This window comes from Microbacterium sp., assembly GCF_048259935.1.
GTDB lineage: Bacteria > Actinomycetota > Actinomycetes > Actinomycetales > Microbacteriaceae > Microbacterium.
In genome coordinates this window covers 336,224-393,187 of sequence record NZ_JBLXHF010000003.1, presented here as the reverse complement: position 1 = coordinate 393,187, position 56,964 = coordinate 336,224, and the positions used below count along the sequence as shown (strand labels likewise).

The window sequence follows — 56,964 nt, the reverse complement described above, 5'->3', positions numbered from 1 at the left end:
GACAGCATCCGCCAGCTGCGCTGAGACCGACAGGTCGGGCGTGAGGCCGATGTTCGCGTACAGACTGCCGATCTTCGAGCGTCCGCCGATGACGGCGTAGTCCGTGCAGAGCAGAATGCCCAGGCCTCCGCCTGCCGTCGTGCCGTGCGCGGCGCCCACCACGGGGATCGACGACTCGGTGAGAGCCCGGATTCCCTCGTTGATGACACCAGCGAGTTCGGTGAGCGGGCCGCCGTCTGCCATCGACGTGGCCATCTCGATCACGTCGCCGCCGGCGCAGAAGGACGGGCCGGATGCATCGAGCAGAATCGCCCGCACGTCATCTCGCGAGGTCGCCTCGGTCGTCGCATCCCGCCATGCCACCGCGAGATCCTCGTTGAAGGCGTTCAGTCGTGCGGGACGGTTCAGAGTGAGGCGCGCGAGCCCCTCATCGATCGACAACAGGATGGCATCGCTCATGGGCATCTCCTTCGAAGCGCGGACTCCGTCAGCCTAGCCGCGGTGCAGGATCAGTCCATCTCCTCTTGTACACGTGCGACAAATCGCTCCATTCGGCGCCGGGTGCCGTCGAGCCGCATATCGACCTGTCCGTCAGCGCGGATCTCATTCGGCGCGAGCGGATGCGCGAGCCGCACATTCTCATGACACGACAGGTCGGCGCACATATACGTGCCGATGCTGTCACCCCGCTGCCCTGCCGGCCCGGCTCTGCGCGCCGAGAACAGCGCGACCTGAGTGCCCGGCTGCATCGCGTGACAGATGTTGCACATGCCCGAACGCACTCGCCCCGCGTCGCTGGCGCGCAGGACCACGCCGACGACGCCGGCTGAGATCTCGACGAGGACGCAGCCGCGCTTGCTGGATGCCGGATCCCGCCACGCCAGAAAATCGTGGAAGTCCCAGTCGACCAGCACGAAGTCGTGCGGCATCTCGATCATGCGCAGCTCATCGTCGGTCGCGTTGATGAACGCCGCGCGGACTTCGGATTCGGTGAGCGCTCGCATCGCCCCAGTCTATGAACACCGAACGTCTATGAAGACGGAGCTACCCTGCGCGCGACCCGGTCTGCGGTGCGACAATCGAAGCAACGAGAACAGAGGTGATCTGAATGACGAAGCATTTCAAGGTCGGTGACCACGTCAGCTGGAACTCCGAAGCCGGACACGTGAGCGGCCGCATCACCAAGGTGCACACTGCCGATTTCGACTACAAGGGTCATACGCATCGCGCCAGTGACGATGACCCGCAGTACGAGATCAAGAGCGACAAGACCGATCATGTCGCCGCGCACAAGGGCAGCGCTCTGAAGCACCTCTCCGACTGACCGCGGATGCTCGGACGCCGCGGCTTTCAGTCCGAGCGCGCCACCCGGACGTTGATGCTCTTCATCAGCGGCTGATCGCTCTGCGCACTGAAGTCGTTCGGACCGATCAGCACGTTCATCTCGGGCATGTACCCGGCCGCACTCCCCCGCGGCAAGTCGTACGCGATGGCACGGTAGCGGCGCAGGTGCCGCTCTGTGCCGTCCTTCGACGTGGCGACGATGTCGACGAAGTCGCCTGTCGCGATGTCGCGCTCGCGCATGTCGTCCTGGTGCAGGAAGATCAGCTCGCGCAGATTCTTCACCCCGCGGTAGCGGTCGTTCGCGGTGTAGATCGTGGTGTTCCACTGGTCGTGCGCGCGCATGGTCTGCAGCACGAGCATGTCCTCTGCGGGTGGCCGCACATCGTGCAGCGGTGCGGCTGAGAACATCGCCCGGCCGGTCGGTGTGCGAAAGTCGCGCTCGCGCGCGGGCTGCGGAATGCGGAACCCGTTCGGCGTTGCAATGAGCTCGTTGAAGCCCTCGAAACCGGGGAGGACTCTGGCCATCACATCGCGGATGCGCGCGTAATCGGCGACGTATTCCTCCCACGGCGTCGCGCTGTCGGGGATGGTCGCCCGCGCCATGCGCGCGATGATGTCGGGTTCGGAGAGCAGATGATCGGATGCCGGCTTCCGCCCGCCGACCGACAGATGAACCATGCTCATGGCATCTTCGACAGTCTGTCCCTGCGTACCGCTCGCCTGCTCATCGCGCTCGCTGCGTGCCAAGCACGGCAGGATCAACGCCTTAGCTCCGTGCACGATGTGGCTGCGGTTGAGCTTCGTGCTCACCTGCACCGTGAGCCGGCAGCTGCTCATCGCCTCGGCGGTGAAGACGGTGTCGGGTGCGGCGGTGACGAAGTTGCCGCCCAGCCCCACGAACACCTTCACTGCCCCGGCGTGCATCTGGTGGATGCTCCCGACCGTGTCGAGTCCTGGCCGACGCGGAGAGGTGATGCCGCAGACTTCATCGAGCTTGTCGAGCAGCCACGCAGGCGAGTGATGGTTGATGCCGCAGGTGCGGTTGCCCTGCACATTGCTGTGACCGCGGACCGGCGCGGGCCCTGCACCCGGGCGCCCAATGTTGCCGCGCAGCAGCAGCACGTTGGTGATCTCGCGCACCATGTCGACGGCGTGCTCGTGCTGGCTGACGCCGAGGCACCAGCTCACGATCGCACTGTCGGCCTTCAGGTAGATCGCACCTGCCGCGCGGATCTGCTCCTCGCTGAGCCCCGACTGGATGACGAGATCGTCCCAGCTCGTGGCATCCACCAGCGCGCGGTATTCCGCGAGCCCTTCCGCGAAACGTTCGAGGAACGCGGTATCCAGTACCGCGGCATCCGTCTCTGCCGCCTCGAAGACGACCTTCGCGATGCCGCGCATGAGCGCCATGTCTCCACCCGGACGCACCTGCAGATCGAGCGTCCCGGTCTCATGCGTCTTGAACAGCGCCATGTCGACGAAATCGTGCGGCACGGTCGTCCGCCGGGATGCCGCCTCGATGAGCGGGTTCACGTGCACGACCTGCGCGCCGTTCTTCACGGCGTTCGACAGCGCCGTCAGCATCCGCGGCGCATTGGAGGCGGCATTGACTCCGAGCAGGAACAGCGCGTCGGTCTGCTCCCAGTCCTCAACGGTCGTCGTGCCCTTCCCCGATCCGATGGATGCCGTCAGCGCACGGCCGGATGCCTCATGGCACATGTTCGAGCAGTCCGGCATGTTGTTCGTGCCGTACTCGCGGATCATCAGCTGGTACAGGAAGGATGCCTCGTTGCTGAGCCTTCCCGACGTGTAGAAGGTCGCTTCATCTGGGCTGTCGAGACCGCGCAGCTCCTCGCCGATCAGGGTGAACGCGTCATCCCAGCTGATCGGCACGTAACGGTCGAGCTCGGCGTCGTAGACCATCGGCTCGGTGAGACGACCCGCGTTCTCGAGTTCGTAATCGGTCCACTCGGCCAGCTCGGTCACCGTGTGCTTCGCGAAGAACGCCGGGCCCACGCGCTTGTGGGTCATCTCCCACGTGACGTGCTTCATGCCGTTCTCGCAGATGTCGAGCTTCAGGCCCTTCTGGTCATCCGGCCACGCGCACCCAGGGCAATCGAAGCCCTTGATCGGGTGGTTCATCGTGAGCATGGCCAGCGACCCGCGCACCGGCTGGCGCTCGCGCAGCAGCACCTGCCCGACCGACAGCGCCGCACCCCACGCAGCGGAGGGATGCGCGTAGTCCTCCTGCGACCACGGCTTCGTCGTCACCGGCCCGTACCCACCCTGGCGCGGCGCCTCCGACATGAGGCCGAAGGCCGTTCCCGGCCGCGGGTTCTCGCTCACGTTCGTCATGAGGCGCTTCCTTCTCTCAGCCATCCGGATTCTGCGGCATCGCTCACCGACACCCGCTCCGCATGCGTGTACACATTCATCGACCGGCCGCGCAGGAACCCGATCAGGGTGAGGCCAAGCGACTCCGCGAGTTCTGCCGCCAGCGACGACGGCGCGGACACGGCCGCAAGAATCGGGATGCCGGCCATCGTCGCCTTCTGGACGAGTTCGAAGCTCGCTCGTCCCGAGACCTGCAGCACGGTGCCGCGCAGCGGAAGCCGATCCTGAAGGACGGCCCAGCCGATCACCTTGTCGACGGCGTTGTGCCGCCCGACGTCTTCGCGCAGCACGAGCATCTCGCCGGTGTCGACATCGAACAGGGCGGCAGCATGCAGGCCACCGGTCTTATCGAACGCGCTCTGATGTGCGCGCAGGCGCACCGGGAACTCGGCGAGCGCCTCGGCTGTCACCGACGCATCATCATGAGCGAGCAGATGGCGCGAGATGGTGCGCACCGCATCGATGCTCGCCTTGCCGCAGATGCCGCAGGAGCTGGTCGTGTAGAACTCGCGGCGCAGTTCGGGGGCGGGCGGTGCCACCCCGGGAGCGAGAGCGACATCGAGAACGTTGTAGGTGTTCTCTTCCCCACCGGTGCCTGGTCCGCCGCAGTGAATCGCCGAGCGGAACTCGGCGCCCTCGGCGATGACGCCCTCCGAGACGAGAAAGCCGGCGGCGAGTTCGACATCGTTGCCGGGAGTGCGCATGGTGACCGCGAGCGGGGTGCCGCCGACGCGGATCTCGAGCGGCTCCTCCACCGCGAGGGTGTCGGCCCGGCGAGTGGGCGGATGCCCCAGTGCGATCTTCAGCACCGGTCGCCTGGTGACGATACGACCCACGCCATCTCCTTCGTCTGCGTCGACGTGCTCGCCTGATCGGCTCGCGCGCGGAGCCGCTGTACGGCTCTCGCTTCGACCAGTCTACGTAGCGGGGGCGTGCGCGGGGTCCGCGCTGAGGCTTCTGTCGCGAATGAGGAACCCGAAGCCGAATGCGATGAAGAACATCAAGACGCCGTAGACCGCGGCCGGAAGGCTCAGCTCCACCGAGCCCAGGACGCTCTGGGCGATCACGATCGCAAGAGTGGCGTTGTGGATGCCGATCTCGAACGAGGTCGCAATGGCCTGACGTCGCCCGATCCGCAGTAGTCGCGGAACCACGTAGCCGAGCGCCAGGCTGATGAGGCAGAAGACGATCGTGATCAGCGCGAGTCGCGCGAAGTTGTCGACCAGCAGCGCCCAGTTCGACGCCACGGCGCCGGCGATCACCACGATGAGGATGATGATGCTCGCGATCCGCACCGGGCGGTCCATGCCGTCGGCGAACTTCGGCCACAGCCGGCGGATCAGCATGCCGAGCGCGACCGGAAGCAGCACGATCGCGAACACCTCGAGCGCCTTCGACCACTGCAGCCCCAGCTGGTCGTCGAATGGCTGGAAGTACATGATCGCGAGGTTCGTGATCACTGGCAGCGTGATCACCGCAATGACCGAGTTCACCGCAGTGAGCGAGATGTTCAGGGCGATGTCGCCGCGGAACAGATGGCTGTAAAGGTTCGCGGTCGTCCCTCCGGGCGATGCCGCGAGCATCATCATGCCGACGGCCAGCACCGGCGGCAGCTGAAACAGTATGACAAGCCCGAAGCAGAGGGCGGGCAGCACCACCAATTGGCACAGCAGAGCGATGAGCACCGCCTTGGGCTGCGTGAGCACACGGCGGAAGTCGGCGAGCGTGAGGCTGAGCCCGAGACCCAGCATGATGATGCCGAGGGCGACGGGTAGTCCGATGGTGGTCAACGCTGATCCCATAGGACTCAGTGTGGCCGATTTCCGACCTCACTGTCACGCATTCGTTCAATCAGCGGGGAAACACCTGGTGAGACGAAGAAAGCCCCGCAGGTGCGGAGCCTTCTTCAGTGGTGGCAAGTGAGGGATTCGAACCCCCGAATGCGATGCAGGCTGATTTACAGTCAGCTCCCTTTGGCCACTTGGGTAACTTGCCAGATGCACACCCGTCCAGCTTTTCCAGCCAACCGGGGGCGCGAGTATCAATCATACCTGCCAGAAGCACGGCTAAGAAATCGAGCAGTCAGCTGCCGTAGACGCCCCTTTCGGCGTCGGTCAGAGACTCTGCAGTGCGCAGCAATCCGCCCTCGGACCGACAGGTGGCCGCGGCGACTTCCATGGCCCGATCAAGCAGCGCCTGCCACTGTTCGGTGGATGCTGGCCGTGCGGCGACGAGGCCTTCGGCGACGCTGGCAAGAGTGGCATCCCCCGCCCCCACCGTGTCGATGATGGCTCCTGGGAGGTCAGCGATCGGCGCCGTGAGCGTGCGGGAATCCACGTCGAGCACCGCGCCGTGTCTGCCTGCTGTGGCGAGCACGGCTTCGGCGCCCAGTTCTCGAAGTCGGGTGCGGAGTCGGTCAAGGCCTCCGTCGTAGAGAAGCCGTGCGTCGTCGGCGCCGACCTTGACGATCGCTGCACCTGCAGCCACCCGCTCGAAGCCGCGCACGAATTCGTCTCTGCTCCGGAGCATGCCGGTCCGCGGATTCGGATCGATCGCGACGCGCGCGTCTGCGAGGGCCGCGACGAGCGCGTCGACTTCGACCGGGTTGTCGAAGGGGAAGCAGCTGATCACGACGAGGTCCGCTGCGGCGATCGCCTGCCGCGCGGGTTCGTCATAGCGGATGCTGCGCCGCCGCGCCGCCGCATTGAAGACGTAGGTCGGCTCACCGTCAGCATCCCGCTGCACGACGGCTCGTGACGATCCGCGCGGGGCCGCGCTCTCGATCAGCTGCACGTCGTGATCTGCGAGGTACGCGCGGATGTGCTCGCCGGCCTCATCATCGCCCACCATCGCGATCAGGGTCGTCGGGACGCCCAGCCGGCGCATGCCGACGGCGACGTTGAGGGCGGCTCCGCCCACCAGCTCCCGGATGCCGCCGGCGTCGTGGATCTCGTCGATCAGGGCATCACCGATCACGACGGCGCGCGGGGAAGTCAGCATCCCCTCATTCTGCCCTCCCGGTCCCGTCCAGGTCGCAATCTATGTCGCTCTGCGCGGCTGAGAGCGGCACAATTCGCGACCTGAACGGGGGCTTGCCCGGCCAACACGGGCGGGGACCGCGAAAAAACCCCGCACCTCCGAAGAGGTGCGGGGTTTTCTCAATCAGTCACGCTCAGTTATACGTACCGGGCGTCACGTCATCGGTCGAGAACGCGTCGAAGTCGACGTAACCGAAGTCACCCTCGGCGTACGCTCCGTCGGATGCGAAGATCCGGTTCGGGTAGCGCTCGCTCTTGGCCTCTTCCGTCGCCTCGACAATGATGTCGCGGTACTTCGACAGACCGGTTCCGGCGGGGATGAGCTTACCGATGATGACGTTCTCCTTGAGACCGACCAGCGGGTCGCGCTTGCCCTGCATCGCAGCCTCGGTGAGCACGCGGGTCGTCTCCTGGAACGAGGCGGCCGACAGCCACGACTCGGTCGCAAGCGACGCCTTGGTGATACCCATCAGCTCCGAGCGGCCGGACGCGGGGCGCTTGCCCTCTGCCACAGTCTCACGGTTGATCGCCTGGTAGCGCTTGAGGTCGACCATCTCACCCGGCAGCAGGTTCGTGTCGGCGTGATCGACGACAGTCACCTTGCGGAGCATCTGACGGACGATGACCTCGATGTGCTTGTCATGGATCGGCACACCCTGCGAGCGGTAAACGCCCTGGACGCCGTTGACGAGGTAACGCTGCACCTCGCGGGCACCCATGACACGCATGACCTCCTTGGGGTCCAGCGTGCCGACCAGGATCGGCTGACCGACGGTGACGTGCTGGCCGTCCTCGACGAGAAGCGTTGCACGCCTCAGCACCGGGTAGATGACCTCTTCATCGCCGTTGTCGGGCGTGAGGATGACCTTCTTGCCCTTGTCGTTCTCATCGATCGTGATGCGACCATCGGCCTCGGCGATCGGAGATGCACCCTTGGGCGTACGAGCCTCGAAGAGCTCCTGCACACGGGGCAGACCCTGGGTGATGTCATCCGCCGATGCAGAACCACCGGTGTGGAAGGTACGCATCGTCAGCTGGGTACCGGGCTCACCGATCGACTGTGCGGCGATGATGCCGACGGCCTCTCCGATGTCGACGGTCTTACCGGTTGCGAGCGAGCGGCCGTAGCACTGCGCGCAGACACCGACAGCCGAGTCGCACGTCAGCACGGAGCGCACCTTGATGTTCTCCACACCGAGGCCGACGAGCTTGTCGATCAGCACGTCGCCGACATCGTCACCGGCCGAGGCGAGAACCTCGCCCGACTCGCTGACGACATCAGACGCCAGCGTACGAGCGAACACCGAGTTCTCGACGTTCGCGTCGCGCACGAGCTCACCCTGCGAGTTCGGAGCAGCGATCGGGAGCTCGAGGCCCTTCGACGTGCCGCAGTCCTCTTCGCGGATGATGACGTCCTGCGAGACGTCCACCAGACGACGGGTCAGGTAACCCGAGTCGGCGGTACGCAGAGCGGTGTCAGCCAGACCCTTACGGGTACCGTGCGTGGCGATGAAGTACTCCGCCACCGACAGCCCCTCGCGGTACGAGGAGATGATCGGGCGAGGGATGATCTCACCCTTCGGGTTGTTCACCAGGCCTCGCATACCCGCGATGTTGCGGATCTGCAGCCAGTTACCACGAGCACCGGAGGACACCATGCGGTTGATGGTGTTGTCCTCAGGGAAGTTCTCGCGCATCGCGACCTGAACCTCATCGGTTGCCTCAGTCCAGATCTTGATGAGCTCCTGACGACGCTCGGCGTCGGTGGTGAGGCCCTTCTCGTACTGGGACTGAACCTTCGCGGCCAGCTTCTCGTAACGGCCGACGATCTCCTTCTTGTTCGGAGGAGTGAGGATGTCACTGAGGGCAACGGTCACACCCGAGCGCGTGGCCCAGTAGAAACCGGCGTCCTTGATGCGGTCCAGCGTCGCAGCAGTCTCGACCTTGGGGTATTCCTCGGCCAGCTTGTTGACGATCTGCGACAGCTTGCCCTTGTCAGCGGGCTCACGGACGAACGGGTAGCCCTTGGGCAGCGTGGCGTTGAAGATCGCCTGGCCGAGAGACGCATCCACCAGGTGGTGCTTCTCGTAGCCCTCAGGAGCTTCGCCCTCGAGGAATGCCATGCCAGGGATGCGGATGCGGACCTTGGCCTGCAGGTCGAGGGTTCCCTCGTCCTTGGCCAGGATCGCCTCGGAGACCGAGCCGAACGCACGTCCCTCACCCTTCGCGCCAGCCTTGACCACCGTGAGGTGGTGAAGACCGATGATCATGTCCTGCGAAGGCAGGGTGACCGGACGGCCGTCGGAGGGCTTGAGGATGTTGTTCGATGCGAGCATCAGCACGCGGGCCTCGGCCTGAGCCTCAACCGACAGCGGCAGGTGCACAGCCATCTGGTCACCGTCGAAGTCAGCGTTGAAGGCTGCACAGACGAGCGGGTGGAGCTGGATGGCCTTGCCCTCGACGAGCTGCGGCTCGAACGCCTGGATGCCCAGACGGTGCAGGGTAGGTGCACGGTTAAGCAGCACAGGACGCTCGCGGATGATCTCCTCGAGCACGTCCCAGACCTCGGGACGGGTGCGCTCGACGGCGCGCTTGGCGGCCTTGATGTTCTGCGAGTGACCGAGGTCGATCAGGCGCTTGATCACGAACGGCTTGAAGAGCTCCAGAGCCATCTGCTTGGGCAGACCACACTGGTGCAGCTGCAGCTGCGGGCCGACGACGATGACCGAACGGCCCGAGTAGTCGACGCGCTTTCCGAGCAGGTTCTGACGGAAACGACCCTGCTTACCCTTCAGCATGTCGCTGAGGGACTTCAGTGCACGGTTTCCGGTACCGGTGACGGGGCGACCGCGGCGACCGTTGTCGAACAGTGCGTCGACGGCCTCCTGCAGCATGCGCTTCTCGTTGTTGACGATGATCTCGGGGGCACCGAGATCGATCAGACGACGGAGTCGGTTGTTGCGGTTGATCACACGACGGTAGAGGTCGTTGAGGTCACTGGTCGCGAAACGACCACCGTCGAGCTGCACCATCGGGCGCAGCTCCGGCGGGATGACCGGAACGACATCGAGAACCATGGATGCCGGGGACATACCGGTCTCGAGGAACGAGCTGACGACCTTTAGGCGCTTGATCGCACGGATCTTGCGCTGGCCCTTGCCCTCAGAGATCTGCAGACGCAGGTTCTCGGCCTCGGTCTTGAGATCGAAGGCGGCGAGGCGACGCTGGATCGACTCCGCGCCCATGTGGGCCTCGAAGTACTGACCGAAGCGGTCCTGCAGCTCGTGGAAGACGTCGTCCTCGGGGCGAAGTGCGCCGACCTCGAGCGTGCGGAAGTCTTCCCACACGCGCTCGAGCTTGGCGATCGCCTCGTCGGCGCCCTTGCGGATAAGGTTCATCTCCTTCTCCGCTGCGTCCTTCACCTTCTTCTTGGCGTCGGCCTTGGCACCCTCGGCCTCAAGGGCCGCGAGTTCTTCCTCAAGCTTGGTGAGGCGCTCGGCGATCTTCGCGTCGCGACGATCTCCCAGCGTCTTCAGCTCGAGGCGGACGTTGTTCTCCTGCGTGGCCAGGTCGCGGTGACGAGCATCCTCATCGACCGAGATGACCATGTACGCGGCGAAGTAGATGACCTTCTCGAGGTCCTTCGGCGCCATGTCGAGCAGGTACCCGAGGCGGGATGGGACGCCCTTGAAGTACCAGATGTGCGTGACGGGCGCAGCCAGCTCGATGTGGCCCATGCGCTCGCGACGGACGGAGCTCTTGGTGACCTCCACGCCGCAGCGCTCGCACACGATGCCCTTGAAGCGGACGCGCTTGTACTTGCCGCACGCACACTCCCAGTCGCGGGAAGGTCCGAAGATCTGCTCACCGAACAGACCGTCCTTCTCGGGCTTGAGGGTGCGGTAGTTGATTGTTTCGGGCTTCTTCACCTCACCGTAGGACCATCCGCGGATGTCGTCGGCGGTGGCCAGGCCGATGCGAAGCTCATCGAAGGTGTTTGACTCGAGCACTAGTTCTCCTGTGTCTCAATAAATTTTTAGGGACGCAGTCCCTGAGCTTGTCGAAGGGTGCGCGTCAGATCTCGTCGATCGAGGCGGACTCGAATCGGCTGGAGATGTTGATACCGAGCTCTTCTGCGGCACGGAATGCCTCATCGTCGGTGTCGCGGAGGTTGACCGTCGTACCGTCAGCCGAGAGCACCTCGACGTTCAGGCAGAGCGACTGCATCTCCTTCATGAGCACCTTGAACGACTCGGGGATGCCAGGTTCCTGGATGTTCTCGCCCTTGACGATCGCCTCGTACACCTTGACGCGGCCGAGGATGTCGTCGGACTTGATCGTGAGGAGCTCCTGGAGTGCGTATGCCGCACCGTAAGCCTCGAGGGCCCACACTTCCATCTCACCGAAGCGCTGCCCACCGAACTGCGCCTTACCACCGAGCGGCTGCTGGGTGATCATCGAGTACGGTCCGGTCGAACGGGCGTGGATCTTGTCGTCGACCAGGTGGTGCAGCTTCAGGATGTACATGTAGCCGACCGAGATCGGTGCCGGGAACGGCTCTCCTGAGCGACCATCGAACAGCTGGGTCTTACCCGAGCGGTCGATGAGGCGGTCGCCGTCGCGAGTCGGCAGAGTCGAGTCGAGGAGACCTGCGATCTCGTGCTCTTCTGCGCCGTCGAACACAGGCGTTGCGACCTTGGTGCCGGGGGCTGCCTCGAAGGCATCCTTCGGGAGCGTCGCCGCCCACTCGGGGTTGCCCTCGACCTTCCAGCCCTGCTTGGCGATCCACCCGAGGTGGGTCTCCAGCACCTGACCGAAGTTCATTCGTCCAGGGATGCCGAGCGGGTTCAGCACGATGTCGACCGGGGTGCCGTCCGGAAGGAACGGCATGTCCTCGATCGGGAGGATCTTCGCGATGACACCCTTGTTGCCGTGACGGCCGGCGAGCTTGTCACCCTCGGTGATCTTGCGCTTCTGGGCGATGTAGACCACGACGCGGCGGTTGACGCCGGAGCCGAGCTCGTCGTCGCCGTCTTCGGCGTTGAACTCCTTGACGGCGATGATCGTGCCCTGCTCACCGTGCGGAACCTTCAGCGAAGTGTCGCGAACCTCACGGCTCTTCTCGTTGAAGATGGCGCGGAGCAGACGCTCCTCGGCCGACAGCTCGGTCTCACCCTTGGGCGTGACCTTGCCGACGAGGATGTCGCCGGGGCGGACCTCAGCGCCGATGCGGATGATGCCGCGCTCGTCGAGGTCCTTCAGCAGCTCAGGGCTGACGTTGGGGAGGTCACGGGTGATCTCCTCCTTGCCGAGCTTCGTGTCGCGAGCGTCGACCTCGTACTCTTCGATGTGAATCGAGGAGAGCGTGTCGTCCTTCACGAGGTCCTGGCTGAGGATGATCGCATCCTCGAAGTTGTAGCCTTCCCAGGTCATGAACGCGACGAGCAAGTTCTTGCCGAGGGCGAGTTCGCCGTTCTCGGTGGCGGGGCCATCAGCGATGACCTCGTTCACCTCAACGCGCTCACCGGCCGAGACGACGACCTTCTGGTTGTAGGACGTGCCCTGGTTCGAGCGGTCGAACTTGCGCAGGTGGTATTCCTGCGTGCCGCCCTCATCGAGCTGCACGACGACGCGGTCTGCAGAGACCTCGGTGACGACACCGGCCTTGTCAGCGGTGAGCACGTCACCGGCGTCGACGGCGGCGTAGCCCTCCATACCGGTTCCGACCAGCGGCGAGTCGCTGCGCAGCAGCGGCACAGCCTGACGCTGCATGTTGGCGCCCATGAGCGCGCGCTGTGCGTCATCGTGCTCGAGGAACGGCACGAGCGAGGTCGCCACCGACACCATCTGGCGCGGGGAGACGTCCATGTAGCCGATCTCGGCGGGCTCGAACATGTCGACCTCACCGCTTCCGCCCTTCGGGCGTGCGAGCACGTGGCTGTCGACGAACTTCTTGTTCTTGTCGAGCTTCGCGTTCGCCTGAGCGATGTTGAAGTCGTTCTCCTCGGCTGCGGTGAGGTAGTCGATGTCGTCAGTGACGACGCCGTTCTCAACGCGGCGGTACGGGGTCTCGATGAACCCGAAGGAGTTGATGCGAGCGAAGGTCGCGAGCGATCCGATCAGACCGATGTTCGGGCCTTCAGGAGTCTCGATGGGGCACATGCGGCCGTAGTGCGACGGGTGAACGTCACGAACCTCGACACCTGCGCGGTCACGGGACAGACCACCAGGGCCAAGAGCCGAGAGGCGGCGCTTGTGGGTCAGACCCGCGAGCGGGTTGTTCTGGTCCATGAACTGCGAGAGCTGCGAGGTTCCGAAGAACTCCTTGATCGCGGCGACGACGGGGCGCACGTTGATCAGAGTCTGCGGGGTGATCGCCTCGATGTCCTGCGTGGTCATGCGCTCGCGGACGACGCGCTCCATGCGGGACAGACCGGTGCGGACCTGGTTCTGGATGAGCTCGCCGACAGCGCGGATACGACGGTTGCCGAAGTTGTCGATGTCGTCGGTCGCGATGCGGATCTCGGCCTTCTTGCCGCTGCGGAAACCGGTGAAGGTCTCATCGCCGCGGTGCAGACGCACGAGGTACTTGATGGTTGCGACGATGTCTTCGACGGTCAGCACCGAGGAGTCCAACGGCTGGTTCAGGCCCAGCTTCTGGTTGATCTTGTAGCGACCGACCTTGGCCAGGTCGTAGCGCTTGGTGTTGAAGTAGAAGTTGTCCAGCAGGGCGCGGGCAGCCTCAGCGGCAACCTGCTCGCCCGGACGGAGCTTGCGGTAGATGTCGCGAAGGGCGTCTTCCTTGGTGAGGATGGTGTCCTTGGCGAGAGTCTCTTCGATCGACGGGAAGCCACTGAACTCAGCGAGGATCTCTTCGCTGGTCATGCCGAGGGCCTTGAGGAAGACCGTCACGGACTGCTTGCGCTTGCGGTCGATGCGCACACCGACCTGGTCGCGCTTGTCGATCTCGAACTCGAGCCATGCACCACGGCTCGGGATGACGCGAGCGGAGACGATGTCCTTGTCACTGGTCTTGTCGGGCGTCTTGTCGAAGTAGACACCGGGCGAGCGGACGAGCTGGGACACGACGACACGCTCGGTGCCGTTGATGATGAAGGTTCCCTTGCTGGTCTGCAGCGGGAAGTCGCCCATGAAGACGGTCTGAGTCTTGATCTCACCGGTCTGGTGGTTCATGAACTCGGCCTCGACGTAGAGCGGTGCGGCGTAGGTCTTGCCACGCTCCTTGCACTCGTCGATCGAGTACTTCTCAGGCTCGAGGTACGGGTTGGTGAAGCTCAGCTGCATCGTCTCGCTGAGGTCTTCGATCGGAGAGATCTCCTCGAAGATCTCCTCCAGACCGCTGAACTCGTTGAGATCCTTGCGGCCGGCCTTCTTGCCTTCGGCGAGGCGTGCCTTCCACGTGTCGTTGCCGACGAGCCAGTCGAAGGACTCGGTCTGCAACGCGAGAAGGTCAGGGACCGTCAGCGTGTCGGAGATCTTGGCGAACGAGAGACGCGATGCGCCGCGCCCGTTCTTGTTGGTGGTGGATGTGGATGCGTTGGGAGCAGCAGCCAAGGGAATAACCTCCGTGAGCCCCGCGGGGCTTCTCGATTCCTTTGTCGTCAGGTGGAGTGCGCACTCGTATGCTCAACAACTGCCGACCACCATATGAGGGCAGGGAGAACCGAGGCGCAAAGATCAACTATACGTCCGATTTCGCGACATGGCAAGCGTGATCCTTGACCAATTCCGGATGCTGCGGTAAAAGCCCCCTGCAAACCTGCAAAACCACGCCGAGACCGCGGCGAATAGCCGCGGTCTCGGCGTGGTTTTGCAGGTTTGTAGAAGAGGAAAGCCAGGTCAGGCGATGTTGAGTTCGTTGCCGGGAATCGAGGCCAGCAGCCGCCTCGTGTACGGGTCGCGCGGGTTCGTGAAGATCTCTTCGCTCGTCGCGGCTTCGACGAGCGCGCCGTCCTTCATCACGCACACGTAGTCGCTGATCAGCCGCACGACCGCGAGATCGTGCGAGATGAACAGGTAGCTCAGCCCGTACTCGCGCTGCAGGTCACCGAGCAGCGTCAGGATCTGGTCCTGGACCAGAACATCGAGCGCCGAGACCGGCTCATCGCAGACGATCAGATCGGGCGAGAGCGCGAGCGCACGCGCGATCGCGACGCGCTGGCGCTGCCCGCCGGACAACTCGGAGGGATAGCGCCGCAGCATCGACTGCGGCAGCGCGACATCGTCGAGCAGCTGACGCACGCGCGCGCGTCGCTCTGCACCGCTCCCCCGCTTGTAGAACTCCAGCGGCTCGGCGATCAGACGCTCGATCGTGAACATCGGGTTCAGGCTCGAGTACGGATCCTGGAAGATCGGCTGCACCCGCTGACGGAAGTCCTTCGACTCCGCACGGGTGAGCTTCGAGATGTCTTTGCCCTCGTACCGGATGACGCCGCTGGTCGGATCGATCAGCTTCAGCAGCATCCGCGCCGTGGTCGTCTTTCCCGACCCGGATTCGCCGACGATCGCGACGGTCTCGCCGCGCGGGATCACCAGCGAGACGTCATTGACGGCGACGAAATCCGCGCCGCGTCCGCGCACCGGGTACACCTTGGTGAGGTTCTCGATCTCGACGATGTTGTCGGATGCTTCGGACCCTTCGACAGGCTCCGGGGCCGAATGAGGCTCAGGGGCCGAAGCTGCAGCATCCCGATCCTCGACGCGGAACGATTCGGGGCGCAGCCGCGCGATGGCGACGGACGGGGCGGCCGCGACGAGCGACTTCGTATACGGATGCTGCGGATCCTCGAGGATCTGCCGCGCATCGCCCTGCTCGACGACCTTTCCGCGGTGCATGACGATCACGCGCTCCGCCCGCTCGGCGGCGAGCCCCAAGTCATGGGTGATCAGCAGCACGGCGGTGCCGAGTTCCCTCGTCATCTGACCGATCTGATCGAGGATCGTCTGCTGCACCGTCACATCCAGCGCACTCGTGGGCTCGTCGGCGATGAGCAGCCGCGGCTTGCAGGCGAGGCCGATCGCGATCAGTGCACGCTGGCGCATGCCGCCGGAGAACTCGTGCGGGTACTGCTTCGCGCGCTTGGCCGCGTCGGGGAGCCCCGCGGCCTCCAGCGCCTCCACGACCTTCTTCGAGACGTTCTGGCGGTTCGCGAGCCCGTGCGCGAGGAGCGTTTCGGCCACCTGCGTACCGATCTTCGCGACCGGGTTGAGGTTCGACATCGGGTCCTGAGGCACCAGCCCGATATCCCGACCCCGGATGCTGCGCAGTTCGCTCTCGGACGCATGAGAGATGTCGCGCCCATCGAGCCGGATGCTGCCTCTGGCGATGTGTCCGCCACCCGCAAGGAGTCCGATGATGGCCATCGCGGTGGTCGACTTGCCCGAGCCCGACTCCCCCACGATCGCCACCGTCTGGCCCTCGGAGATCTCCAGATCGACGCCCTCGACGGCGTGGACGGTGCCGTCCAAGGTGTGGAAGTCGACAGCGAGGCCCTCGACCGACAGCAGCGGAGTGCTGGTCTTCTGTGCTTCGGTCATGTCAGCGCGCCCTCGTCTTCGGGTCCATGGATTCTCGCAGCGCCTCACCGAACAGCGTGAAGCCGAGCGCGGTGACCGCGATGCAGATACCGGGGAAGAACGCCAGCCACGGCGCGATCGCGAGCTCGCTCTGCGCGTAGGTGAGCATCCGCCCCCATTCCGCCGTCTCAGGGCGCCCGCCGCCGAGGCCGAGGAACGAGAGCGCCGCGGCGTCGATCACGGCGGTGGCGAGCGTCAGCGTGCCCTGCACGATGACGGGGCCGATCGCGTTGGGCAGCACGTGCGACATCGTGATGCGTCCGCGGCCGAGGCCGAGCGTCTGCGCCGAGAGCACGTAGTCGCTGGATCGCTGCTGCAGCATCGATGCCCGCAGCAGTCGCGCGAAGATCGGCACCTGCGAGGCACCGATGGCGATCATCACCGCGAACGGCGTCTGGCCGAGGATCGCCGCGATCGAAACCGCGAGCAGCAGGTTCGGCACCGACAGGATGATGTCGACGATTCGCATGATCAGGGTGTCGACCCAGCCGCCGAAGGTTCCGGCGAGCAGGCCGAGCACCATTCCGCCGACGAGGCCGAGGGCGGTGGAGACCACACCCACGAGCAGCGAAGCGCGCGCACCCCAGATGAGCTTGGAGAGCACGTCGCCGCCGAAGCGGTCAAGGCCGAGCGGGAAGCCGGGGATCTCGCCGGGACCGGGGATGTGCGTCGGTGTGATGTCGCGCGCACCGGGCAGAGCGGTCTCGGGGTACGGCGCCAGGAGGGGCGCCAGGATCGCGACCGCCACGAAGAGGAAGACGATGACCGCGCCGATCCAGGCGGTCGGGTTCCGACGCAGACGCAGGAAGACGTCGTGCCAGAAGCCGCCGGGGCTCTCGCTCATATCCGTCTGCAGCATCGTGACGGTGTCGAGGGCGCCGCCGCCCTGCGCGGGGGGAAGTGGAATGCTCATTGGACCCTCACTCTCGGGTCGATCAGGCTGTAGGAGACATCCACCGCGAGGTTGATCAGCGCGTACGCGATCGCGATGAAGATGATGAATCCCTGCAGCACGGGGAAGTCGCGCGTGAAGATCGCGCGGGCCAGGAACGATCCGATACCCGGATAGGCGAAGACCGTCTCGGTGAGCACCGCGCCCGATATCAGCAGGCCCGTCTGCAGGCCGATCGTGGTGACGACCGGCAGCAGGGCGTTGCGCAGGATGAAGCGCCCGCGCAGCGTGGAGCTCGAGACGCCCTTGGCGCGGCCGGTGCGGACGTAGTCGGCGTTCTGCACCTCGAGCACACTCGCCCGGGTGATGCGCACGATGATCGCCAGCGGAATAGTGCCGAGGGCGACCGCCGGCAGGATCAGGTGCAGGATGGCATCCCACGACGCGTCGAATTCACCCGTGATGATTCCGTCCCACACGTAGAAGCCGGTGGGGTGCGTGGCGTCGATCCGGGGATTCTGTCGGCCGTCAGCCGGAAGCCAGCCCAGCTGCACGGCGAAGATGTACTTCAGGATGAAGGCGAGGAAGAAGACCGGGATCGTGATGCCGACCAGGCTCAGCACGACCGCGGAGTGGTCGCTGAACTTGCCGTGTCGGCGCGCAGCCCAGTAGCCGAGCGGAACGCCGATGCCGATCGCGATGATGAGGGCCGCGATCGACAGTTCGATGGTCGCCGGAAAGCGGCGGAAGAACTCTTCGAGCACCGGCCGGTTCGTCTGGATCGAGGTGCCGAAGTCTCCTTGCAGGAGTCGGCCTATCCAGATGAAGTACTGCTCGATGAGAGGTCTGTCGAAGCCGTAGAGCTCGTTGACCCGCTCGATGGCTTCTGGCGTCGCCTTCTCACCGAGGAGAGCGACGGCGGGTCCGCCTGGAAGGGCCCTGACCCAGGCGAACAGCAGGATGCTGAGGCCGAACAGGGTGGGAATGAGGAACAGCAGTCGCCTGCCGATGGTGCGCAGCAAGAAGTACTCCGTCTGATTCGGGGGCCGGCTCCGCCCCGTTTCGACCCTTCGACAAGCTCAGGGACCTTCGACAAGCTCAGGGATCGAAACGGGGCGGAGAGAGCGGCGTTACTTCGTGAGGACGATCTCGTTGAAGACCTCGTCGTTCACCGGGCTCGCGGGGAAGCTCTCGACTCGTGAGTCGAAGGCCAGCGTCGGAGCCGGGTGCGCGAGCGGCACACCGGGGATGAACTCTGCGACCATCTCGTTGATGCTCTGGTACAGACCGGTCTGCTCATCGAGATCCGCGACGCCACGCGCCTCGGACAGGGCGTTGAACAGTTCGGGGTTGTCAAAGCCCCACTCCGAGCCCTGCGCACCGAAGAAGACGCCGACGAAGTTGTCGGTGTCGTTGTAGTCGCCGGTCCAGCCGAGCAGGTGGATGCCGTGGTCCGAGGTGCCGGTGGTGCGGTCGAGGTACTCGACCCACTCCTCCGAGACCGGAGTGGTCTCCACGCCTGCTTCTGCGAGCTGCGTCGACAGCACGGTGAAGATCTGCTCGGGGTCGGGCATGTACGGACGCGAGACGTTGACGGGGTAGTTGAAGTCGAGCTTCAGCGGGTTGGCCTCGTCGTAGCCGGCCTCTGCCAGCAGTGCCTTGGCCTTGTCGACGTCGTAGTCGTAGGTGGTGACGTCCTCGTTGTAGCCGTTGACGACCGGCGGGATGAACTGCGTCGCCTTCTGCGTGCCCTCGGGCAGCACCTGCGAGATCAGGGCATCCTTGTCGATCGCGTACGAGAGCGCCTCGCGCACCTTCGGGTCCTGCAGCTCAGGGATCTGCTGGTTGAACGCCAGGTACAGGATCGTGAACGGAGGGCGCGAGACCATGTTGAACCCGGCCTCCTCTAGTGCCGCAGTGTCAGCGGGTCCGACCAGGTCGTACCCGTCGATGTCGCCTGCCTCGAGCGACTGACGACGAGCGGTCGGGTCATCGATCGTACGGAAGATGATCTCGTCGATCTGGCCCTTGTCGCCCCAGTACTCGTCGAAGTAGGTGAGCGTGAGCTGCTCGCCGCGCGCCCAGTCCTCGAACTTGAACGGACCGGTTCCGGCCGGGTGGCCCTCGGCGTACTCAGACATCTGCGGAGCCTCAGCCGAACCGCCGACCTCGTCAGCGCCGAACTCGTTCATCGCGCTCGGGCTCTGCATCGAGAAGGCGGGCAGCGAGAGCGCGGGGATGAACCCGGCGAACGGCTTGTTCAGCTCGACGGTGACCGAGTAGTCGCCATCGGGCGTGCACGACTTGTACACAGCCTCTTCAGGACTGTCGGCGTAGCCGTGGAAGAGCTTGTTGTAGTAGTAACCGAAGGCTTCGGATGCGGCAAGGCCGGTCCAGTTGTACCAGCGGTCGAAGTTCGCGCACACGGCCTCGGCGTTGAACGGCGTGCCGTCGTGGAAGCTCACGTCCTCCTTCAGCGCGAAGGTGTGCGACATGCCGTCGTCCGCGGACTCCCACGACTCAGCCAGCAGGGGGGCGGGGTCAGCGGTGCCGGGCTCCGTGCCGACGAGCCCCTCGAAGATCTGCCGGGAGACGCGGAAGGTCTCGCCGTCCTGCGCGAAGGCAGGGTCGAGGCTGGCCGGGTCCGAGGAGGCCGCGAACACGAATGTGCTGTCGACGTCTCCTCCCCCGCCATCACCGGAGTCGTCGCCGCGTTCACTGGCGACGCAGCCGGAGAGCAGCATCGCCGCGATTGCGGTGCCGGTGACGGCGATGAGCCCTCGCCGTCTGCGCATAGATGTAGTGATCATGCTGTGTACCTTCCCTGTTGGGGCGCTTCCTTGCGCGTTCTGGGAGCAACGTCGCTCTCGTGACACGTGATGCCTTGACGCTACCCAGACCGCTCCTGGAATCCAAACGCATTAATGTTGCGATCCGGTATCAGCTAAGTGACGATCGCCGCATACGGCCCCGAAAGTCAGCGCGAGAGCAGGAGCGCGCGGGCCGCCTCAGCCCCCACACGACTCGCCGCGGCGACCTCGACGACAGGCAGCGGCAGCGGACGCTGCGAGGCGAGTCCCACGTTCACCACGACCGCCCCCGGGTCACGCGCTGCGGCGACCTCGACGAGCGCACGCTGATCATCGTCGACGTCCGGACGATCGATCAGCACCACGAGTCGGCCCTGAGCGGCGATCGCGGCATCGAGGGCAGCATCCCGCTCAGCATCCGTCGCACGGGCGACATCGAGCCGCACACGGAAGCCTTCCCCCGCCAGCGCGTCAGTGACGTATGACGCGGCGCTGTCGACGGCGAGCGTCGAGCGCCGACGCGCGTCGATGATCGAAAGAGCGGATGCCGCGGCATCCATCCCGCCCTTCATCTGCAGTGCGCGCGCGACGATCGCCGCGCCGTCGAACGCCCCCGTTTCGACGGGTGTGGCGGCGCGGAGCTTCGCCGACAGCGCGCACACGCGATCACGCGCCTGCTCGACCCGCTCGCGGAAGAGCGTGCCATCGCGCAGCGCGGCGACGATCGCATCGCGCGCGGCGAGGAAGTCGCGTTCGTCCTGATCGGATGCTGCGGCATCCCCCGGGTTCGTCGGGTTGCCGATGCAGAGCAGATCCGCGCCGGCAGCCAGAGCCTGCACAGCCCCGCCGCCGATCCCGACGGACTCACGGACTGCTGCCATGTCGAGCGCATCCGTGATGATGACGCCCTCGAACCCCATCTGTCGCAGCCGCCCGAGCACCCCGGGATTCAGCGTCGCGGGCCGATCGCCCCATGCGGGAATCACGATGTGCGCGGTCATGATCGTGTCGACCCCGGCGGCGATCGCGGCACGGAAGGGCTCCAGATGGACGTCCTCGATCTCCGACGGATCGAGTGTGATCACCGGCAGAGCGTGATGCGAATCGAGATGCGTGTCGCCATGGCCGGGGAAGTGCTTCACGCACGCCGCCACGCCCCCGTCCTGCAGACCGCGCACCGTGGCTACGACGTGGCGCGAGACGAGCTGCGCATCGGACCCGAACGAGCGCGCGCCGATCACGGGATTGCTCGGGTCCGTATTGACATCGGCGACGGGTCCGAGAACGACGTCGACACCGACCTCGCGGGCCCGCCTGGCGAGCTCCGCACCGGTCGCCCCGCTCGCTGCCGGATCGTCGAGGATGCCGAGTTGCGCTGCCCCTGGAAGCGTCGACCCGGTGGCGACCTCGAGGCGGGTGACGCTGCCGCCCTCCTCGTCGATGCCGATCAGGGCGTCTGGGTTGGCCCTATGGATCTCGGCACTCAGCTCAGCCAGGGCGGGTGAGATGTTCTGCCCGAAGTAGACGACGCCAGCGAGATCTTGCGCGAGCGCCTCGCGCAGCCACGCGGGCGCGTCGTCTCCCTCGAGGCGCGTACCGAAGAAGCCCGGCCACAGCACGCTGTGGGCGAGGCGCGTGAGCTCGTCGGTCATCCCGCGATTGTTGCACAGCGGGTCACGTAGGCTCCTTGTCGTGGGAAGAACGCGCGCTCGGGATGCCGAGAATCCGACCGCTCGCCTCGATCACGGAGGCATTGCGAGCATCGTGCCGTCCGAGTTCACCTCGGGGTTCGAGCTCGTCGTCGACGGCACCCCGCAGTCGCACGTCGACCTCGATGACCCCACCCACCTGCACTTCGAGTACATCGTGCGAATGGGAGCGGTGATCGACCAGCTGCGCCCAGGCCCGGTGACAGCGGTGCATCTGGGCGCGGGGGCGCTGACCATTCCGCGCTACATCGATACGACGCGACCAGGATCACGCCAGCAGGTGATCGAGCTCGAAGCGCCGCTGGCCTCGCTCGTTCGAGAGCACCTGCCGCTGCCACGGGCAGCATCCATTCGCATTCGCATCGGCGATGCGCGCGAAGGCGTCGCTCGCCTGCCCGCAGCGCTCATCGGCGCGTGCGACCTCGTGGTCTCTGACGTGTACTCCGGCGCGCAGACGCCCGCTCACCTCACCAGCGTCGAGTTCTACCGAGAAGTCTCGGCTCTGCTCGCCCCCACCGGCGTCCTGCTGGTGAACGTCGCCGACGGCCCAGGGCTCGCGTTCGCGCGCCGCCAGATCGCGACCGTCGCGCACGTGCTTCCCGAGGTCGCACTGCTGGCCGACACCCAGGTGCTCAAGGGTCGTCGGTTCGGCAATCTCGTGGTCGCGGCATCCGCCTCTTCCCTGCCCACCGAATGGCTGCCTCGGATGCTGGCGGCCGGCCCCCATCCGGCCAAGATCGCCCAGGGCGCCGAGGTCACCGCCTTCGCCCAGGGCGCGCGGATCGTCACGGATGCGGATGCCGTGGCCTCCCCGAAGCCGGACGCATCGATCTTCCTCCGCTGAAATCAGATTGCGGGGCGCGCCGACCGCTCTTCTCAGCCGGTCACAGGCAGACTGGAGACGCGCGAGAGGAGAGCACAATGGGTTACATCAAGGGGTACGACTCAGAGACTCTTCGTGAGACGGTCGATCGGGTCGAGTGCGGCGAGAGACTCCTTGAGATCGAGTCGCAGCGAAGCCTTCCCGCGATGCTCGAACGGGTATGGCTGCTGAAGGTGCTGGGCGGCCTCGATGAGGCGCTCGCCCTCGCTGATGAGACCGTTCGCCTCGCACGCATGGCCGGCACCCGCAAGGACGTGCTGCGCTCGCGCGTGCTGCACGCAACCGTGCTGCAGTATCGCGGCGCATACGCTGCCGCAGAGCAGGAACTGACCACCTGCATCACCGAAGCCGAAGGTCAGGGCTGGGGCGGAATCGCCGCCTTCGCGCACCAGCATCAGGGCCGCAACGCCTATGAAGCAGGAGACTTCGAACTCGCCCGCGAGAGCTTCAAGCAGGAGCTGTTCCTGCGCCGCGAAGCGGGAGCGGCCGACTCCGAGCTCGAAGTCGTGCTCCTCGCCATCGAAGCGACAGAGAAGCGTCGCACCGGGCAGCTCATCAGCAGCTGAGTGTGCGGCAGCAGATCGCACGCGCGATTGTCTGAGCCGTGTTCTAGTCTGAGCGCATGGCGGATCTGAACCGAGTGCGCGTCTGGGCTGAGGCGTTGATCCGCATGCACCTCGACGAATCGTGGGCCTTCGGCTTCGACAACGCGAAGCGGCGCGCAGGCCAATGCGACTTCCGCGCGAAGCGCATCACTGTCTCGCGCTATCTCGCCGCACGCTTCGACGATGACGAGATCCACCAGGTGCTGCTGCACGAGGTCGCGCACGCCCTTGCCGGTCACCGTGCCGCGCACGGACCGAGCTGGAAGCGCATCGCCCGCGAGATCGGCTACGTCGGCGGCACCACGCACCAGGGTGAGACCGCAGTGGAGCTCGCGCCCTGGATCGGCACGTGCCCCGTCGGCCACGTCACCTATCGGCACCGCCGGCCGAGTCGGGCGACGTCGTGCGCGAAGTGCTCGAAGACCTTCAATCCACAGTTCGAGTTCAACTGGATGCGCCGCGAAATCACTCCCGCCGCGAAGCTCGCCGCCCGCACCCCACGCTGAGCCGGTCAGGCCGGCTCACGCGGTTGCCGGCTTACCCGGCTGCCGGCTCACGCGGTTGCCGGCTTACTCGAACGCGACGAACGTCTCGCCGTCGAGAACCGGGACGACGCCCGTGGCATCGACCTCAGAGGCTGCACCAGCCTCGGTGGGAACGACTCCCGAAGCCCGCATCTTCTCGGTGGATCCGCCGCCCTCGGCGATCTCTTTTGCAGACCCGGATGCCGTGAGCAGATGCCGCATCGCCCGCCGAAGACCCCGCGCCGATTCGCATGCCGCGGCAGCTTCGGGCGAAGTGTGATCCGCGCCGAGGTCGCTGAGCGCCGCGATGATCGTCCCCGCGCCGAGCAGGTCTTCGACGGCGAAGCGGAGGTCTCCGGCATCCGTCAGTTCACCCGCGGCGATCACGTTCACCGATGTGCGGGCCTGACGCCGGTTCTGCACTTCCAGCACCGTTCGCGCAACCGCAGAGGCGTTGCGCAGCGATCCGACCAGTACTGTCGCATTCTCTGCCGCGGCCGCCGCGACGGCGGCGCCGTTGCGGGACCAGCTCGCGGCATCCGGAAGTGAGACGATGCTGCCGGATGCCACGGCATCCGTCACCGTCGACGAGAAGCGCAGCACGTCGACAACGACCACGATGTCGGCCGGGGCGAGACGAGCGAGGCCCGCGACTCCCCACTCGAAGCGGACCTGATACGACGGCTGGGAGAACGGCTGCGACATGCCTCTCAGCCTAAAGCCGGGCGGCCTCGTGGCGACCGTGTGTGTCGCACTGTCACGAAGCCGCCCCACTGGTCAATCCACGGCGAGCGCCTCGACCGGCGCCACCCTGGTTGCCAGCTTCGTCGGCGCTGCGGCAGCGACGAGAGTCAGCACCGCGGTCGCGACGATGATGACGAGCACCGGCACCCACGGAACCGCCGGGGCGATGAGCCCTGCCGTCTGATCGAAGTGCGGCGGCATCCTCACCGAGCCGAGCAGTGACTGCGCGGCGATCCAGCCGTACAGCACACCGAGCACGAGCCCCGTGGCCGTCGCGGTGAGGGTGATGTGCAGCGCCTCGAGCAGGATCATCCGCCGCACCTGGTGGTTGGACAGGCCGATCGCGCGCAGCAGTCCGAGTTCGCGACGCCGCTGCACGACACCGATCGTCAGCAGGTTCACGAGCCCCACCGCGGCGATCACCGCCGAGATGCCGACCAGCACCATCATCACCGCGGCGAAGCCGTCCATGATGAGCGCGAACTCCGAGTCGAGTTCGCCACCCGCCGCCTTCGCCAGCAGCGCCTTGACCGACTCCAGTGCGACGGCGAACATCGTCACCAGCGTCACACCCATCACCACGCCGATCGCCATGCGGCTCGAGCGCTCCGGGTACCGCAGCGCGTTCTCCGCGGCCAACCGCGCCGTCGCCGACGTCCCGAACAGGCGCCCGACCAGACGCAGCAGCGGCGGCATCACGAGCACTGCGCCGATTGAGAGCCCGGTGAATGACAGCAGACCGCCGAAGAACGCCACGATCACACCGAGCGGCGTGACCAGGCCCGCGAGGACTCCGAACACGAGCAGTGCCAGGCCGAGGATGAGCAGCAGCAGAGCACCGACGTGACGGGCGGGGCTGGCTTTCGCGTTGTCATGCGATCGCTCGACAGAACCGCCGATCGCCTGCAGCGGAGTCACCGACAGCACTCGGCGTGAGCCGACCCACGCTGCCAGCCAGGTCGTCAGCACCACCCCGAGCGCCGGGATCAGGATCGCCGGCTGCACGAGGGTCGCCTCCGGCACGGACCCGAGCAGCCGATCGGCGAGAAACAGGCCGGATGCCGCAACCAACAGCCCCACGACCAGACCGATCAGCGCGCCGAGCGCGCCGACACCGAAGCCGTGGCCTGCGACCTCGGCGCGCTGGGAACGCGCCGTTGCCCCGATGAGTCGCATCAGCGCGATGCGGCGCGTGCGGCCAGCGACGATCGTCGCAAAGGTGTTCGCGGTGACGATCGCCGCGACGTAGAGGGCGACACCGATGAGAAGGACGGAGAGGATCGCGACGATCACCGCGAGGGTCCCGCTGTCGCCGATGTACGGGTCTGCCTTGAGCAGCGCACCGATGTAGGCCGTCGCCTCGACGAGCACCACACCGAACGCCGACGACAGCGCGGAGACGAGAATGCTCGCCCCCATCCCGCGCTCGCGCAGCCAGCCGAACCGAGGCCCCGTGGCCGTCGATTCGGGTACGGCCGTCATGACGGCGCTCATACGGCGGCCTCGGCGGCCGCGGGAGTTTCGGCGGCTTCGGCGGCTTCGGCGGTCTCGGCGGCTTCGGCGGCTTCGGCGGCCAGCATGTGCGACGCGATCTGCTCGGCACTCTGACGGGGGTGATCGGCGACGATGCGGCCATCGCCGAGGAAGAGCACGCGGTCGGCATGGCTGGCGGCGATCGCATCGTGGGTGACCATCGCGATCGACTGTCCCTGCTCACGGCTCGCGGTGGCCAGTAGCGCCAGCACCTCGCGTCCGCTTCGGGAGTCGAGGTTGCCGGTCGGCTCGTCGGCGAAGACGAGGTCTGGGCCAGTGGCGAGCGCGCGGGCGATCGCCACCCGCTGCTGCTGCCCGCCGGAGAGCTCGTGCGGACGGTGATTCAGTCTTGCCGCGAGCCCCAGCCGTTCGACGAGCGCGTCGATACGGGCCCGCTCGATGGCGCTGGGCCTGCGTCCGTCGAGCTCGAAGGGCAGCAGGATGTTGCCGAGCGCATCGAGCGTGGGCACGAGGTTGAAAGCCTGGAAGATGAACCCGACGCGGCGACGGCGCAGGATCGTCAGCTCGACGTCACTGAGCCCGGTGATATCGGTGTCGCCGATCCACGCCCGTCCTTCGGTCGGAGCATCCAGCCCCGCCATGATGTGCATGAGTGTGGACTTGCCCGAACCGCTGGGCCCCATGATCGCGGTGAACTGGCCGCGGCGGATCCCGACGCTCACGTCGTCGAGCGCCTTCACCGCGCCGTCGCCTGTGCCGTAGGACTTGGTCAGGTGCTGGACCCGGGCGGCGAGCCCGAGGTCGGTGGTCGTGATCTCCATGACTTCGACGCTATTTCGGCGCTGTGCGTCGCCGCATCGCCCGTGCGGAGCATCCGTCTACATCTCAAGGATGATCCGCAAACCTGCAAAACCACGCCGAGACCGCGCCGCGTAGCCGCGGTCTCGGCGTGGTTTTGCAGGTTTAGGGGGGGGTCAGGCGAGGCCGTGCTCGAAGGCGAAGACCACCAGCTGCACGCGATCGCGCAGCGAGAGCTTTGTGAGAATGCGGCTGATGTGCGTCTTCACTGTCGCATCGCTCAGGTACTCGCGCCCGGCGATCTCGGCGTTCGAGAGGCCCCGTGCGGCGAGCGCGAAGATCTCCTGCTCGCGATCGGTCAGCGAGGCGAAGGAGTCCGGCACCGGCCGCGTCTGCGGCGTGAAGTGCGCGAAGAGCTCGCGCGTAGCGGATGCCGCGATCACGCTCGAACCGGAATGCACAGTGCGAATCGCGGCGAGCAGGAACTCCGGCTCCGCATCCTTCAACAGGAACCCGCTCGCACCCTGACGGATCGCCCGTGCCGCGGCCTCATCCAGATCGAATGTGGTGAGCATCACGACCCTGGGCGGCTGGGGCCGCGAGAGGATCTCGGCCGTCGCCGTCAGGCCGTCCATCACCGGCATCCGAATGTCCATCAGGACCACATCCGGCCGGTGCGCAGCGACGGCATCCAAGGCCTCCTGCCCGTTTCCTGCTTCGCCTGCGACCTCTATGTCTGGCTGCGAAGAGACGAGCATGCGGATGCCGGCACGAAACAGCGACTGGTCATCCACCAGCAGCACGCGGATCATTCTTCTCCCCTCGCACCGACAAGCGCGGTGCTCCCGATCGGCAATGTGCCGCGCACGACGAACTCTTCGCCCTCGCGAGCGGCGGTCAGGGTGCCGCCGATCAGCTGCGCGCGCTCGCGCATGCCGACAATGCCGTGGCGGCCGGCCGCGGCGGTGTGCGTCGAGGCCACCGAGTTTCTCACCTCGAGGTCGACGCGGTCCGCCATCCACGACATTCGCACGTCGACATTGTCTCCGACGCCGTGCCGGATCGCGTTGGTCAGAGCCTCCTGCAGGATCCGGTACACGGCGAGCTGCACCGCCGCGGGCGGCTCCCCAGGCGGCATCGGATCGACCGTCACGCGCGGCTCGAGCCCCGCCTGCCGCACGTGCGCGAACAGCTGCTCCAGGTCGGCGATCGTCGGCTGGGGGCCGTCTCCCTGGCGATGACGCAGCTGGGTCAGCAGCATCCGCACGTCTGAGAGCGCCGCGCGCGCGGTCTGCGAAACCGTTCCGAGCGTCTCGATCGCGACGTCAGGGGCGGATGCCGCGGCATACCGCGCACCATCGGACTGCGCGATGATCACCGCGAGGGAATGCGCGACGACATCATGCATGTCACGCGCGATGCGCACGCGTTCCTGCTCTTCGGCGGCGGCGAGCTCTGCGATGGACTGCGCCGCCCGGCTAGCGCGCCAGCGCAGCACCATTCGCCATCCGAAACCGCCGAGCCACGGCGCGCCGAGAACCAGGATGCTGATGATACAGAACAGCACGACATTGACGGCGGTGCTGAGCGCGCTCACCCCGGCCAGCAGTCCATTCACGTAGACCATGTACGCGCCGGCGACGAACCCGCCGACGAGAACGGATGCTAACCCCGCCCAGAAGATCCGCGTCGTGCCCCATGCAGCGGTGGCGTAGAGAACTCCGAGGATCGCGACGTTGATCGGCAGCGGAGCCAGGCCCGCCGTCATCTGCACGAGCGCACCGATCCAGGCGATTGCGAGCGCGATACCCGGCGCGAGCCTGCCGATCGCCATTGCACCGCACTGCAGCAGTCCCGCGATCATCACGACAGAGACCGACACCGATTCGGATGCGATCGCGCTCATACTGCCCGGGGCATAGAACACCAGAGAAAGCGGAGCGACCACGGCGAACAGCACGAACGCCCCGACGATGTCGAGGACGAGCGCGGCGCGAGACAGTGGACGGGTCACTCTTTCACGCTACGCGAGCGAGCGGTCTGCGGCATCCGCCTGGAGATGTATCTGGTGCTCCCCCCGTCAGGCGCGGCAGAGGATCTCGCCGTGCGGCAGGAGGAACCAGCCGTCTCCGTCATCCGCCCACGTGCGCCATGCGCCGCTGATGCGCGTGAGGTCCGCTCTGGTCGCCATCGAGGAATCTACCAGCTGACGCGCAAGAGCCGACTCGAGGATGCGATCGGCCCACATACCGCCCCACCACGCGCGCTCCTCCGCCGTCGCGTAGCACCACGTGGATGCCGTCGCCGTGATGTCCTCGAACCCGGCGGCCCGCGCCCACGAGAGGAGTCTGCGGCCAGCATCCGGTTCACCGCCGTTCGCGCGCGCGGCCTCGCGGTACAGGCGCAGCCATTCGTCGAGCTCCGGCAGCAGCGGGAACCAGAAGAACCCTGCATAGTCGGCATCGCGCGCGGCGACCACGCCGCCCGGTTTGGCGACGCGGCGCATCTCGCGGAGCGCCTGCACGGGGTCCGCGACGTGCTGCAGCACCTGGTGCGCATGCACGACATCGAAGCTGTCGTCGGGGAAGCTTAGCGCGTGCACGTCTTCGACCGCGAAGTCGATGTTGCTCAGGCCGCGTTCGGCGGCGAGCGCCCGCGACAGCGCCAGCTCGGCATCACCGATCTCTGTCGCGGTGACCCGCTCGACCATCGCTGCGAACTCCATCGTGATCGAGCCGGGCCCCGCGCCCACGTCGAGAAGGCTCATGCCGGGCGCGAGGTGCGGCCTCAGATACTCGGCAGAGTTCGTGATCGTGCGGTTGTTGTGCGAGCGCAGCACCGACTCGTGGTGTCCGTGGGTATAGGTGGCCATTCGCTCAGTCTCGCACCCTCGCCGCGGTGGCCTCGATGTGCGGCATCCGTCGGGTGGGGCGTGGGGGCCCCGACGCGCGCATCCCGGCGGGCGCGCGGGCTGAAAAACACGCCGGAAAGCGACCCACAGCCACGAAAAGCATCCCGCGCGACCCACACGAACCACGCGACTCACGCGACCCGCCCAGCCCACACGACCCACGCGACCCGACCCACGCGACCAAAAACGGGCACGTAAGCGAGTCAGCGGAGCTCAGCGGCGATGCGACGGATCGCGTCGCGGTCGGGCTTGCCCGAAGACAGCGTCGCGAGCTGGTCGACGAGGATCAGCCGTGCGGGCCTCGCCGGCTTCCCGATCTCCTCCGCGACTGCCTCGCGCGCGCGCTCGAGCTGCTCGGCTTCGCTGCGGCGCAGGGCCTCGCCGCGCGCGGCGACGATGACGGATGCTTCGCCCCACCGCTCATCGTCGACGCCGACGACCACGGCAGACGTGAGACCGGGGATGCCGCGGACAATGCGCTCCACCCGGTCGAGTGAGACGTTGACGCCCCCGGAGACGATGACGTTGTCTGCCCGCCCGTGCACGCGGACAGCGCCGTCTTCGACGATTCCGAGGTCACCCGTGCGATACCAGCGAATGCCGTGATCGTCCCGCAGGAACGTCCGCGCTGTCAGCTCAGGATCCCCCAGGTAGCCGTCCGCGAGCATCGCCCCAGCGATCTGCAGCTCTCCGTCGACCGTGCGCACCGCGGCGGTGTCGAGCGGGATGCCGTCATACACGCATCCGCCGCTCGTCTCCGTCGACCCGTAGGTGCGCACGAGCCGCACATCCAGCTCGGCGGCGCGGTCGCGCACCGGCTGCGGCAGTGCCTGGCCTCCGACGAGAATCGCCTGATAGGCCTGGAGCGCTGCGAGCACGGTCATGTCATCCGCTGCATCGAGCAGCGACGAGATCTGCGCGGGGACGAGAGAGGTGAACAGCGGTTCCGCCGAGATCATCGGGAGCGTCGCCTCGGCGAACGCCCGCGGCGAGAACCCACCGTCGAGAACGACAGGCTTCGTGCCCGAGAGGATCGACCGCACCAGCACCTGCAGCCCCGCGACATACCCGGCGGGCAGCGCGAGCAGCCAACGCCCGGAGCCGATCCGGTTCGCCGTCGCTTCGGCACCGGCACGCAGCGCCTCGCCGCTGAGCACGACCCGCTTGGGGATGCCGGTGGACCCGGAGGTTCCGATCACCACAGCGGTGCCGTCCTCGACCTCGCCCGGCTGATCCCCCAGCATCCCGAGCCCGAGTGCCGGGCCGCCGGCGAGCGCACGCTCAAGGTGCTGCTGCAGCAGAGCTGCGTCGTCAGCCGCGGTCGTGACGAGCTGGGTCATTCGGGCCTCCTCGCGTCAGAAGTGGTACGGGAACGACGACCAGTCGGGATCGCGCTTCTCGAGGAATGAGTCGCGGCCCTCGACCGCTTCGTCAGTGCCGTAGGCCAGGCGAGTCGCTTCGCCCGCGAAGATCTGCTGCCCCACGAGTCCGTCATCGACGGCGTTGAACGCGAATTTCAGCATCCGGATGGCCGTCGGCGATTTCGTCAGCACCGTGCGCGCCATCGCGAGCGCCTCCCTCTCGAGCTCCTCGTGCGGCACGACGCGGTTGACGGTGCCCATCTCGTAGGCGCGCTGCGCCGAGTACTCCTCGGCGAGGAAGAACACTTCGCGGGCGATCTTCTGCCCGCTCTGGCGCGCCATATACGCCGAGCCGTATCCGGCGTCGAAACTGCCGACGTCAGCATCCGTCTGCTTGAACTTGCCGTGCTCTGCTGAGGCGATCGACAGGTCGCACACGATGTGCAGCGAGTGTCCGCCGCCGGCCGCCCACCCGGGGATGACCGCGATGACGACCTTCGGCATGAAACGGATCAGTCGCTGCACCTCGAGGATGTGCAGGCGCCCCAACGAGGCAGTGGCCGCGGGGCTTTCGGTTGCTGAGCCTGTCGAAGCATACTTGTAGCCATCGCGCCCTCGGATGCGCTGATCGCCGCCCGAGCAGAACGCCCAGCCGCCGTCCTTCGCACTCGGGCCGTTGCCGGTGAGCAGCACGGCCCCGATCTTCGGGTCTTGCCGTGCGATGTCGAGCGCGCGATACAGCTCGTCCACGGTGTGCGGGCGGAACGCATTGCGCACCTCCGGCCGATTGAACGCGATGCGCGCGACGCCGCCGTCATGCGTGACGTGCGCGGTGATGTCGGTGTAGGCATCGGCACCGGGCGCGAGCACCCATTCCGCGGGATCGAAGAGATCAGAGACCATGGCTCCAGCCTATGCCGCGCGTTGCGACTGCGCCGAAGCCCACTCCGCCGGCTCGGGTCGCGAAAAGTGCCGCTCTGGCGTTCCCAGAGCGGCACTTTTTGCGACCAGAACGTGGGTCGCGTCAGCGGCGCTGCGCGCGACCCGCCTTGCGCCAGCCGTCGATGATGTCCCAGGCCGCGACGCCGATGATGACCGCGCCGGTGAGCACCGCGAGGATTCGGAAGATGCCGCCTTCCCCTGCTGCTTCAGCGTCTCCGGCAGCGAAGCCTTCTCCGCCGGCATCCACCACGAACGCGAAGAAGTCCGGGTTCAACAGCTGGCCGGTCACCAGCAGATACAGTGCACCGGATGCGAACACGACGGCGAGCACGGTATTGAACACGGCCAGACCCGAATGCCATCCGCGCCCGGCGTAGACGGCGATCGCGAGAGCCGCTTCGAGCGCGATGAGCACCAGAGCCCCGCCCAGCCACCAGGGCCACAACTCCGGATTCAGGAACGGCATCGCCGCCGTCTGCCCGCCCAGTCCCTCGGTCACGTCGAGGTCGCCCGTTGAGAACACCACGACTCCGACGAGACGGTCCCACAGCAGCGCCGCGGCGGCGAGCGCCAGGAACACCAGCGATGCAATGAGATCACTGCGACCCGCACCGCTCTCGTGCGGCTCCGGCAGAGAATCCACCGACCACTTCACCCCCGTGTCGGCCCCGGTCCGCTCCAGGATGAAGAACACCAGAGTGGTCCAGAAGCAGAGGTGCACGATGACCGAGAGCCCCACTGCGATCGTCTGACCGATGATCTCGCCGACGGGTGCGTTCGAGATCGTCAGCCCGAGCGCCACGGCCGCCGCGACGCTCACGGGCACGATCCACAGCAGCAGCTTCAGCAGCCGCCACCAGGTGAGGAAGTACTTCGGCCCGATCAGGTGCAGCGGACGGTCGGCGAAGCCGGCCGCGAGAACCGCGGGGTCGCCGAGTTCGGTGAGGACGGCGCGCTCAGCATCCGATCGCTTCTCGCCCTGGTCGGCGCGCGCCTCGACAGCGTCGCCGATGGATGCTTCGAGCTCGGCGCGGACGTCCTCCTGAGCGGTGGGGCTCAGAGACTTCGTGACGGCGGCGATATACCGCTCGATGAGTGTTGCAGCCATGATCAGTTCTCCTGTTCAGGGGCGTCCAGGGGGAGGGTCGCGATCGCTTCGGTGAGCGAGGCCCATTCGGTCGTGAGGACATCAGCCAGGCGGATGCCGGCACCAGAGGTGCGATAGAACTTGCGAGGTCGCGCCTCTTCGGTGTTCCACTCGCTGGTGAGGTACTCCTGCTTCTCGAGACGGCGAAGCAGCGGATACAGGGTGTTCGCGTCGGTCGCGAACCCATGGCGCTCGAGGTCTTCGAGCAGGCCGTAGCCGTAACCCGGAGTGCGCAGCAGCTGCAGGCAGGCCAGCACGATGGTGCCGCGCCTCAGCTCTTGCAGGTGCGTATCGAGCGTTTCGTTCATGTCGGCCACGTTAGTGTGTGGCACACACTATTGTCAACGACACATTGATGGGACGAAGTCGAGGGTAACGTTGCAGGATGCTTCAACTCACCCAGATCGACCCCTTCGACCGCGCGTCGGTGGATCTATGGTGGGACATCTACGCCGCAGCAGAGCGCGCCGACCGCGGAGCGAACACGGCAGTGTGGACGCGCAACGAGTCACGACACGAACTGCAGCAGCGCACCGAGACCATCGAACGCCGCGCGTACCTGGCGATTCTCGACGGCAACGTCGTCGCGAGCGGACGACTCGCACTGCCGCTGCGCGACAACCTGGGTACGGCAGCGCTCGGCGTCCACGTCACCCCCGCCCTTCGACGACGCGGCACCGGAACCGCAGTACTCAACGCTCTGGAGACCGCGGCGCGCAGCGCCGGGCGCAGCATCCTCACCTCGAATGCATCGTGGCCGTACGCTGCGGGCGACGATGGCACTGGCATCCCCGGCCGCGAATTCGCGCGGCGTCATGGGTACTCGCTGGCACTCGGTGACGTGCAGAGCCGTCTGCGGCTGCCGCTGGATGCAGAACTGCTCGACGACCTCGAGCAGGAGGCGGCAGCCCACAATTCGGGCTACACGCTGCGCTCGTGGATCGGCAACATCCCGAAGGATCTCGTCCGCGACTGGGCCGAGCTGGATGCTTCCCTCGACACCGAGGCCCCCGTCGGCGGCCTCGACATCGAACCCACGACAGTCGATGTCGCTGCGGTACGCGAGAACGAGATGCTGCTCGCGAGACAGAATCGGCGCAGCTACGGCACCGCCGCGCAAGATGCCACCGGGCGCATGGTCGCATACACCCAACTGGTCGTCTCGGGCGATGACGGCAACGCGTACCAGTGGGGCACGCTCGTACGACGCGAGGCCCGCGGGCACCGCCTGGGCATGGCCGTCAAGGTCGCAAATCTTCGGATGCTGCAGCAGCACGCGTCCGCGGTCCGATCGCTCCACACGTACAACGCCGGCGTGAACACTCAGATGCGTGCGATCAATCGCGCGCTGGGCTTCGCCCCCTCCGAGCACTTGGCCGAGTTCCAGAAGAAGCTGTAGTCCCGCGCCACCCCCGCGCCGCCTCCCGCCCCGCGCCGCCTCCCGCCCCGCGCCGCCCCCCGTTCAGGTCGCAAAACATGCCGCTATCGAACCACCAATCCGGCGCAATTCGCGACCTGGACGAGGGTTCGGGGCAGAATGAGCACATGACAGCCGACATCGCCGATCTGCTCAGCACAGCGCGCGTGGTGTCGCTGCCGATGACAACCCGCTTCCGCGGGGTCACGACCCGCGAGGCGCTCCTGTTCGAGGGCCCGCAGGGGTGGGCGGAGTTCTCTCCGTTCGTCGAATATGCCGACGCCGAAGCATCCGTCTGGCTCACCGCGGCCATCGACTTCGCCTGGAACGCGCAGCCCGCACCGCTGCGCGACAGCATTCCGGTCAACGCCACCATTCCCGCCGTCGCCGCCGATCAGGTCGCGCAGATCCTCGCGCGCTTTCCCGGATGCCGCACCGCGAAGGTCAAGGTCGCAGACCCCGGGCAGCATCTCGAAGACGACATCGCCCGGGTGCGCGCGGCGCGCGAAGCGCTCGGACCGGAGGGGCGGATCCGCATCGACGCGAACGCCACCTGGAACGTCGACGAGGCAGAACGAGCGCTGCACGCTCTCGCCGAGTTCGACCTCGAGTACGCCGAGCAGCCGTGCACCACGGTCGAGGAACTCGCCGAACTGCGCGCGCGCGTGAAGTACATGGGCATCCCGATCGCGGCCGATGAGAGCATCCGCAAGGCCGAGGATCCACTGGCCGTCGCACGAGCCGGCGCCGCGGACCTCATCGTCATCAAGGCCCAGCCGCTGAGCGGCATCCGGCGAGCGCTCGACATCGTCGCCGAAACGGGACTGCCCGCCGTCGTCTCCAGCGCGCTCGACACCGCCGTCGGCCTGAGTCAGGGCGCGGCGCTTGCCGCCGCCCTCCCCCAGCTCGAATTCGACTGCGGCCTTGGCACCAGCGCGCTCTTCGTCGAGGACGTCGCGGACCTGTCGCCGCACGAGGGCGCGATCCCCGCGGGTCGGGTGACCCCGGATGCTGCGCGGCTGAGCCGTCTGGCAGCATCCGACGATCGTCGCGACTGGTGGCTCGAGCGGCTCCGCCGCTGCCACGCCCTCCTCTGACCGCAAGACGGGGGTTCCCGCACGAGACGAGTGCGCAAAGCGCCCGTCTCATGCCGCAAACCTCGTCTCGCGAGCGAGCGAGCGAGCGCTACTCCGCCGGGGCGATGATCAGCTCGACGAGCTGGCCAAGCGCTTCGGCGCCGGCACGGTGCAGCTTCTCGCCGTCCCAGCCTGAGACAGCGGCGCGGGCCATACAGCCCTCCCACTGCACCATGAGCATGCGGGCGGCGGCGGGCACATCGATCCGCAGTGCGAACAGCCCAGAGTCGACGATGCCGCGGATGATGTCTTCGATGCTCGCCGTCAGTGCAGCATCCTGCACGAGATACGCAGCCCCGAATTCTTCATCTCGCAGTGCGCGGATGCGGATCTCGCTCATCATCAGCACGCTCAACCGGTCATCGGCACCGAGATCCATGACCTGCTGCACGAGGGCGATCGGGTCGGCTCCGCCGTGCAGCACGCCCGAGACGACGAACTCGTCGATGCGACGGCGCACGGCCGCAAGACGCTGCTCTGCTACGGAGGAGGCGAGTTCGAGGAACAGCTCGTCCTTCGACTCGAAGTTCGAGTAGAACGCCCCGCGCGTGAACCCCGCGCGCTCGCAGATCGTCTCGACGCTCGCCCCTTCGAGCCCGACTGCCGCGAAGACCTGAGCTGCGGCTTCCAGAAGGCGCGCACGCGTGTTCTCGCGTCGCCTTGTCACGGGAGTCGTCATGGCCTCACTTCACATCCTGCGCACAGTTTTCGCAACTCGAAGAATCGTAGGATACATCTGTGTATCGGATACATCTCTGTATCGGATACATCTCTGTATCCAGTCTCCCATGCCTGTTTCTCGGAGGATCCTGTGTCCACACTCCTGTCGTCGCTCGGACGCTGGTCGTTCCGCCACCCGTGGCGGGTGCTCGTCGCCTGGCTGATCATCCTCGCGGCAGCCGGTGGCGGCGCAGCAGTCCTGCAGCAGGGCACCGACAACTCGTTCTCGATCCCTGGCACGGAGGCGCAGGAGGGCCTCGAGCAGCTCTCGCGTTCGTTCCCCCAGGTGAGCGGCACGAACGCGCAGTTCATCGTCGTCGCAGCAGACGGCGACAAGATCACCGACGCCGACTACCGCGAGCCGATCGAGGAGTCTCTCACCGAGCTCGCCGACGTCGATGATGTCCTCGCGGCCACCTCCCCCTACGACGAGATGATCGAGGGGATGATCAACGAGGACGCCACGGCGGCCATCGTGCAGCTGCAGTTCGACGGTCAGGCGACCGATGTCTCGGATGCCACCAAGGACGAGCTCACCAGCCAGGTCGATGCCCTGCGCGCAGAGCTTCCCGAAGGCACTCAGCTCAAGCTCGGCGGCGACCTCTTCGCGATCTCGATCCCCGGTGTGACGCTCACCGAAGCCGTCGGCCTCGTGATCGCTCTGCTCGTGCTGATCGTCACGTTCCGATCGTTCGTGATCGCCGGCCTCCCGCTGCTGACCGCCGTGCTCGGTGTCGGCATCTCGATGGCCGGAATCTTCGCGGCCACCGCTTTCGCTTCGGTCTCCTCTACCACGCCGCTGCTGGCGCTCATGCTGGGACTTGCGGTCGGCATCGACTACGCGCTGTTCATCATGGCCAGACACCAGGATCAGGTGCGCGAAGGTGTCGACCCGGAGGAGTCCGCTGCCCGTGCCGTGGGCACCGCAGGCTCTGCCGTGGTCTTCGCCGGCATCACCGTGCTCATCGCGCTGATCGGGCTCGGCTTCGCCGGCATCCCGTTCCTGACCACGATGGGTATCGCCGCGTCAGTCGCGGTCGCCGTCGCTGTCGCGATCGCCGTCACCCTGACTCCTGCTCTGCTCGGCTTCCTCAAGGGCAAGGCTGCCGGACGCCCGAAGAAGGAGCGCAAGAACAATGGTCCCCGCCGCCGCTTCAGCGAGCGCTGGGTCGGCGGAGTGACGAAGCATCCGGTCATCACGTCTGTTGCCGTCGTGATCGGCCTCGGCATCGTCGCCATCCCCGCCCTCAGCCTGAACCTGGCACTCCCGAACGCGGGAGTGCTCGCGCCCGATGACGAGGCTCGCCAGAGCTACGACCTCACCGCAGAGCAGTTCGGCCCCGGTTTCAACGGTCCCCTCGTGCTCACCGGCACGATCGTCACCTCCACCGACCCGCTCACCCTGATGGAAGACCTCGGGGATGCTGTCGCGAAGGTCCCAGGGGTAAAAGAAGTCGCTCTCGCGACCCCGAATGAGACCGCAGACACCGGCATCGTCCAGGTGATCCCCGATACCGCGCCGGATGACCCGGCAACGAGCGACCTCGTGCGCGAACTGCGCTCACACCACGACGAGTGGCTCGAAGAGTTCGGCATCGACGTGAAGGTGACCGGCTTCACCGCCGTCGCGATCGATATCTCCGACCAGCTCGGAAATGCACTGCTGCCCTTCGGCATCTTCGTGATCGGGCTCTCGCTGATCCTGCTGGCGATCGTGTTCCGCTCGCTCTGGGTGCCGATCATCGCTGCCCTCGGCTACCTGCTGTCGATCATCGCCGCCTTCGGCGTCGTCGGCGCGGTGTTCGAGTGGGGTTGGCTCGCCGATGCCCTGCACGTGGCGAAGGTCGGCCCGATCATCAGCTTCATGCCGATCATCCTCATGGGCGTGCTGTTCGGTCTCGCCATGGATTACCAGGTGTTCCTCGTCTCGCGCATGCGCGAGGACTTCGTGCACGACCCGGCCCTTCGACAGGCTCAGGGAGCGGGACAGGCCGCCCGGGCGGAGCGCCGCGCCGCGGCCCTGCGCGCAGTCCGCTCCGGTTTCACCGGATCGGCGAAGGTCGTCACTGCCGCGGGGCTCATCATGTTCGCCGTCTTCGTCGCGTTCGTGCCCGAGGGCGACTCGTCGCTCAAGCCCATCGCGCTGGGCCTTGCCGCCGGTATCGCGATTGACGCATTCCTCGTGCGCATGACCCTGATCCCCGCGCTCATGGCGATCCTCGGCGAGCGCGCGTGGGAGATTCCGCGCTGGCTGGAGAAGATCCTCCCGAGCGTCGACATCGAGGGTGAGGCCGTCGAGCGCGAACGTCACCTCGCAGGGTGGCCGGGCGACGATTCGGTCGTGGCCGCCGACGATCTCGTGCTCAGCGCGGATGCTCCGATCATCGAAGGACTGTCGCTGCGCGTGGCACCCGGCGAGGCCGTCATCGCGACCGGTCGCGATGGCCGGGTCCGCCGCGCGGTCGCGTTGGCGGTTGCGGGGCGTCTGACTCCGGATGCGGGATTGCTCCGCGTCGTCGGGCACCTGCTGCCGGGTCGCGCGGCCTGGGTGCGCGGGCACGTCGGCAGCGTGCTCGTCGATGATGCGGATGCTGCGCTGCTCGATCTGCGCGAGGCGCTGCGCGGCCGGTCACGCCTCGTCGTCATCGACGGCGTCGACCAGTTCACCGCCGGACAGCGCGATCAGGCGACGACGATGCTGCAGCGCGCTGCGGCATCCCGCACGCTCGCGGTCTTCGCGACAGCATCCGACCCTGACATCGCCCGCACGATTCTCGCGGAGGCCGGCTGGCCGACCGCTTCTGTCCTCGACGTGGCACAGACGTCGAACACCCACAACGACCTCGAGGTGGACGCATGAACCTCTCCATCGAGCGGGCACGATCCCGCAAGCCCGTCACCCTGCTGACGATCATCGGCGTGCTGCTGCTGCCGGCGATCATCGGCGGCATCCTGGTCGCGGCTCTGCAGAACCCGACCGAGCGCCTCGACAGCATGACCGCGGCCATCGTCAATCTCGACGACCCGGTGACGATCAACGATCAGTACACGCCCCTCGGGCGCCAGCTCGCCGCTGGCCTCGTCGAGGGCTCGGATGACATGGACTCCAACCTCACCTGGGTCATCTCGAACGAGAAGGATGCCGCGGCGGGCCTCGCCGACGGCAATTACCAGGCGGTCGTCACGATTCCGGCAGAGTTCTCGGCAGCGGCGACCTCTGCAGGCCAGACGATCGCGAACGGCAGCGGGACGCCCGAGCAGGCCACGATCGAGGTCACGACTCCCGATGACGGCCTCGTCGCCGACGACCTCATCACCTCGCAGATCGCATCAGTTGCGGCCTCCACCATGGGCACCATGCTGAGCGAGGCGACGATGGAGAACGTGCTCGTCGGCTTCACCACGATCGGCGACCAGATCGGTGAAGCGGCCTCTGGCGCGGACCAGCTCGCCGACGGCGCGCGCACCGCCGCCGATGGCGCAGCCGCGCTTCCCGACGGCGCGACACAGCTTGCGAGCGGCGCATCTCAGCTGGGTTCGGGGGCATCCGACCTGGCCGCAGGCCTCGGAACGATCGCGTCGGGCACGCGGGATGCCGCCAACGGCGCGAGTGCGCTCGGTTCGGGGCTGACCGGCGGGGCTGCGGCGATGGAAGCTCCGGACAGCGACCTGAACAAGCTGGCCGGTGCGGCCGCGACGGGGGCGGGCTACGCGCAGACCACCGCGGATCAGACGCTGAACCTCGCACAGTCGCTCGGTGCGAACGCGGAGAGCCTCGGCACCGTGGTCTCTGACTGCTACGCATCCTTCGGGCCCGAAGAGACGCTCTGCGCAGATCTTGCGGCTGCAGCAACAGGGATCGGTGCGAATGCACAGTCTGCGGGAGCCGCGGCAGAGTCTGCCGGGTACGCGAACGGCTATGCCGGAAGCGTGTCAACCGGGGTGGGCGCACTGCCGAGCGCGCTGGCGTCGCAGCTCCGCTCCGCGGGCGAAGGCGCAACCGGGCTTGCGACTGGTCTGAACCAGCTCGCTGATGGCACGTCGCAGTCGGCCGCCGGAGCATCCGCTCTGAGCACCGGAGCATCAGGGCTCAGCGAAGGGGCGACGGCGCTTGCCGATGGCGCAACCACGCTCGCCTCCGGCCTCGACGAGCTTGCCACGGGCAACGCCGACCTCGCCGGCGGACTGCACCAGGCGACCGAGCAGCTTCCGTCGTTCAACGATGAGGAGTCGACGTCGCTGGCATCCGTGATTGCCGACCCCGTGTCGTCGAACGCGCAGGCGAACACGATCTTCGGGCCGACCGCGATTCCGCTCCTCGCAGCGGTGGTGCTGTGGCTCGGCGGGCTTGCCTCGTTCATCGTGATGCGCGCGCACACCGCCCGCACCCTCACCTCGCGTCGCTCGTCGGCGGGCCTCGCACTGCGCGCCTTCTGGCCCGCGGCAGCGATCGGTGCGGGCCAGGGCGTGCTCGTCGCGCTGATCGTGCAGATCGTCGCCTCGTACGACTTGGCGACCTGGTGGGCGTTCGCCGGCACCGCCGTAGTCGCCGGCGTCGCGTTCGCCGCGGTGAACCAGGCGCTGGTGGCCATCTTCGGCGGTGCAGGACGCTGGATCAGCGCTGTCATCGCGGTCACCGCCGTGGCAACGGGACTCATCTCGACGGTGCCGGGTTGGCTCGCCTCCATCGGCGCCGCGCTCCCGACCGCGCCGGCCTTCACCGGGCTGATCGCCGCGAACGGCGGAGCTGTTGCAGGGCTCGTCGTCTGGGCGGTGCTGTCACTGGTCGCAACGACGATCGCCGTGGCGCTGCGCCGCACGACCTCTGTCAAGGCGGTGCTCGCCACGGCGTAGCATCCGCGCCGGGTATCTGCCCGGCTCCCCCGCACGCGGCATCCCCGGCGGGTGTCGCAAATGGTCGCTCCGACACGCCCCAAGCGGCACGATGCGCCCCCTCCCGCGCACAGCGTGCGACGGAGGGGGCTTTTTCGAATGCGTCAGGCGCGGGGGAGCGCCGCCTGCTTCAGCTTGTCGAACTCTGCCGCAGTGATCGCACCCGAGTCGAGCAGCTCCTTCGCGTGGGCGATCTCAGCCGCCGGAGTGGGCGCACTGCCCGACACCGAACGGATGTAGTCGTCAGCTGCGGACTGCGCAGCAATGGCCTGCTTCTGCGCGCGCTCCGACATGCCGCGTCCGCGTGCGATGAGGTACACGATCGCCGTGACGAACGGCAAGAAGATCAGGAAGATGAACCAGACTGCCTTGGCCCAGCCGTTCAGCTTGTGGTCACGGAACAGGTCGGTGATGATCGAGAAAAGTGCCATCAGGTAGGCGACGAACACGAAGATCGTCAGGAACCACCAGATGACGTCCCAGATCTGAGTCCAAAATGTCATGCCGTTCACTCCTCGGTTAGGGCGGGAGCATTAGGCATGCTCACTCGCCCCTGAGCATTTCGGCAGTGACAAGTCAGCTGAGGCCGCTGTATGCGTGTAGCCCCTTGAAGAACACGTTGACGATAGTGAAGTTGAAGATGACGGCCGTGAAGCCGATGATCGACAGCCATGCCGATGGCGTTCCCCGCCACCCGCGAGTCGCACGTGCGTGCAGGTATCCGGCGTAGAGCACCCAGATGATGAACGTCCAGGTCTCCTTGACGTCGAAGCCCCAGTAGCGGCCCCAGGCATCCTGCGCCCAGATGGAACCCGCGATGAGCGTGAAGGTCCAGAGGATGAATCCGACGATCGCGAAGCGGAAGGCCGTGCCCTCGAGGCGGTCGGCGCTCGGCAGCGTCGCGAGGAAGCCAGGCCCGGGCTTCTCGAGCGCTTCTGCCAAGCGGCGCTCGCGCCGGGTCTGCATGAGCTGCAGAATCGACAGTGCGCAGGCGAGAGCGAAGAACGCGGTGCCGAGCGACGCGACGAAGACGTGGATGACGAGCCACACGCTCTTGAGCGGATCCATCAGCGGCACGACACCGACGTAGAAGCTGAGCGATGCGGCACCCAGCAGGACGACGACGATCCCGAGGATGAACGTGCCGAGGTAGCGCAGATCGACCCGGAGGTTCACGAGCAGATAGACGAAGACGATCAGCAGCGTGCCGATCATCGCGAACTCGTAGAGGTTCGCCCATGGCACTCGCTCAGCGGCGATTCCGCGCAGCACGGTCGCTGCGAGGTGGAACACGAACCCGAGCACCGTGAGAACAGTGCCGATCCTCGCCATCACATATCGCGGCTTCGCGGGCACATCGGATGCGTCGTCCGCAGCATCCGCGACCGATGACGTAAGCCCGCCGACAACCGGCGCCCCGGCGCCGACCAGCGCCGCCTCGCGTTCACGAACCAGACGCGCATCGGAACTCACCTCGGAACGCCGGGCGAGATCGAAGGCGTACGCAATGAAAGCCGCTGCGTAGATCGCGATCGCCGTCCAGACGAACAGGATCGAGAGAGAGTCGAGATCGGGCATGGTGCCAGTCTACTTTCGAGTTGTTGCGGAGGAAGGGGCATCGAGCAGCCGTGCGTGACCTGTGACCAGGTCGTCGACGGCGCCGCCGAGAGTGGGGTCCTCGCCGCGCGCGAGGCCGGCGTACTCCAGCCGTACCTCGCCATCCGCGACGGACGCTTTGACCCACATGCGTCGGCGCGGAATGAACAGCGCGAGCATCAGACCGGCGAGGGAGAGCAGGGCGAAGACGAGCACCCACACGGCGGATGCATCGTGGTGCACCTGCAGCGACGCGAAGCGCTTGACCGACTGGGTGAAGTCGGTGGCATCGGCGGGTGACTCATCTTCGAACGTGATCGATCCGCGGCCGCCGGGAAGCTCCGCCGTCTCGCCCGGCTGCAGCTCGATCGAGGGCGTCTCGCTCCCGTCGCCGGCGATCGCGGTGAGCTCATCGGTGTCGAGCACGTAGACGGACTTCGGGGTGCCATCGTCGATGCCGAGATCGCCCTCGTAGACGCGGAGGGTCAGCAGGGGTGCGAGCAGATCGCCGTGTGCCGAGGCGAACGCACCGTTGTCATTCTTGACCGCGCTCGGGTAGAAGAACGCGGCGATACCGAGCTGTTCCGGCATCCCATCGGTGACCTTGATGACGCCGAGCGAGGTGAGTGCGGTGTCCTGAGGCAGGAACGGCACCGAGTTGCGGTAGACGACCTCGTCGTCGGCGTTTCGGACCGTGATCGTGGGCGCATAGCCGTTGCCGAGCAGGTAGACCTTGTTGCCGGCGATATCGAGCGGATGGTTGACGCGCACGGAGGCCTCGCGCGTCTCACCGTTCTCCCGAACGGTCATGTTGGCCGAGAAGTCCCCCGCCTGACCGGATGCCGCCGAACCGTACGTCTGGTATGTCACATCGAACGAGTCGAGCGTCATCGAGTACGGGCTGAGCGCGTCGTCGCTGACGAACCGGCCGCGGTTCATCGATTCGTAATCCAGGAGCGTGTTGACGAAGGTCTGTCCCTCGACCACGACGCGCTGACCGGTATAGGCGAAGCTTCCCCCGACCCCGACCGTGACGAGCACGCCGACGAGCGCGATGTGGAAGAGCAGGTTCCCGGTCTCGCGCCAGTAGCCGCGCTCTGCTGAGACCGAGTATGTGCGCCCTGCCCTTGATGCCGCGTCATAGCGCTCGACGCGGTAGCCGAGGGCCTTCAGCTGCTTCTGTGCGACATCGATCGAACGGGATGCTTCGGCGTCAGCATCCGTCTCGCCTGGTGTGCGTACGGCCACACGGTAGTCCTCGAGACGCTGCAGACGAGCGGGGGTCCGCGGTGGGCGGGCGCGCAGAGCCTTCAGGTGGTGCCTGACGCGTGGGATGACGCAGCCGACCAGCGAGATGAACAGCAGCAGGTAGATCGCCGAGAACCAGGGCGACAGGTAGACGTCGAACAGGTCCATCGCATCGAGCACGGGGAACAGGTCGGGGTTGTCGGCCTGCCACTGCGTGACGCCGTTGGGGTCTGCCATCCGTTGCGGGAAGATCGAGCCGGGGATCGCCGCGATCGCCAGCACGAGCAGCAAGATGATCGCCGTGCGCATCGAGGTCAGCTGACGCCAGCCCCAGCGCAGCCAGCCGACGAATCCGAGGCGCGGCTGGGTGATGGCGCCGTTATCACCGTCGATGTGATCAGACGGGCGGAGTGGGTCGGAACTCGTCACAGCATCCTTCTTGTGAGCGGGGGAATCAGAGCGGGAGCTGGACACTGCCCATCACCGCCGTCAGCCTCGACATGAGGTCGGTCCACAGCCCCGAGACCATAAGCACACCCAGCGCGATCAGCAGAACGCCGCCGATGATGTTGACGATGCGGATGTGCCGGCGCAGGAACCCGATGGTCTTCGTCGCCCAGCCGAAGCCGAGCGCGACCAGCAGGAATGGGATGCCGAGGCCGAGACTGTACGCGAGGCCGAGGAAGGCCGCCCGCCAGGGGTCGCCGATGGTCCACGCGACGCTGGTGATCGCGGCGAGGGTCGGACCGATGCACGGCGCCCAGCCGATGCCGAGCGCGAAGCCCAGCAGCGGCGCGCCGATCAGGCCGGTCTTCGATGTGACGTGCAGGCGCCACTCGCGCTGCGCGAAGCCGAACATCCCGAGGAAGACGAACCCCATCGCGATGATGACGACACCCAGGATTCGGGTGATCAACTCGCCCCACTGCAGGAAGAAGACGGATGCTGCGCCGCCGATGACCGTGAACGTGATGAACACGACGCTGAAGCCGACGATGAACAGCAGCACGCCCAGCACCAGACGACCGCGGTTGCTTCCGGTCCCTGAGCCTGTCGAAGGGTCCGGATTCGCCCCCGCCGCTCCCCCGATGAATCCGAGGTACCCGGGAACGAGTGGGAGCACGCACGGTGAGAGGAACGAGACGAGGCCCGCGAGCATTGCAACCGGGATGGCGAGCCAGAGGGCGCCGGATCCGATCAGTTCCTGGGTGTTCACGCGCCCTCCGCGAGCGCGTCTCCGACGAGGGTTGCGAGGATGCTGGGGCCGTCGAGCTGCCCGATGATGCGCGCTGCGACCCGGCCCTGCTTGTCGAGCACGAGAGTCGTCGGCGTCGCCTGGATCGGCGTTGCGCCCGCGAAGGCGAGCTTGGCCGTGCCGCTGTCGACGTCGATGAGGCTCGGATAAGAGATTCCGTAGGTCTTGGCGAAAGCCTTCGCCGTGTCGGGCTGGTCGTAGGTGTTGACGCCGATGAACGACACTTCGTCGTCGGAGTACTGCTGCCAGACCTCTTCGAGCGCACCCGCCTCAGCACGGCAGGGCGCGCATCCGGCGTACCAGAAGTTGACGACCGTGACGTCGCCGGCGATGTCTGCACTCTCGAACTGATCGCCCTCTTCGGTCACGCCGCTGAAGACGACCGGTTCACTGCGCTCTGCGACGGGGATCTCTTCGACCGCACCATCGGCGGAGATATATCCCTTGCCGTCACCGTCGAGATACTGCTGCGCGACGGGGTCCGCTGCGCAACCGGCCAGCGTGACGGCGAACACCGCGGCGAGCGCGGCAGAAAGCAGCAAGCGGGGGCGGGGCATATTCCCAGTTTACGCTGGGCTTTCTATGGGTGATCTGGAAGGCGCGAGTGCCCTGATCAGAACTTCGCGAGCACGTCCTCGACGCCCGAGCGGAACCGTGGGCACGTGGTGATGTCATGCGCAGTACAGCGCACGGCGTGCTCGGTCATCTCTTTCGAGCGGCGCATCTCCTCCATCCGCCGGTCGAGATCAGCGAGGTGAGCGAAGAGCACTTCGTGGCGCCCGCTCCGGCCGTCATCGAGCAGGATCGCGATCTGCTCGAGGGTCATTCCGGCGGCTTTGCTGCGCTGGATCACCGCGAGGCGGACGATCTCCTCCTCGCCGTACCGGCGGCGCCCTGCCTGATCGCGCGCCGGGCGAAGAAGTCCGACGGATTCCCAGTGCCGGAGCACATTCGTGGGCAGATCGACCCTTTCGGCAACTTCTCCGACGGACCAGGGATGAGAGGAGCTTGACTTCATGTTGACATGAAGTCACAGACTGATCGAGAAAGCAAGCCCACGAGAGGAACACCACATGTACGACGCGATCGTAATCGGCGCAGGGCCCGCAGGTCTGCAGGCGGGCCTGACCCTGGGACGGATGCACCGCAAGACGCTCGTCCTCGACTCGGGCACGTACCGCAACGGCACCGTGGCCCACATGCACAACGTGCTGGGCGACGACGGGACGGCACCTGCCGACTACCGCGCACGAGCGCGCACGCAACTCGCGGAGTATCAGGATGTGGAGTTCAGCCCCGGCACTGTCGCGCGCATCTCGGGCGCCATCGACGGCTTCACCGTCCACTTTCCCGACGGACACAGCGAGGACACGCGCCGCATTGTGCTCGCCACCGGCGCCGTCGATGAGCTCCCCGACGTCACAGGGCTCACCGAGCTCTGGGGACGCCGCGCCTTCGCCTGCCCGTTCTGCGACGGCCACGAGTTCGCCGGCAAGGAGATCGGGATCATCGGCGCAGGTCCCCGTGCCGGGCACCTGATCGGGATGCTCGGGAGGATCGCCTCGCGCATCACGGTGTTCCCGCTGGCCACAGATCTTCCCGAGGATCTGGCCGGCCTCGAGAGCGCCGACGTGCACGCCGCACCCGTGGTGGACTCGGTGACCGCAGCAGCCGAAGGTGTGACGGTGACCGCCGGTGACCAGGAGTTCGCAATGGCGGGTCTGTTCGTTGCGGCGGGAACGTTCCGTCAGAGTGCGCCCTTCATCGCGGAGCTCGGACTGCGCATTCTCGACAGCGGAGGGATCGAGATCGACGACTTCGGGCGCACCTCGGTCGCCGGCATCTCGGCGGCGGGAGACCTCGCACACCGCGCATCGATGCCAGGACCGATGCCGTCGGTCCTGCAGGCCGCAGCGGCAGGGCAGCTGGCAGCATCCGCGATCGTGCAGGAACTGAGCGTCTGAGAGGTCAGACTGCGCCGAGGTCGATGCCGGCCGCGGCGGGCTCGGCGTAGTCGACCTCGCGCCACACGTCGCCGACGCGCTCGAACGAGGTGATGCTCGAGAGCGCACAGCGCCGCGTCCGCGGGTCATGCGGCAGGCGGAGCCCCGCGACATGCAGGTGCGTGATCCAGATCGGTGCCTGGTGCGAGACGATCACAATGTCGCCGTTGTCGGTCGCATGCCAGACGTCGTTCATCGCGGCTTCCATGCGCTCGGCGATGGCGACGTACGGCTCCCCCCAGCTCGGCACCGCGGGACGACGCAGCTTCCACCAGTTGCGCGGGTCGCGCAGCGCACGACTCATCCGCTTGCCTTCGAAGAGGTTCGTCGGCTCGATCACCCGCTCGTCCAGCACCGGGTCGACTCCGAAGATCTCGGCGAAGGGCTCGGCAGACTCCTGCGTCCGCTGCAGCGGCGAGCACCGCAGAGCCGTCACCGGGCGATCGAGACCCTCGAGATACTCGGCGGCCGATCGCGCCATGCGGCGGCCGTCTTCGCTCAGCCGGTAGTGCGGGAGCCGCCCGTAAAGGAGCCGCTGAGGATTGTGGACCTCGCCGTGCCTGACCAGATGCAGACGCTCGGCAGGCACCTCACACCTTTCGGTACTGCGCGGACCCGAAGCCGATGATGAAGTTTCCGATCATCGGGATCAACCAGAGCAGGAAGAACGAGAACACCCCGCCCTTACCGAAGTTCTTGCCCTGCTTGACGGCGACGACGATCGCGAAGACGATGTTCACGATCGGAATCAGGTACAGCAGGGCGAACCACCCAGACATGCCTGCGATCTTGACGAGGAAGACAAGGTTGACGATCGGGATGAGCGCCAGGATGCCGGGGTACCCGGCCTTCGTGAATACCTTCCACAGCGCGACCGCATAGAGGATGTAGAGCACCAGTGTGATGACGCCCGCGCCGCCGGAAAACACCTGCTGTGTGTAGTCGTTGAGATCCATGGCCATGAGTCTAGAGGTGCCGGCGCCCCTGAGTGCGGATGCCACGATACGCCCACGTAGACTGGATGGATGCTTCGCACTCACACGACTGGCTCTCTGCGAGCCGAGCACATCGGTCAGACCGTCACCCTCACGGGTTGGGTCGATCGGCGTCGTGATCACGGAGGAGTCGCGTTCATCGATCTCCGCGATGCATCCGGCATCGCCCAGGTGGTCATCCGCGATGAAGAGGTTGCGCACCCGCTGCGCAGCGAGTTCGTACTGAAGGTGACCGGTGAGGTCTCGCAGCGCCCCGAAGGGAACGCGAACTCGAACCTCCCCACTGGCGACATCGAGGTCATCGCGACCGAGGTCGAGATCCTCAACGAGTCCGCTCCCCTGCCTTTCCAGGTCTCCACCGGTCTCGGCGACTCCGAGACCGTCGGCGAAGATGTGCGATTCAAGTACCGCTATCTCGACCTGCGGCGCCCGGCCGCGGCATCCGCTCTTCGTCTGCGCTCGAAGGTCTACAAGGCCGTGCGCGACGTTCTCGACGCACGCGAGTTCGTCGAGGTCGAGACCCCGACGCTCACGAAGTCGACGCCGGAGGGCGCCCGCGACTTCGTCGTGCCCGCGCGTCTGCACCCCGGCAGCTGGTACGCCCTGCCGCAGTCGCCGCAGCTGTTCAAGCAGCTGCTCATGGTCGGCGGCATCGAGAAGTACTACCAGATGGCTCGCTCTTACCGCGATGAGGACTTCCGCGCCGACCGTCAGCCGGAGTTCACGCAGCTCGACATCGAGATGAGCTTCGTCGACCAGGAAGACGTCATCGAGATGATGGAAAGCGTCTTGACGGCGATGTGGAAGACGATCGGCGTCGACCTGCAGACCCCGCTGCCGCGCATCACCTACGCCGATGCGATGGCGAAGTACGGCTCGGACAAGCCCGACCTGCGCTTCGGGCTCGAGCTCGTCGACGCGACCGAGTACTTCTCCGAGACGACCTTCCGCGTGTTCCAGTCGGAGTACGTCGGTGCAGTGGTCATGCCCGGTGGCGCGTCGCAGCCGCGCAAGAAGCTCGATGCCTGGCAGGACTGGGCGAAGCAGCGCGGCGCACGCGGACTCGCTTATGTGCTGTTCGACGAGGACGGCTCGCTCGGCGGCCCTGTGGCCAAGAACCTCTCCGATGCGGAGCAGGCGGGGCTTGCGGACTTCGTCGGCGCCAAGCCGGGCGACTGCGTGTTCTTCGCGGCGGGTTCGGCGAAGGACTCCCGCGCGCTGCTCGGCGCGGCACGCGTCGAGATCGGCCGCCGCCTGGACCTGCTCGACCCCGACACGTTCGCGTTCACGTGGGTTGTGGATGCTCCGATGTTCGAGCCCGCCGCCGACGCTGTGGCCTCGGGCGACGTCGCCGTCGGAGCCGGCGCATGGACCGCGGTGCACCACGCCTTCACCGGCCCGAAGCCGGAGTTCGCCGACACCTTCGACACCGACCCCGGCTCGGCGCTCGCCTACGCGTACGACATCGTCTGCAACGGCTCTGAGCTCGGCGGCGGATCGATCCGCATCCACCGCGAAGACGTGCAGAAGCGTGTCTTCGAGGTCATGGGCATCTCCGAAGAGGTCGCGAACGAGCAGTTCGGCTTCCTGCTGGACGCGTTCAAGTTCGGCGCCCCGCCGCACGGCGGAATCGCGCTCGGCATGGACCGCGTGCTGCAGCACCTCACCAAGACCGAGTCGATCCGCGAGGTCATCGCGTTCCCGAAGACCGGCAACGGCTTCGACCCGCTGACTTCTGCTCCCGCCCCGATCACCGACGCGCAGCGCGCCGAGGCTGGCGTGGACTTCACCCCCGAGGATTGACCCCCTCCCCCCTCCTACCGTCGCCGAGACCCCGTCTTGTCGCCGAGACCCCGTCGTATCGACGTCTGCACGACGGGGTCTCGGCGCGAGGGTGGGGTCTCAGCGTTGCAGGGCGGCGAGCCCCGGAGCGATGTTCTCGTTCCACACGTCGACGCCGAGCTTGCCGATGAGCAGCACGACGACGACGAGGAACACGATGCGGATGAATTTCGTCCCTCGGGCGATCGCCATCCGCGAGCCCAGATAGCTGCCGGCCACGTTCGCCACCGCGAGGATGCCACCGAGCACCCACAGCACTGACCCGTGCGGGATGAACAGCAGCAGCGCGCCGATGTTCGTGGCGAGGTTGACGATCTTCGCCTTGGCGCTGGCCTGCAGAAAGTCGTATCCCATGAGAGCGACGAGCGTGATGACGAGGAATGTCCCCGTTCCAGGGCCGATCATGCCGTCGTAGAAGCCGATCACCAGCCCTGCCGCACCCGCCATGATGTGGTGCTTGTGCCCGGCGAAGCGCAGCTTCGTCGCCGCCCCCATCTCGGGCTTGAACACTGTGAAGATCGCGACCGCGAGTAGCGCGACCACGATGATCGGCTTGAACGCCTCCGGCGGCAGCACAGTGGCGACCGCTGCCCCTCCGAAGGAGCCGGCCAGCGCGATACCCGCCATCGGCAGCGCCGTTCGGATGTCGGGCTTCGCTCGTCGGTAGTACGTGGCGCTGCTAGTGGCGGTGCCGAAGACCGAGGCGAGCTTGTTCGTCGCGAGCGCCTGCACCGGAGCGATTCCCGGGATCAGCAGCAGCGCCGGAAGCTGCAGCAACCCACCACCGCCGACGACAGCATCGATCCAGCCGGCGCCGAAGGCCGCGAGGACGACGAATATCAGCATCCCCCAGGTGAGCTGTTCGAGCCCGAGCAGCTCACCGATTTCCATTGCATCATTATCGCGCGCTGCGGTCGTGCCTCGATGACAGACTGAGATCATGCTCGATGCTCTTCCGCTGCCGCATCCGTTCGAGTCTCGTGTCGGATCCGCGGTGCTCCGCCGTGCCACGGGCGACGACATCGACGCACTGATGGCACTGCTCGCCGACGACCCGATCAGCGCTGCACGTGGTGACGTCGCATCCGACGCGGACCACGATGCCTACGCGCGCGCACTGCGCGACATCCTCGCCGAGCCGTCGAACGACCTGCTCGTAGTCGACCTCGACGGCACCGTCGTCGGCACACTGCAGCTCACGTCCATCCCCGGGATGGCGCGCCAGGGCGCGCGTCGCCTGCTCGTCGAGGCGGTGCGGGTGCGCAGCAGCATCCGCTCGTCCGGAATCGGATCGGCCGTCATGCGCTGGGTGTCGGATGCCGCAGCTCCCGCCCTCGGTGCGTCCCTCGTGCAACTCACCTCCGATGCCGCGCGGACCGATGCGCACCGGTTCTACGAGCGCCTCGGCTACGCCGGCTCGCACGTCGGGTTCAAGTACGACGTTCAGCGCTGACCTTCGTTCTCCGACACGAGAATCGTCAACACACCACCTCGGCGTTCGCATTCCAGACGCCGCCTGTTCACCGTGCCCGCAAGAACCGGTAACTCTCGCGCCGTAGCGTCCAGGGGATCCCGACACCGACGACCCTGAGCGTCGAACCTCCGAGAGGAACTCACCCTGATGGCAACCATTACCCGCCGCGCACGCTTCATCGCCGGCATCGCCCTGGCAGCATCCGCGGCCATGGCACTGACCTCCTGTGCCGCCGACAGCAGTGCCGGAAGCGCTGGAAGCACCGAAAGCAGTGACGCGGCCGCATCCGCCACCTCCCTCGCTGACTTCGGCTCGTTCGAAGATCTCGAGGCCGCAGCCAAGGCCGAGGGCGCGCTGAACGTCATCGCCCTCCCCCGCGACTGGGCGAACTACGGCGAGATCCTCGACCTGTTCGCCGAGCGCTACCCCGAGATCACGATCAATGAGGCGTCCCCCGACGTCTCCAGCGCCGAGGAGATCACGGCAGCCGAGACGAACCAGGGCCTCGACACCGCCCCCGACGTGTTCGACCTGGGCCTGGCCGTCGCGCTCGAGAACACCGACGTGTTCGCGCCGTACAAGGTCGAGAACTTCGACGAGATCCCCGACGCGTTGAAGGAGCCGACCGGCCTCTTCGTCGGCGACTACGGCGGATACATGTCGATCGGCTACGACTCCTCGAAGTTCGATGAGCCCACCTCGCTCGATGACCTCAAGGGCGCTGACTTCAAGGGCGCCGTTGCGATCAACGGCGACCCGACTCAGGCTGGTTCTGCTTTCGCAGCCGTCGGTCTCGCCGCAGCGCAGTCCGGCGGCGACCTGGACGACTTCACCCCCGGAATCGAGTACTTCGGAGAGCTGCAGAAGGCCGGCAACTTCCTCAAGGTCGATGTGACTCCTGCGACGATCACGAGCGGTGAGACGCCGGTCGTCTTCGACTGGGACTACCTGAACGCCGCCGCCGGTGCCGACAACGCCGACTGGAAGGTCGTCGTGCTCGACGGCGTCGGCTACGCCTCGTACTACAACCAGGCCATCAACAAGGATGCTCCGCACCCCGCCGCCGCCCGCCTGTGGCAGGAGTTCCTCTACAGCGACGATGTGCAGAACCTGTGGCTGAAGGGTGGCGCCCGTCCTGCCCGCATGGAGGCCATGACCGAGGCCGGCACGATCGACGCCGAGCTCGCTGCGGCTCTGCCCGAGGTGCCCTCGGAGACCGTCGTCCCGACCGAGGAGCAGTCCACGGCAGCGGGTACCCTGCTCGGCGAGAAGTGGGCCACGGCCGTCCAGTGACAGCGATCATCACGGGGGCGGATGCTCCGGCATCCGCCCCCACCACCGCCGGGCCCGTTCCCACGGCCCGGCGGTCGGGTCTGTCGTGGGCGTGGCTGGGACTCGTGCCCTTCGGCGCCTACGTGCTGCTGTTCCTCGGCGTGCCGACGATCCTTGCGATCGGCTCGGGGTTCTTCGATGGCGACGGCGCATTCACGTGGACGAACGTCGCAGCCCTCGCGGATCCCGTCGTGCTGAACACGTTCGCGAACTCCGCGTGGGTGTCGCTGCTCACCTCCGTCGTCGGCGCCGTCGCCGGCGCCGTGGTCTGCTACGGAATGCTCGGCATGAATCCGCAGGGCGCGGTGCGCCAGACCGTGGATGCCGCGGCCGGCGTGCTCGCGCAGTTCGGCGGCGTCATGCTCGCGTTCGCGTTCATCGCGACGATCGGGGCCCAGGGCGTCATCACGGTGCTGCTGCGCGACTCGTTCGGGGTCAACATCTTCGAGAACGGCATGTGGCTCTACGAGGTGCCCGGGCTGATCTTCCCCTACATCTACTTCCAGGTGCCGCTCATGGTGATCACGTTCATGCCCGCACTCGCAGCGCTCAAGCCGCAGTGGTCCGAGGCGAACCTCACTCTCGGCGGTACGCGGCTCGGCTTCTGGACTCGCATCGGCATTCCGGTGCTCGCCCCGTCGTTCCTCGCCAGCCTGCTGCTGCTGTTCGCCAACGCGTTCTCTTCGTATGCCACGGCGGCCGCTCTTGCCAGCCAGGGTTCGCAGATCGTTCCCCTGCAGATCCGCGCGGCTCTCACCAGCGAGACCGTACTCGGCCGCGAGAACCTCGCCGGCGCCCTCGCGCTGGGCATGATCCTCGTCGTCGGTGTCGTAATGGCGCTGTACTCGCTGATCCAGCGGCGCGCTGCGAGGTGGCAGTCGTGAACAAGATCGCTCCCTCGCGCGTGACGCGCTGGATCATCGGCATCCTGATCGGCGGCTTCTTCGCGATCCCGCTGATCTCGACCTTCTTCTACACACTGCGCGACACGGACGGCGCCCTCTCTATCGAGCGCTGGGCGGCGCTGCTGGATCCCGCGGCATCCGCGGCGATCAAGCCGATCTGGACGGGCCTGGGCAACTCGCTGGTCCTCGCTCTGGTCACGGTCCTGATCGTTCTCCTGCTGCTCGCGCCGACCATGATCCTGGTGAATCTGCGGTTCCCGAAGCTGAAGCCGCTCTTCGAGTTCACCGCACTCCTGCCGATCTCGATCCCCGCGATCGTCCTCGTCGTCGGGCTCTCGCCGATCTACCTGCAGATCGGACGCGCTCTCGGCACCGGCACCTGGACGCTCGCCTTCGCCTATGGCATCACTGTGCTGCCGTTCGCGTACCGTTCGATCCAGGCGTCCATCGACGCCGCCGATCTGCGCACGCTTGCCGAAGCGGCGAGGTCGCTGGGTTCGAGCTGGCCGACCGTGGTGCTGAGGGTGCTCGCTCCCAACCTGCGACAGGGCCTGCTGTCCGCGTCCCTCATCTCGATCGCCGTCGTGCTCGGCGAGTTCACGATCGCTTCGCTGCTGAACCGTCAGGTGTTCCAGACCGCGATGGTCGTCGTCGGCAAGCAGGATGCCTATGCGCCCGCGATCTTCACACTGCTCGCGCTGCTGCTCTGCTTCTTGCTGCTGCTCATCATCGGCCGCACCGCGCGCGGCAACCGAAAGGCTTCACAATGACCATCCCGCTCCCCCCGACCAAGGACAACCAGCTGCTCGCCGAGGCCGGCGAAGGCACCCGCGTGCAGTTCCGAGGCATCGAGAAGAGCTACGGCGCGAACCGTGTGCTGCACGGCGTCGATCTCGACATCGCTCCCGGCGAGTTCGTGTCGCTGCTGGGGCCGTCCGGATGCGGGAAGACCACTGCGCTTCGCATCCTCGCCGGGCTCGAGAACGCCGATGCCGGTTCCGTGCGGCTCGGTGGCCAAGACGTGTCGCGCGTGCCCACCAACAAGCGCGACATCGGCATGGTGTTCCAGGCGTACTCGCTGTTCCCGCACCTGAGCGTCGCGGATAACACTTCGTTCGGCCTGCGCCGGCGCGGCGCCACCAGGTCCGCAGCGGGACGCCGCGCACTGGACGCGCTCGCGCTGGTCGGTCTCGAGAGTTTCGCTGACCGCTTTCCGCACCAGCTCTCGGGAGGGCAGCAGCAGCGCGTCGCGCTCGCGCGCGCCCTGGTCACCGAGCCGCGGGTGCTGCTTCTCGATGAACCGCTGTCTGCGTTGGATGCCAAGGTGCGAGTGCAGCTGCGCGATGAGATCCGCCGCCTCCAGCTGCGCCTGGGCATCACGACGGTGTTCGTCACGCATGACCAGGAAGAGGCACTGGCCGTCTCTGACCGGATCGCCGTCATGGATGCCGGACGCATCGACCAGATCGACTCTCCGGAGGAGCTCTACCTGCGCCCGGCGACTGCCCACGTCGCCGCGTTCGTGGGGCTCTCCAGCGTCGTCTCCGGCCTGGCCTCAGGGGACAGCGTGTCGGTGTGGGGGCGATCGCTTCCGCTGAACTCCCCCGTCACCGGCGAGGTCGATGTGCACCTGCGCCCCGAGAACCTGCGCTTCACAGGGCAGGCGGATGCCGCGACCGGCGGCGTGGTCGAGGAGAGCACGTTCCTCGGCAGCATCCGCCGCACTCTGGTCAAGACCGATGCGGGCGACCTGGTGCGCGTGCAGCACGACGCACACCAGCATCCGTCCTTCGGCGACCGCGTCTGGCTGGCGATCGCACCGGTGCCGGTGGCCGCACGCGCGCGTTCCTGACCACGCGCGCGAGCGCCCTAGAGAACGCGCGAGAGGAAGTCCTGCGTGCGGGGATGCTGCGGGTTCGCCAGCACCTCGCGGGGATCGCCCTGCTCGAGGATGTGTCCACCGTCCATGAAGATCAGGCGGCTACCGACCTCGCGTGCGAAGCCCATCTCGTGCGTGACGACGAGCATCGTCATCCCCTCGTCCGCAAGAGAGCGCATGACCTGCAGCACCTCGCCCACGAGCTCGGGGTCAAGGGCAGACGTCGGCTCGTCGAAGAGCATCATGTCGGGGTTCATGCACAGCGCCCTGGCGATCGCCACGCGCTGCTGCTGACCGCCCGAGAGGTGCCCCGGGTACGCGGCGGCCTTCTCGCTGAGCCCCACGCGTGCGAGCATCGCGAGTGCGACCTCCTCGGCTTCCGCCTTGGTGCGCTTCTTCACGCGCCGCTGCGCGAGAGTCAGGTTGCCCATCACATCCAGGTGCGGGAAGAGGTTGAAGCTCTGGAACACCATGCCGATGCGGGTGCGCACGCGATCGATGTCGGTGTCTTCATCGGTGATGTCGATGCCCTCGACGAGGATCTTGCCGCCGGTGGGCTCTTCGAGCAGGTTGATCGAGCGCAAGAGCGTCGACTTGCCTGAGCCCGACGGGCCGATCACGCACACCACCTCACCGCCGGAGACGGTCAGGTCGATGTCCTTGAGCACCTCGTTGTCGCCGAAGGTCTTCACCAGCCCGCGGACCTCGATGGCCGGCGCGTGGATGTCGATCAGATCGGTGCTCATCGCTGCCTCGCCATTCGTCGCTCGAGCCACGCGCTGAACCGCGTGAGGGGAATCGTCACGACCAGGTACAGCAGAGCCGCCATGATCAGCGGGGTCGCGTTGCCGTTCTGCGTCGTCGCGTCGCGTGCGAAGGTGGTGAGCTCCTTCGACCAGATGAAGCTTCCCGCGATGAACAGCAACGAGGTGTCCTTCAGCAGCAGCACGAACTCGTTGGTGAGCGGCGGGATGATGATCCGGAAGCCCTGCGGGATGACGATCCAGAACGTGGTCTTCATCGGGGACATGCCCAGCGAGCGAGCCGCTTCCGTCTGCCCCTTCGGCACAGCCTGG

50 protein-coding genes and 1 tRNA gene (2 of these 51 only partly in view) are annotated in these 56,964 nt (G+C 66.6%); 15 read left to right on the top strand and 36 right to left on the bottom strand.

What is annotated here, in order from left to right; all coding sequences use genetic code 11:
- Both ACN0RC_RS07530 and ACN0RC_RS07525 read right to left on the bottom strand, forming a co-directional pair.
- A protein-coding gene (locus tag ACN0RC_RS07530) for an enoyl-CoA hydratase/isomerase family protein (protein ID WP_417510346.1) crosses the window boundary here: on the bottom strand, nt 1-459 show its 5' portion. Its footprint begins 339 nt before the window's first position; 459 of the gene's 798 nt are visible here — the first part of the coding sequence; it begins with the start codon at nt 457-459; its stop codon lies off the left edge, out of view.
- A gap of 50 nt (nt 460-509) precedes the next feature.
- Nucleotides 510-1,004 carry an FBP domain-containing protein gene (locus tag ACN0RC_RS07525; protein ID WP_417510344.1) on the bottom strand — a complete coding sequence of 165 codons (495 nt, stop codon included), beginning with the start codon at nt 1,002-1,004 and terminating at the stop codon, nt 510-512.
- Nucleotides 1,005-1,108: 104 nt separating this feature from the next.
- Here ACN0RC_RS07525 and ACN0RC_RS07520 point away from each other — a divergent pair, with 104 nt between their 5' ends.
- Nucleotides 1,109-1,324: a DUF2945 domain-containing protein gene (locus ACN0RC_RS07520; RefSeq protein WP_417510342.1), complete on the top strand. Its 216-nt coding sequence runs from the start codon at nt 1,109-1,111 to the stop codon at nt 1,322-1,324.
- Nucleotides 1,325-1,350: 26 nt separating this feature from the next.
- Here the strand turns inward: ACN0RC_RS07520 and ACN0RC_RS07515 are convergent, their stop codons facing one another.
- From ACN0RC_RS07515 to ACN0RC_RS07460, 12 genes are all read right to left on the bottom strand, one after another.
- A complete protein-coding gene (locus ACN0RC_RS07515; protein ID WP_417510340.1) occupies nt 1,351-3,699 on the bottom strand; it encodes an FdhF/YdeP family oxidoreductase in 2,349 nt (782 codons plus the stop codon).
- Nucleotides 3,696-4,574, bottom strand: a complete 879-nt coding sequence (gene fdhD / locus ACN0RC_RS07510; protein ID WP_417510338.1) for a formate dehydrogenase accessory sulfurtransferase FdhD — start codon at nt 4,572-4,574, stop codon at nt 3,696-3,698. Before fdhD ends, ACN0RC_RS07515 begins: the two co-directional genes overlap by 4 nt.
- Before the next feature lie 81 nt (nt 4,575-4,655).
- A complete protein-coding gene (locus ACN0RC_RS07505) occupies nt 4,656-5,540 on the bottom strand; it encodes a bile acid:sodium symporter family protein (protein ID WP_417510336.1) in 885 nt (294 codons plus the stop codon).
- 108 nt (nt 5,541-5,648) lie between these two features.
- Nucleotides 5,649-5,733 (bottom strand) — tRNA-Tyr (locus ACN0RC_RS07500).
- 87 nt (nt 5,734-5,820) lie between these two features.
- Nucleotides 5,821-6,738 carry a carbohydrate kinase family protein gene (locus tag ACN0RC_RS07495; RefSeq protein ID WP_417510334.1) on the bottom strand — a complete coding sequence of 306 codons (918 nt, stop codon included), beginning with the start codon at nt 6,736-6,738 and terminating at the stop codon, nt 5,821-5,823.
- A gap of 172 nt (nt 6,739-6,910) precedes the next feature.
- Nucleotides 6,911-10,786, bottom strand: coding sequence for a DNA-directed RNA polymerase subunit beta' (gene rpoC / locus ACN0RC_RS07490; protein WP_417510332.1), 3,876 nt, complete (start codon nt 10,784-10,786; stop codon nt 6,911-6,913).
- Between the two features lie 64 nt (nt 10,787-10,850).
- Entirely contained in the window at nt 10,851-14,351 is a 3,501-nt protein-coding gene (locus ACN0RC_RS07485; RefSeq protein WP_417510330.1) for a DNA-directed RNA polymerase subunit beta, read from the bottom strand.
- A 285-nt stretch (nt 14,352-14,636) separates the two neighbouring features.
- Nucleotides 14,637-16,334 (bottom strand): ABC transporter ATP-binding protein, encoded by a 1,698-nt coding sequence (locus tag ACN0RC_RS07480; RefSeq protein WP_417510328.1) that lies wholly within the window; start codon nt 16,332-16,334, stop codon nt 14,637-14,639.
- A gap of 1 nt (nt 16,335) precedes the next feature.
- Nucleotides 16,336-17,286: an ABC transporter permease gene (locus ACN0RC_RS07475; protein ID WP_417510326.1), complete on the bottom strand. Its 951-nt coding sequence runs from the start codon at nt 17,284-17,286 to the stop codon at nt 16,336-16,338.
- On the bottom strand, nt 17,283-18,287 hold the full coding sequence (locus ACN0RC_RS07470; RefSeq protein WP_417510324.1) for an ABC transporter permease: 1,005 nt from the start codon (nt 18,285-18,287) through the stop codon (nt 17,283-17,285). Before ACN0RC_RS07470 ends, ACN0RC_RS07475 begins: the two co-directional genes overlap by 4 nt.
- A gap of 108 nt (nt 18,288-18,395) precedes the next feature.
- Entirely contained in the window at nt 18,396-20,075 is a 1,680-nt protein-coding gene (locus ACN0RC_RS07465) for an ABC transporter substrate-binding protein (RefSeq protein ID WP_417510322.1), read from the bottom strand.
- Between the two features lie 167 nt (nt 20,076-20,242).
- Nucleotides 20,243-21,727: a glycoside hydrolase family 3 protein gene (locus ACN0RC_RS07460; protein WP_417510320.1), complete on the bottom strand. Its 1,485-nt coding sequence runs from the start codon at nt 21,725-21,727 to the stop codon at nt 20,243-20,245.
- A 40-nt stretch (nt 21,728-21,767) separates the two neighbouring features.
- Here ACN0RC_RS07460 and ACN0RC_RS07455 point away from each other — a divergent pair, with 40 nt between their 5' ends.
- From ACN0RC_RS07455 to ACN0RC_RS07445, 3 genes are all read left to right on the top strand, one after another.
- Entirely contained in the window at nt 21,768-22,628 is an 861-nt protein-coding gene (locus ACN0RC_RS07455; protein WP_417510318.1) for a spermidine synthase, read from the top strand.
- A 77-nt stretch (nt 22,629-22,705) separates the two neighbouring features.
- Nucleotides 22,706-23,233: a hypothetical protein gene (locus ACN0RC_RS07450; protein WP_417510316.1), complete on the top strand. Its 528-nt coding sequence runs from the start codon at nt 22,706-22,708 to the stop codon at nt 23,231-23,233.
- A gap of 56 nt (nt 23,234-23,289) precedes the next feature.
- Nucleotides 23,290-23,778 carry a SprT-like domain-containing protein gene (locus ACN0RC_RS07445; RefSeq protein WP_417510314.1) on the top strand — a complete coding sequence of 163 codons (489 nt, stop codon included), beginning with the start codon at nt 23,290-23,292 and terminating at the stop codon, nt 23,776-23,778.
- 63 nt (nt 23,779-23,841) lie between these two features.
- On the opposite strand, the gene ACN0RC_RS07440 is transcribed toward ACN0RC_RS07445, so the two are convergent.
- The 10 genes from ACN0RC_RS07440 to ACN0RC_RS07395 all read right to left on the bottom strand — a co-directional run bounded on the left by ACN0RC_RS07440 (nt 23,842) and on the right by ACN0RC_RS07395 (nt 33,501).
- Complete coding sequence (locus ACN0RC_RS07440; protein WP_417510312.1) at nt 23,842-24,501, bottom strand: 2-phosphosulfolactate phosphatase; 660 nt, start codon at nt 24,499-24,501, stop codon at nt 23,842-23,844.
- Between the two features lie 72 nt (nt 24,502-24,573).
- Nucleotides 24,574-26,022, bottom strand: coding sequence for an FtsX-like permease family protein (locus tag ACN0RC_RS07435; protein ID WP_417510310.1), 1,449 nt, complete (start codon nt 26,020-26,022; stop codon nt 24,574-24,576).
- Between the two features lie 8 nt (nt 26,023-26,030).
- On the bottom strand, nt 26,031-26,855 hold the full coding sequence (locus ACN0RC_RS07430) for an ABC transporter ATP-binding protein (protein WP_417510309.1): 825 nt from the start codon (nt 26,853-26,855) through the stop codon (nt 26,031-26,033).
- Nucleotides 26,856-27,008: 153 nt separating this feature from the next.
- Nucleotides 27,009-27,644 carry a response regulator gene (locus ACN0RC_RS07425; protein WP_417510307.1) on the bottom strand — a complete coding sequence of 212 codons (636 nt, stop codon included), beginning with the start codon at nt 27,642-27,644 and terminating at the stop codon, nt 27,009-27,011.
- On the bottom strand, nt 27,641-28,846 hold the full coding sequence (locus ACN0RC_RS07420; protein WP_417510305.1) for a sensor histidine kinase: 1,206 nt from the start codon (nt 28,844-28,846) through the stop codon (nt 27,641-27,643). Before ACN0RC_RS07420 ends, ACN0RC_RS07425 begins: the two co-directional genes overlap by 4 nt.
- Before the next feature lie 66 nt (nt 28,847-28,912).
- The gene (locus ACN0RC_RS07415; RefSeq protein ID WP_417510304.1) at nt 28,913-29,704 is read right to left on the bottom strand and encodes a class I SAM-dependent methyltransferase; all 792 of its coding nucleotides are present in this window, start codon (nt 29,702-29,704) and stop codon (nt 28,913-28,915) included.
- A gap of 242 nt (nt 29,705-29,946) precedes the next feature.
- Nucleotides 29,947-31,083, bottom strand: a complete 1,137-nt coding sequence (locus ACN0RC_RS07410) for an AMP-binding protein (protein ID WP_417510302.1) — start codon at nt 31,081-31,083, stop codon at nt 29,947-29,949.
- Between the two features lie 15 nt (nt 31,084-31,098).
- Nucleotides 31,099-32,007 carry a 1,4-dihydroxy-2-naphthoyl-CoA synthase gene (locus ACN0RC_RS07405; RefSeq protein WP_417510300.1) on the bottom strand — a complete coding sequence of 303 codons (909 nt, stop codon included), beginning with the start codon at nt 32,005-32,007 and terminating at the stop codon, nt 31,099-31,101.
- Nucleotides 32,008-32,128: 121 nt separating this feature from the next.
- Nucleotides 32,129-33,154, bottom strand: coding sequence for a permease prefix domain 1-containing protein (locus ACN0RC_RS07400; RefSeq protein WP_417510298.1), 1,026 nt, complete (start codon nt 33,152-33,154; stop codon nt 32,129-32,131).
- Between the two features lie 2 nt (nt 33,155-33,156).
- Nucleotides 33,157-33,501: a PadR family transcriptional regulator gene (locus ACN0RC_RS07395; protein ID WP_417510296.1), complete on the bottom strand. Its 345-nt coding sequence runs from the start codon at nt 33,499-33,501 to the stop codon at nt 33,157-33,159.
- 77 nt (nt 33,502-33,578) lie between these two features.
- On the opposite strand from ACN0RC_RS07395, the gene ACN0RC_RS07390 reads away from it, so the two are divergent.
- The gene (locus ACN0RC_RS07390) at nt 33,579-34,592 is read left to right on the top strand and encodes a GNAT family N-acetyltransferase (protein WP_417510294.1); all 1,014 of its coding nucleotides are present in this window, start codon (nt 33,579-33,581) and stop codon (nt 34,590-34,592) included.
- Between the two features lie 146 nt (nt 34,593-34,738).
- Nucleotides 34,739-35,707, top strand: coding sequence for an o-succinylbenzoate synthase (locus ACN0RC_RS07385; protein ID WP_417510292.1), 969 nt, complete (start codon nt 34,739-34,741; stop codon nt 35,705-35,707).
- Between the two features lie 88 nt (nt 35,708-35,795).
- Here the strand turns inward: ACN0RC_RS07385 and ACN0RC_RS07380 are convergent, their stop codons facing one another.
- Nucleotides 35,796-36,425, bottom strand: a complete 630-nt coding sequence (locus ACN0RC_RS07380; protein WP_417510290.1) for a TetR/AcrR family transcriptional regulator — start codon at nt 36,423-36,425, stop codon at nt 35,796-35,798.
- A 132-nt stretch (nt 36,426-36,557) separates the two neighbouring features.
- Between ACN0RC_RS07380 and ACN0RC_RS07375 the strand changes: the two genes are divergently transcribed.
- Nucleotides 36,558-39,326, top strand: coding sequence for an efflux RND transporter permease subunit (locus tag ACN0RC_RS07375; RefSeq protein ID WP_417510289.1), 2,769 nt, complete (start codon nt 36,558-36,560; stop codon nt 39,324-39,326).
- The gene (locus ACN0RC_RS07370; protein WP_417510287.1) at nt 39,323-41,320 is read left to right on the top strand and encodes a YhgE/Pip domain-containing protein; all 1,998 of its coding nucleotides are present in this window, start codon (nt 39,323-39,325) and stop codon (nt 41,318-41,320) included. Before ACN0RC_RS07375 ends, ACN0RC_RS07370 begins: the two co-directional genes overlap by 4 nt.
- Before the next feature lie 143 nt (nt 41,321-41,463).
- Here the strand turns inward: ACN0RC_RS07370 and ACN0RC_RS07365 are convergent, their stop codons facing one another.
- From ACN0RC_RS07365 to ACN0RC_RS07340, 6 genes are all read right to left on the bottom strand, one after another.
- Nucleotides 41,464-41,862, bottom strand: a complete 399-nt coding sequence (locus tag ACN0RC_RS07365) for a PLDc N-terminal domain-containing protein (protein ID WP_417510285.1) — start codon at nt 41,860-41,862, stop codon at nt 41,464-41,466.
- Nucleotides 41,863-41,935: 73 nt separating this feature from the next.
- Nucleotides 41,936-42,937: a c-type cytochrome biogenesis protein CcsB gene (gene ccsB / locus ACN0RC_RS07360; RefSeq protein WP_417510283.1), complete on the bottom strand. Its 1,002-nt coding sequence runs from the start codon at nt 42,935-42,937 to the stop codon at nt 41,936-41,938.
- 9 nt (nt 42,938-42,946) lie between these two features.
- Nucleotides 42,947-44,677, bottom strand: coding sequence for a cytochrome c biogenesis protein ResB (gene resB / locus ACN0RC_RS07355; RefSeq protein WP_417510281.1), 1,731 nt, complete (start codon nt 44,675-44,677; stop codon nt 42,947-42,949).
- Nucleotides 44,658-45,419 (bottom strand): cytochrome c biogenesis CcdA family protein, encoded by a 762-nt coding sequence (locus ACN0RC_RS07350; RefSeq protein ID WP_417510279.1) that lies wholly within the window; start codon nt 45,417-45,419, stop codon nt 44,658-44,660. Before ACN0RC_RS07350 ends, resB begins: the two co-directional genes overlap by 20 nt.
- Complete coding sequence (locus ACN0RC_RS07345; protein WP_417510278.1) at nt 45,416-46,015, bottom strand: TlpA family protein disulfide reductase; 600 nt, start codon at nt 46,013-46,015, stop codon at nt 45,416-45,418. Before ACN0RC_RS07345 ends, ACN0RC_RS07350 begins: the two co-directional genes overlap by 4 nt.
- A gap of 56 nt (nt 46,016-46,071) precedes the next feature.
- Nucleotides 46,072-46,476, bottom strand: coding sequence for a MerR family transcriptional regulator (locus ACN0RC_RS07340; RefSeq protein WP_417510276.1), 405 nt, complete (start codon nt 46,474-46,476; stop codon nt 46,072-46,074).
- A 55-nt stretch (nt 46,477-46,531) separates the two neighbouring features.
- Between ACN0RC_RS07340 and ACN0RC_RS07335 the strand changes: the two genes are divergently transcribed.
- On the top strand, nt 46,532-47,422 hold the full coding sequence (locus tag ACN0RC_RS07335; protein WP_417510274.1) for an NAD(P)/FAD-dependent oxidoreductase: 891 nt from the start codon (nt 46,532-46,534) through the stop codon (nt 47,420-47,422).
- Between the two features lie 4 nt (nt 47,423-47,426).
- Here the strand turns inward: ACN0RC_RS07335 and ACN0RC_RS07330 are convergent, their stop codons facing one another.
- Nucleotides 47,427-48,050, bottom strand: coding sequence for a histidine phosphatase family protein (locus ACN0RC_RS07330; RefSeq protein WP_417510272.1), 624 nt, complete (start codon nt 48,048-48,050; stop codon nt 47,427-47,429).
- 1 nt (nt 48,051) lies between these two features.
- A complete protein-coding gene (locus ACN0RC_RS07325) occupies nt 48,052-48,417 on the bottom strand; it encodes a DUF5684 domain-containing protein (RefSeq protein WP_417510270.1) in 366 nt (121 codons plus the stop codon).
- Nucleotides 48,418-48,486: 69 nt separating this feature from the next.
- Between ACN0RC_RS07325 and aspS the strand changes: the two genes are divergently transcribed.
- On the top strand, nt 48,487-50,259 hold the full coding sequence (gene aspS, locus ACN0RC_RS07320; RefSeq protein WP_417510268.1) for an aspartate--tRNA ligase: 1,773 nt from the start codon (nt 48,487-48,489) through the stop codon (nt 50,257-50,259).
- Between the two features lie 99 nt (nt 50,260-50,358).
- On the opposite strand, the gene ACN0RC_RS07315 is transcribed toward aspS, so the two are convergent.
- Nucleotides 50,359-51,189: a sulfite exporter TauE/SafE family protein gene (locus ACN0RC_RS07315; RefSeq protein ID WP_417510267.1), complete on the bottom strand. Its 831-nt coding sequence runs from the start codon at nt 51,187-51,189 to the stop codon at nt 50,359-50,361.
- Between the two features lie 49 nt (nt 51,190-51,238).
- Between ACN0RC_RS07315 and ACN0RC_RS07310 the strand changes: the two genes are divergently transcribed.
- The 5 genes from ACN0RC_RS07310 (at nt 51,239) to ACN0RC_RS07290 (ending at nt 55,861) form a co-directional block, all read left to right on the top strand.
- Nucleotides 51,239-51,751 (top strand): GNAT family N-acetyltransferase, encoded by a 513-nt coding sequence (locus tag ACN0RC_RS07310; protein ID WP_417510265.1) that lies wholly within the window; start codon nt 51,239-51,241, stop codon nt 51,749-51,751.
- A gap of 168 nt (nt 51,752-51,919) precedes the next feature.
- The gene (locus ACN0RC_RS07305; RefSeq protein ID WP_417510263.1) at nt 51,920-53,065 is read left to right on the top strand and encodes an ABC transporter substrate-binding protein; all 1,146 of its coding nucleotides are present in this window, start codon (nt 51,920-51,922) and stop codon (nt 53,063-53,065) included.
- Nucleotides 53,062-53,988: an ABC transporter permease gene (locus tag ACN0RC_RS07300; RefSeq protein WP_417510261.1), complete on the top strand. Its 927-nt coding sequence runs from the start codon at nt 53,062-53,064 to the stop codon at nt 53,986-53,988. Before ACN0RC_RS07305 ends, ACN0RC_RS07300 begins: the two co-directional genes overlap by 4 nt.
- Nucleotides 53,985-54,779, top strand: coding sequence for an ABC transporter permease (locus ACN0RC_RS07295; RefSeq protein ID WP_417510259.1), 795 nt, complete (start codon nt 53,985-53,987; stop codon nt 54,777-54,779). The genes ACN0RC_RS07300 and ACN0RC_RS07295 overlap by 4 nt, the downstream gene beginning before the upstream one ends.
- Entirely contained in the window at nt 54,776-55,861 is a 1,086-nt protein-coding gene (locus tag ACN0RC_RS07290) for an ABC transporter ATP-binding protein (RefSeq protein ID WP_417510257.1), read from the top strand. The genes ACN0RC_RS07295 and ACN0RC_RS07290 overlap by 4 nt, the downstream gene beginning before the upstream one ends.
- A 17-nt stretch (nt 55,862-55,878) precedes the next feature.
- Here the strand turns inward: ACN0RC_RS07290 and ACN0RC_RS07285 are convergent, their stop codons facing one another.
- On the bottom strand, nt 55,879-56,634 hold the full coding sequence (locus ACN0RC_RS07285; RefSeq protein WP_417510256.1) for an amino acid ABC transporter ATP-binding protein: 756 nt from the start codon (nt 56,632-56,634) through the stop codon (nt 55,879-55,881).
- Nucleotides 56,631-56,964, bottom strand: partial view of an amino acid ABC transporter permease gene (locus ACN0RC_RS07280; protein ID WP_417510254.1) — the 3' end only. It continues 464 nt past the right edge of the window; only the last 334 of its 798 coding nucleotides appear in the window; its start codon lies off the right edge, out of view; its stop codon occupies nt 56,631-56,633. The genes ACN0RC_RS07285 and ACN0RC_RS07280 overlap by 4 nt, the downstream gene beginning before the upstream one ends.

What these genes read in the sequence shown, in the direction of transcription:
- ACN0RC_RS07345 (WP_417510278.1), bottom strand. Translation starts at nt 46,015, where the DNA reads ATGCCCCGCCCCCGCTTGCTGCTTTCTGCCGCGCTCGCCGCGGTGTTC.
- ACN0RC_RS07430 (WP_417510309.1), bottom strand. Translation starts at nt 26,855, where the DNA reads ATGGAGATCACGACCACCGACCTCGGGCTCGCCGCCCGGGTCCAGCAC.
- ACN0RC_RS07425 (WP_417510307.1), bottom strand. Translation starts at nt 27,644, where the DNA reads ATGATCCGCGTGCTGCTGGTGGATGACCAGTCGCTGTTTCGTGCCGGC.
- ACN0RC_RS07365 (WP_417510285.1), bottom strand. Translation starts at nt 41,862, where the DNA reads ATGACATTTTGGACTCAGATCTGGGACGTCATCTGGTGGTTCCTGACG.
- ACN0RC_RS07465 (WP_417510322.1), bottom strand. Translation starts at nt 20,075, where the DNA reads ATGATCACTACATCTATGCGCAGACGGCGAGGGCTCATCGCCGTCACC.
- ACN0RC_RS07480 (WP_417510328.1), bottom strand. Translation starts at nt 16,334, where the DNA reads ATGACCGAAGCACAGAAGACCAGCACTCCGCTGCTGTCGGTCGAGGGC.
- ACN0RC_RS07435 (WP_417510310.1), bottom strand. Translation starts at nt 26,022, where the DNA reads ATGACGGCCGTACCCGAATCGACGGCCACGGGGCCTCGGTTCGGCTGG.
- ACN0RC_RS07440 (WP_417510312.1), bottom strand. Translation starts at nt 24,501, where the DNA reads ATGTCGCAGCCGTTCTCCCAGCCGTCGTATCAGGTCCGCTTCGAGTGG.
- ACN0RC_RS07305 (WP_417510263.1), top strand. Translation starts at nt 51,920, where the DNA reads ATGGCAACCATTACCCGCCGCGCACGCTTCATCGCCGGCATCGCCCTG.
- ACN0RC_RS07335 (WP_417510274.1), top strand. Translation starts at nt 46,532, where the DNA reads ATGTACGACGCGATCGTAATCGGCGCAGGGCCCGCAGGTCTGCAGGCG.
- ACN0RC_RS07385 (WP_417510292.1), top strand. Translation starts at nt 34,739, where the DNA reads ATGACAGCCGACATCGCCGATCTGCTCAGCACAGCGCGCGTGGTGTCG.
- ccsB (WP_417510283.1), bottom strand. Translation starts at nt 42,937, where the DNA reads ATGCCCGATCTCGACTCTCTCTCGATCCTGTTCGTCTGGACGGCGATC.
- ACN0RC_RS07450 (WP_417510316.1), top strand. Translation starts at nt 22,706, where the DNA reads ATGGGTTACATCAAGGGGTACGACTCAGAGACTCTTCGTGAGACGGTC.
- ACN0RC_RS07340 (WP_417510276.1), bottom strand. Translation starts at nt 46,476, where the DNA reads ATGAAGTCAAGCTCCTCTCATCCCTGGTCCGTCGGAGAAGTTGCCGAA.
- ACN0RC_RS07520 (WP_417510342.1), top strand. Translation starts at nt 1,109, where the DNA reads ATGACGAAGCATTTCAAGGTCGGTGACCACGTCAGCTGGAACTCCGAA.
- ACN0RC_RS07445 (WP_417510314.1), top strand. Translation starts at nt 23,290, where the DNA reads ATGGCGGATCTGAACCGAGTGCGCGTCTGGGCTGAGGCGTTGATCCGC.
- ACN0RC_RS07290 (WP_417510257.1), top strand. Translation starts at nt 54,776, where the DNA reads ATGACCATCCCGCTCCCCCCGACCAAGGACAACCAGCTGCTCGCCGAG.
- ACN0RC_RS07475 (WP_417510326.1), bottom strand. Translation starts at nt 17,286, where the DNA reads ATGAGCATTCCACTTCCCCCCGCGCAGGGCGGCGGCGCCCTCGACACC.
- ACN0RC_RS07310 (WP_417510265.1), top strand. Translation starts at nt 51,239, where the DNA reads ATGCTCGATGCTCTTCCGCTGCCGCATCCGTTCGAGTCTCGTGTCGGA.
- ACN0RC_RS07515 (WP_417510340.1), bottom strand. Translation starts at nt 3,699, where the DNA reads ATGACGAACGTGAGCGAGAACCCGCGGCCGGGAACGGCCTTCGGCCTC.
- ACN0RC_RS07380 (WP_417510290.1), bottom strand. Translation starts at nt 36,425, where the DNA reads ATGACGACTCCCGTGACAAGGCGACGCGAGAACACGCGTGCGCGCCTT.
- ACN0RC_RS07505 (WP_417510336.1), bottom strand. Translation starts at nt 5,540, where the DNA reads ATGGGATCAGCGTTGACCACCATCGGACTACCCGTCGCCCTCGGCATC.
- ACN0RC_RS07405 (WP_417510300.1), bottom strand. Translation starts at nt 32,007, where the DNA reads ATGGTCTCTGATCTCTTCGATCCCGCGGAATGGGTGCTCGCGCCCGGT.
- ACN0RC_RS07285 (WP_417510256.1), bottom strand. Translation starts at nt 56,634, where the DNA reads ATGAGCACCGATCTGATCGACATCCACGCGCCGGCCATCGAGGTCCGC.
- ACN0RC_RS07415 (WP_417510304.1), bottom strand. Translation starts at nt 29,704, where the DNA reads ATGGCCACCTATACCCACGGACACCACGAGTCGGTGCTGCGCTCGCAC.
- aspS (WP_417510268.1), top strand. Translation starts at nt 48,487, where the DNA reads ATGCTTCGCACTCACACGACTGGCTCTCTGCGAGCCGAGCACATCGGT.
- ACN0RC_RS07525 (WP_417510344.1), bottom strand. Translation starts at nt 1,004, where the DNA reads ATGCGAGCGCTCACCGAATCCGAAGTCCGCGCGGCGTTCATCAACGCG.
- ACN0RC_RS07315 (WP_417510267.1), bottom strand. Translation starts at nt 51,189, where the DNA reads ATGGAAATCGGTGAGCTGCTCGGGCTCGAACAGCTCACCTGGGGGATG.
- ACN0RC_RS07495 (WP_417510334.1), bottom strand. Translation starts at nt 6,738, where the DNA reads ATGCTGACTTCCCCGCGCGCCGTCGTGATCGGTGATGCCCTGATCGAC.
- ACN0RC_RS07370 (WP_417510287.1), top strand. Translation starts at nt 39,323, where the DNA reads ATGAACCTCTCCATCGAGCGGGCACGATCCCGCAAGCCCGTCACCCTG.
- ACN0RC_RS07325 (WP_417510270.1), bottom strand. Translation starts at nt 48,417, where the DNA reads ATGGATCTCAACGACTACACACAGCAGGTGTTTTCCGGCGGCGCGGGC.
- ACN0RC_RS07390 (WP_417510294.1), top strand. Translation starts at nt 33,579, where the DNA reads ATGCTTCAACTCACCCAGATCGACCCCTTCGACCGCGCGTCGGTGGAT.
- ACN0RC_RS07395 (WP_417510296.1), bottom strand. Translation starts at nt 33,501, where the DNA reads ATGAACGAAACGCTCGATACGCACCTGCAAGAGCTGAGGCGCGGCACC.
- ACN0RC_RS07410 (WP_417510302.1), bottom strand. Translation starts at nt 31,083, where the DNA reads ATGACCCAGCTCGTCACGACCGCGGCTGACGACGCAGCTCTGCTGCAG.
- ACN0RC_RS07400 (WP_417510298.1), bottom strand. Translation starts at nt 33,154, where the DNA reads ATGGCTGCAACACTCATCGAGCGGTATATCGCCGCCGTCACGAAGTCT.
- ACN0RC_RS07460 (WP_417510320.1), bottom strand. Translation starts at nt 21,727, where the DNA reads ATGACCGACGAGCTCACGCGCCTCGCCCACAGCGTGCTGTGGCCGGGC.